Origin of the sequence: Microbulbifer sp. 2205BS26-8 (assembly GCF_030731025.1) — a bacterium.
In the GTDB taxonomy this organism is placed as follows: domain Bacteria; phylum Pseudomonadota; class Gammaproteobacteria; order Pseudomonadales; family Cellvibrionaceae; genus Microbulbifer; species Microbulbifer spongiae.
The window spans coordinates 1-57,671 of sequence record NZ_JAVAMR010000008.1 but is presented as its reverse complement, the minus strand read 5'-3'; the positions used below and the strand labels follow the sequence as shown (position 1 = coordinate 57,671).

Here is a 57,671-nt window from a genome sequence, read left to right as displayed (position 1 = left end):
CGCCCTGGCCTTTGACCGCGGCAAGGTACTGGCAAGCGGTGATTTTCAGCAGCTCAACCGGCAGTATCCCCAGGCACAGAAAATCGATGCGGGGGGCAAAACCCTGTTGCCCGGGCTCATCGACGCCCACGGGCATATGCTGGGGCTCGGTCAGTTGAACCGGATGCTGGATTTGCGCGACCAATCGCTCGACAGCGCACGGGTATCCATCAAGCAGTATGCCAAACAGCTGGCACCCGGCGAGTGGCTGCTCGGGCGCGGCTGGAACCAGGTCACCTGGCCCGGCAAACAATTTCCCACCCGCACACAACTGGATACCCTGGACATCGACCATCCCATCTGGCTGCGACGCGTGGACGGCCATGCGGGCTGGGCCAACTCCAAAGCCCTGCGCCTCGCCGGTATCGACCGGCACACCGCGGCTCCGGAGGGCGGGGAAATCCTGCGCGATGCCAGCGGCGAACCCACCGGTATACTGATCGACAATGCCATGGGCCTGTTGCAGCGGGTGATCCCCAAACCCACCCTGGCCCAGGATAAAAAATCCCTGCAGGATGCATTTGCGCAGGCGCTGGCTGTGGGACTGACCAGCGTGCACGATGCCGGCATTAACGAGCAGACCCTGCAGGCCTACCGGGAACTCGCGCGGGAAAACGCGATCCCCCTGCGGATGTACCCCATGCTCTCGGTTAACAGCCAAAACTACGCCAAACTTCTGCGTGCCGGGCATATCGGCAGTCCCTCCGAGCGGCTCTATATGCGCAGTATCAAACTGTCCGCCGATGGCGCCCTCGGCAGCCGCGGTGCCGCGCTGCTGGAACCCTACCACGACCGCCCGCAAGAGAAAGGGCTGCTGCTCTACCCGGAAGCAGAGATGCTGTCGCTGCTAAAACTTGCCAGCGATAACCAGTTTCAGATCAATGTGCACGCCATTGGCGACCGCGCCAACCATATCGTGCTGAACCACCTGGAAACCCTGCACAAGGCCAGCAGCCAGAAAGACCACCGCCACCGCGTAGAGCATGCCCAGGTCCTCCAGGTGAAGGATATCCCCCGTTTCCAGCGCCTCAACCTGATCGCCTCCATGCAGCCCACCCACGCCACCAGCGATAAAAATATGGCCGGCGCGCGCCTCGGCGAGGCGCGCCTGACCGGCGCCTATGCCTGGCAGACCCTGCTGAAGCAGGGCACCCCCATTGCCGCCGGTTCGGACTTTCCGGTGGAGCCGGCCAATCCGCTCTTCGGCCTGCACGCCGCGGTCACCCGCCGCGACCGCCAGGGCGCACCCGAGCGGGGCTGGCGCGCGGCGGAGGCCATGAGCCTCGAACAGGCCCTGCGCGCTTTCACCCTGGACGCCGCCTATGCGAGCCACCAGGAAATGGTGATCGGCAACCTCACGCCGGGGAAATTTGCCGACTTTATCCTCCTGGATCGGGATATTTTTGCCATAGACCCACAGGCAATCTGGCGCGCGCAGGTGCTGGAAACCTGGGTGGAAGGGGAAAAGGTGTACACCAGGGACCACTGAGTGCGCGGCCTGCATTACGGTACGGTGGGCACAGACCCGCCGTAAGGCAGCAGCGCAGAAAATGGGACGGGGAAATTCAGTGCGGGGGTCAAATCATCCGGTAAAAAATAATTTGCGGCCGAATTCATTTCGACCGCTCCCTCTTTAAGCTGACTGGCTCTACTCCCGCTGTCACCTCGCTGAAATCATTCAGACCAGTGGTCACCCGCTGTGGGCCTATTTCCGGGTTAGTCCAGTCTCCATTACGGCCCGCTTTTTATTGGGCTTTGCTCCGCAAAGCACGCCTCGGCAGTGGAATAATAATCTCGCCACATCCCTATTCCCAATTTCATCAACCCGCTGGTATCGGGCGGCCGTGAATCCTCTTCTGCCCGACTCGTATTTTGTACTCCAACAGGCCCTGGATTGAGCACAATTTGTTGCTGCAATGGCCCCACCCTACACTGGCTGCGACGTTGTTCGGCCCTATCCGCCGACTCCATAACCCTCAATCAACTTATGCCAGAGGTGTCTATGCGACGCAAAGTTATCAAACATCTCAGCCTGGCCGCGGTATTGGCTGCGGGCCTCGGGGGCCAGGGCTGTGCCAATATGAGCGATACGGACCGCCGTATCGGGACTGGGGTCGGCATCGGTGCCGTAACGGGCGCGCTGATCAGCGGCGGGCGCCCCGGAGGTACCGCTGCAGGTGCTGTGATCGGCGCCGGCGCCGGCTACCTCTACGACCGAGAGAGAAAGCGCAGGGATTACTACCGCTATCGCGGCCGTTACTATCGCTATTAGGTTGAAACGGCCGGGGTCCGGCACCTGGTGCGCCGGGCCCCGCTGGGCAGGCGACCACATCGCGGACCCTGAACCCGGTAGAGCGGGGCCTCAGGTGCGCGGCAGGGTAACGCCGCGCTGGCCCTGGTACTTGCCACCGCGGTCTGCGTAGGAAACGTCACACACTTCGTCGGACTCGAAGAACAGCATCTGCGCCACACCCTCGTTGGCGTAGATCTTGGCCGGCAGGTTGGTAGTGTTGGAAAATTCCAGGGTGACATGCCCCTCCCACTCCGGTTCCAGCGGGGTTACATTGACAATGATACCGCAGCGGGCGTAGGTGGACTTGCCCAGGCAGATGGTGAGCACCGAGCGCGGGATACGGAAATATTCTACCGTGCGTGCCAGTGCGAAAGAGTTTGGCGGGATCACGCAGTAATCCCCCTCCACATCCACAAAACTGTTTTCGTCAAAGGTCTTCGGGTCCACCGTGGCGGAGTGCACATTGGTAAAGATCTTGAACTCCCCCGCGCAGCGCACATCGTAGCCGTAACTGGAGGTGCCGTAGGAGATCAGCCGCTCACCCGCCTTTCCCTGGCGCACCTGGCCCCGCTCAAAAGGCGCGATCATGCCGTACTGCTCGGCCATCCGGCGAATCCACTTGTCGGACTTGATACTCACTGTACCCCCTTAGATAGAAGCATCCGCAATCGGTAAAGGGACGGAATCATAGCGGGTTTGCTCTGGGCAAAAAAGTGGCGATCCACCCTGCCGGCACTTGCGGTCAATCGACAATTACTGTATAAATTCACAGTACTACTGTATAAAAACACAACCCATCTCCTGCATTGGGGCGGGGGCCGGGATTGAGGAGGGAAACTTGGACAGCACAATCACTCTACAGCAGGGCTGCAACCTGGACAGCCAGCCGGCATACCGGGCCATGGACGGGGATAGCCCACTGACAACTAAAGTGTGCGAACGCACCGCTGTCCCGACCGGCTACGCCAGCCTGGATGCCCTGCTCCCGCAGTGCGGCTGGCCCCTCGGTGCCAGCACCGAACTGCTGCCGGGGGAAGCCGGGATTGGTGAATTCTCCCTGCTGCTGCCCACCCTCGCCCGGCTGACCCGGCGCGGTGGACAGGTACTGCTGGTCAACCCGCCCTGGACCCCCTTTGCCCCCGCCCTTGCCCGCAGCGGCATTGCGCTGGACAAGCTGTGGCTGGTGCACCCCCGCGGGCCGCAAGACACCCGCTGGGCGATCGAGCAATCCCTCTGCTCCGGCAGTTGCGCGGCCCTGGTCAGTTGGCAGGGCCACCACACCTTCACGGTCAAACACCTGCAGCGCCTGCAACTGGCCGCCCGCAGTGGAAACTGCCTGCACTTTCATTTCCGCCCCCACACCGAATCGCTCAGCCCCTCCCCCGCCGGGCTGCGCCTGCAACTGCACAGCGACGGCGAGCGGCTGGTCCTGGAACGGCTGCAACAACCCGGTGTTGCCAGTGGCCAGCGCCTGTATTTGGCCCGCGCCGCCCACCCGGCACAGTCGCTGCACTGAGCTGGCAACAACGCGGACGCTGCCATGCTCTGGCTCTGTATTCAATTGCCCACACTGCCCCTGGAAGCCCGCAATCCCACCCCCACAAAGGGGGAACAGAGCGGGGCTCTGGCGGTGGTCGAACAGCAGCGGATTGTTGCCCGCAACCGCCCCGCTGCAGAGTGCGGTGTGGCCGTGGGGCTCAGTAGCGCCACCGCCTGCGCGCGCACTAGTAGTCTTCCACTGCTGCAACGGGACCGGACACAGGAGCAGCAACAGTTGGCGCAAGTGGCCCAGTGGGGCTGCCGCCCGGCCTGCCTGCTGCTGGATTTGAGTGGCTGCCTGAAAACCCGCGGCGGGCTCAGGGCCCTGCTGGATCAAGTGCAACAGGCACTGGAACAGATGAACCTCAACGGGTCCATGGGCCTCGGCCACAACCCCAGTGCCGCGCGCCTGCTCAGCCAGTTGCCAACGCACCGGCGGTGGCTGGCACACACCCATAGCGCGCCCAGCCCGCAACAGTGGCAACAGTGGATCGATAGTGCCCCGAGTAAACTCCTCGACTGCGACCATCGCACCATTACCCAACTCTATGCCTGCGGTATCCGGCGGGTGCGTCAGTTACGCACCATGCCCCTGTCCGAGCTGAATTCCCGCTTTGGCCGCTCCTTTGTGGAGCATCTCACCCGTCTAAACGGCAGCCGGCATTATTCGGCCTACGGCGATCACCCCCCTGCCCGGTGCCATAGTGTGCTGTATCTTCGCACACCGCTAGAAAACCGCGAGCAATTGCCGTTTCCTGCCAGCCGCCTGCTCAGGGCAGTGTGCGAGTCACTGCAGCGCCACCTGTGCTCTCCCCGCGCTCCGCTGGCACCCCAGCGCCTGTTGACATTAACCAGGCTGCAACTGACAAAAGCAGCGCCTGCCCACCCGGTGCGCACACTGCGCCTGGTGTGCAGCCAGCCAGAGCCCCTGGCACGGGAAACAGAAGCACTGCTTGATAAAGGCGGCCAGGCACTGCTGGACAAACTCAAAGCCCGCCTGGGTCACCAGGCCCTGTCCACGATTGCCTTGAAGGACGGCGGCCTGCCCGAGCGGGCCTGGCAGCGCGCCGGGATACCGCCCCTGCCTGGCAGTTGCGCGCAAAAGCGCCCCCCACCTCCGCCTTGTCATCCCCCCCGCCCCAACTGGCTGCTGCCCCGCCCCAGCCCATTAGTGCACCGCGGCCACAAGCTGTTTTACCGTGGAGAGTTGCACCTGCTGCAGGGCCCGGAGCGGATCGATGGTAACTGGTGGCAACACGGCCATCACGGGCGGAATTACTATATGGCGAAAGGCGAAAACGGCGGGCTCTACTGGGTCTTTCAGGATCTGACTTCCAGGGTGTGGTTTTTACAGGGGATTTTTTCTTGATTTTGTGTTTTCAAGACTAAATAGCAATGTTCTCCAGCATCACGACGACAACGGAGGATAATAACCTATTTTTTCATGATTTAGGCAATAGCTAGGTTTATGTATCATTACTTTGCTCTCAAACACTACCAAGCATTTAAATCAACCTTTTCAACCAACCAATAAAAAACCTAACCAATCTCAAAAACGAATTTTTCAAACCGGCTTATCAGTGATTTTTACCGGTTAATCTGTTACAAATAGCTTGATTATCAAAATAAGGGTCATTCCTATAAAATTCACATAGTTTCAAAAGTGGCAAACGCCAGTTTTTTCCTCCAATATCGAAAGGAGTATCCACACTTCCTGGCCACCATTTATTTTCCTTCAGGTCCACATAAAAGAAATAATTCTTTTCGTCAGGAAAGATCGCAACCAGTGAATCGTTGTGGATAGCAGCTCTTTGCTTAGCTTTTAAGGTTTCTGGGTAAGTGGATTTACTATAATACAGTCGGCCATCTTTGCCAACTCGATAGCCATCAATGGCATCATTCAACGCCGCAACGGCATCAACCCTACTTCCGCTGATAGCATTTATAGAATACGAACTTTCCAAATAAATTACTCTGTCCTTAATACTCTCAGAAAGGGGCAAACCATCAAAGCGGCCATCATCCCAATCAAGATTCAATTCATAAAATATATCCGGTGCAATATCCACTAATGAAGACAATCTTTCATTTACCCTTAAAATTGGCGACTTCGGAACCCCCTTATTAAATCGAATTTTAGCCAAAACAACCTGACTCTGAGATTTCAGCAAGACACTTGTACCATGCCCCCCGATGTTTGTAGTGAAAACTGCCGCTGGATTTCCTTGAATAAGTCCGTCTTCAGCCACATGAAAACTTTCCCCATGGTCAGAAATCAAGTAAACAAGTGCATTATCTAATGCCCCCGCCTTAGAGAGTTTTTCAATTAAATCCCCGACTTGTTTATCCACCAATCTAAGCATAGATAAATAACCAAACTCAGCTTTCTCGCGGATTCCTGGATAATCTCTCTCAAGATCAGGCATCAAATTGTTTAAGAATGGGTAATGTGGCAAACAAAAGTGGGCAGCAACAAATACAGCCCCGCCTCCCTCACCCACAGCGCTTACAATCTCATCATTAAAGTTATAGGGAACGTATGTTATAAAATTTCCCCGATTATTATAGATATATGGAAAAATATAATCCCCAAGAAAAGAGCCCCCAAGAAGATTCACCAACGGGTTATCAGATAGATAGGTAATAACAAAGTCAGCAGCCCCTACTTTTGGCCCGAGAGCTTTATCAAAGCTATAAGACTCATCAATATTGTTAAACCTTCGTTCATCTAAAGCCCAAATTGTCCTATAACCAGACTTAGTCAAATCAAACGTTATAAAACTTTCCTTTTGGATATATTCATTCTCCATGAGATTAAACCTAACCCCATTATTCAGCGGGTACTTACCAGTCAAAACTCCAGACCAAGCCACTTGAGTTCGTGCAACCGGGGTATAGGCCCGACTAAAAACCTCGCCCTGCTCTAACAGGGAGTCAATATTAGGGGTTAATTTATACTCGGCACCAAAGTAACCGAGTTTATCAGGACGCATTGCGTCCACACCAATTATGAATACATTTGGCTTTGAATCTTTCTCTATTTGTGCATTCCCAGAAACATCAAATTGGCCATACATTTCAACAGCGAAAAAGGCGACCAATACGACCGGAATGCCCAAAAAAACTCGAACCCCAAATACTATACGAATCCCAAAGAGGAATAGCACCAGGAGTGTAATTATAGAAAAAAACAGAATTATATTTAAAACGGGCAAGCTTGCTATCGGGAAGGTAAATATAGAAAGGGGATATAAGATACTATTAAGCGATAAGATAATGCCAGCGGAAAGCGCTAACATGATGAATAAAGCCACCCCCCACCCAAGAGCAGGAATGCAAAATTTTAATCCCCAACCAGAAAACAGAATTATAGATCCCCAAACCAGGCATAGGCCAAACTGCACAAAGACAAAACAAGCTATATCTTTACTGAATTGAAAAACTGTGAAATATTCCCAGACCCTATCCAGGGTTTCCGAGGAGGTTTCTACCCCAATATTTCCTCCATTAAAAAGCTGAAAGCACACAAAGGAAATCCAGCAGGAGAAAACCAAACTGAAAGACAATAAAACAGCCTTCTTTAAATCAGACATACGATACAGCGCTACAAAATAAAATGGGCGCACAATGGCGCCCACTTAACCCAATTGAAACCAGTTTAAATCAGGCTCCCATTAACCACGACAGCGCGCAGGTAAGTACTTGTCGTTAATAGTAGTACCACTACCACTACAAGCCCAGGCAATTGAACCTCCCTCGTCGGTGGGAACCAACTGTAGAGTATTCGCACTAGTACCAGCAACCTTAGAGTTAAAGGTAACGCTAATCACACCATTAGCGCCAACTGTTAACGAAGTGGCTGCATTCCCTTTTATTTTGGCTGCCGAATCTAACCCCGCAGCAGAGTTGGTAGCGGGCCAGGCTCCCTGTGAAGAATAATATTCCTGAACAGCGGCCTTAGCTCCGGAAGCGAGCGCAAGGCCCTCGGAAACATGAGAGCGCTTGGTGTAATCCTGATAAGCAGGTAATGCCACCGCTGCCAAAATACCAATAATTGCCACCACAATCATCAATTCAATTAAAGTAAAACCCTGTTGCTTTTTCATTGTAACCGTCTCCATACAAGCTTGTCATTAAGGTGAATCCCGTGAGGAAATCACAAAACAAGATACAAGGATTGTGCCAATTTCAGCAAGCGAAACTCTCGGGCCTTTAGCGTAAATGGGACCTGTATCACTTATCCTGTCTACGACCGTTTCCCGTCAAGCAAGAGCTGACCAGAATCATCCATCAGTGACAAAATTTGTCAATATTTAACGAATTGATTTTATATTTTACCTAACGGCCAATACAGTTTGGTTTGGCTGATAGGGGTTCTTTCGCTATATTTGGCCTTGACCTTTGGCCCCTCGCTCAGAAGTAATGGGGTAAAGTGGCGCTCCTCTTTATCAAGGGTTGAGTAACTTTTGCAGCGGTGTATTCCATGACAGCTCCCCCCCTCAGCGGCCTGGCCAAACGCCTGGTGGCCGACCAGGTTATCGACGCAACCACGGCCACTGCCGCCACCCAGGCGGCGCGGCGGGAAAACCAGACTTTTGCCCAGCATGCGGTGGAGGCGAAACTGGTGAAGGCCCGCGAGCTTGCCAGAATTGCCGCCCAGGCCTTTGGCGCGCCCCTGTTTGAGCTTGGCAGCTACAACTTTGGGCTGATCCCCAGGGAAGTCGTCGATGAAAAACTGATCGCCAAACACTTTGCGCTGCCCCTGTACCAGCGCGGCAACCGCCTGTTTGTGGCCGTGGCAGACCCCACCAACCTGGCGGGGCTGGATGAAATCAATTTCAATACCGGCCTCAGTACCGACGCGGTGCTGGTGGAGGCGGACAAGCTGGCGAAAGCCATCGAGAGTTACCTGTCCCATAACAGCGATATGGGTGCGGGCCTGGAGGGCATGGACGACGAAGCGCTGGACGCCCTGGAGGTAGGCAGCGACGAGCCGGCGCGGGATGACGAAGAACCCGGCGGTGACGAGGCCCCTGTTGTACGCTTTGTGAACAAGGTACTCCTGGATGCGATACGCAGCGGCGCCTCGGATATTCACTTCGAACCCTACGAAAAAACCTACCGGGTCCGCTTCCGCACCGATGGCGTACTGCACGAAGTGGCCAAACCCCCCATCCAGTTGGCACCCCGCCTTTCCGCACGCTTGAAGGTAATGTCAAAAATGGATATCTCCGAACGGCGCGTGCCCCAGGATGGGCGTATCAAGATGAAGCTGTCAAAATCCAAGGCCATCGATTTTCGTGTCAACAGCCTGCCCACCCTGTGGGGAGAAAAGATCGTGCTGCGGATTCTGGACCCCTCTTCCGCCCAACTGGGTATCGATGCGCTGGGCTATGAAGAGGAGCAAAAACAACTGTATATGGACGCCCTGGCCCAGCCCCAGGGCATGATCCTGGTGACCGGCCCCACCGGTTCCGGCAAAACCGTGTCCCTCTACACCGGGCTCAATATTCTCAACACCCCGGAACGCAATATCTCCACCGCGGAAGACCCGGTGGAAATCAACCTGGAAGGGGTCAACCAGGTGAATGTCTCCGCCAAGGTGGGACTGGACTTTGCCGAGGCCCTGCGCTCCTTCCTGCGCCAGGACCCGGATATCGTGATGGTGGGGGAGATCCGCGATCTGGAAACCGCCGAGATTGCCATCAAGGCCGCACAGACCGGGCACCTGGTGTTGTCCACCCTGCACACCAACTCGGCCCCGGAAACCCTCACGCGCCTGATGAATATGGGCGTGCCCACCTTTAATATCGCCACTTCGGTGAGTGTGATTATCGCCCAACGATTGGCGCGGCGGCTGTGCAATGAGTGCAAAAAACCCGTCACACTGCCACATGAGGTACTGGAGGCAGAGGGCTTTGCCGCAGTGACCCTCCCCAAAAACACCTGGACGCTGTTCCAGCCGGTGGGTTGCGAGCACTGTTCCAAAGGCTACAAGGGCCGCGTGGGGGTGTATGAAGTGGTTCGCATTACCGATGGCATCTCCAGAATTATAATGGAGGGCGGCAACTCGATTCAGATTGCCGACCAGGCCCGCGAGGAGGGCTTCAACAACCTGAGGACCTCGGCTTTGCGCAAAGTGGTTATGGGCATTACCAGCCTGGAGGAGGCCAATCGGGTGACCGGGGATTAACCCTAGCCTCAATTGCATCTTCTGCCGCAAAGAGGGGTGCTGGATAGGCCACAGTGTATCCACAGGATCACCTGGCCGCCGGCGCAAGACCCTGGCATCCCACAGTGCGCTTTGTGCCGGAATATTGATTGCCACAGTGAAATAACAAGCAGGAAAAGCATTTATGGCCAACGCCACAGCGGTCGCCTACCTCTATAAAGGCGTGGATAGCAAAGGGGCCAAGGTCCAGGGGGAGATCAGCGGCACCAGCCCGGCGCTGGTCAAGGCGCAATTGCGCAAGCAGGGCATTATTGCCAACCGCGTGCAGAAGAAACCCAAACCGCTGTTCGGCGGCGGCAAGAAAAAAGTCAAGCCCGCGGATATCGCCCTGTTTACCCGTCAGATGGCCACCATGGTGAAAGCAGGGGTGCCGCTGGTACAGAGCTTTGAGATCGTCGCCGATGGCCTGGACAACCAGGGCGTGAAGGCCTTGATTTTCAATATCCGCGACGATGTGGCTTCCGGCACCGCATTTGCCGAAGCCCTGCGCAAACACCCGCTTTATTTTGACAACCTTTTCTGCAACCTGGTGGCTTCCGGGGAGCAGTCCGGCGCGCTGGAAACCATGCTGGACCGGATTGCCACCTACAAGGAAAAAACCGAGTCCCTGAAGGCAAAGATCAGAAAGGCCATGACCTACCCACTCGCCGTGATTGTGGTTGCCATTATCGTAACCTCGATTCTGCTGATCAAAGTAGTACCGCAGTTTGCCGAAACCTTCTCCAATTTTGGAGCGGACTTGCCGGCATTTACACAATTGGTAGTGGGGATGTCCGAGTGGATGCAGGCCAACTGGTTTCTCGCCCTGATTTGTGTTGTGATCGGTATTGGCGGCACGCTGGAAGCCAAAAAGCGCAATAAACGCGTTGCCGAATTCTTCGACCGCCTGATCTTAAGGCTCCCCATTCTTGGCAATATTACCTACAATTCCATTTCAGCCCGTTTTGCCCGCACCTTATCAACCACCTTTGCCGCAGGCGTTCCCCTGATTGATGCCCTGAAATCCGTTGCCGGTGCCACAGGTAACAGCGTGTACGAAGAAGCGACACTGAAAATACGCGACGCCGTGGCAACCGGTATCCCTTTGAATGCGGCCTTAAGGACATCCAATCTGTACCCAACCATGCTGGTGCAGATGACTGCCATCGGCGAAGAGTCCGGAGCGCTGGATGAAATGCTGGGCAAGGCGGCCGATTACTACGAAGAGGCCGTGGATAATATGGTGGACAACCTGACCACCCTGTTGGAGCCGATGATTATGGCAGTACTGGGTATCCTGGTCGGTGGTCTGATGATCGCCATGTATCTCCCCATTTTCCAGCTCGGCCAGGTGGTGTAAGACAAACTTCCCATGCTCGATATCCTAACCGCACACCCGGCTCTGCTCCCAAGTGGCGCTTTTATTTTCGGTCTGCTGATCGGCAGTTTTCTCAATGTGGTGATTCTCCGCTTGCCTGAGATGATGGAACGGGACTACAAACGGGAGTGTTTCCGCTACTTTGATCTCCAGTTGGATGCTGCGGAGCAGAAAGCCCTCGCCACTCCATTCAATCTGATGCAGCCCCGCTCCCGCTGCCCCCACTGCCGAGCGAAAATCAAACCCTGGCAAAACGTCCCGGTGATCAGCTATCTGCTTTTGTGCGGCCGCTGCGGCGCCTGCGCTGCTGCCATTTCCGTCCGCTATCCCCTGGTGGAGCTGATCACCGGGGCCCTGACTGCGGTCGTGGTCTGGCAGCTGGGCTTTTCCTGGCAGGCCCTGGCGGGCTGTGGGTTGACCTGGGCCCTGGTGGCCCTGACCGGTATCGACTTCGACAAGCAGCTGCTGCCGGACAGTATTACCCTGCCGTTGCTGTGGGCCGGGCTGCTGATCAACCTCCAGGGCCTGTTTGTGCCCCTGGAAGATGCGGTGATCGGGGCCGCGGCGGGCTACAGTGCCCTGTGGCTGGTGTTTCACGGCTTCAGGCTGGCCACCGGCAAGGAGGGCATGGGCGCCGGGGACTTCAAGATCCTGGCCGCCATCGGAGCCTGGTTTGGCTGGCAGGTGCTGCCTATGGTGATTTTGCTCTCGGCAGCGGTGGGCGCTGTAGTCGGGATCACCTGGAGCCTGGTGGCGGGGCGCGACCGCAACCTGCCCATGGCCTTTGGCCCCTACCTGGCGGGCGCCGGCTGGATTGCCATGCTGTGGGGAGACCGGATCCTGCACTGGTACCTGAACTTTGCCGGCCTCGGCCACTGATGCCCCTGTGGTGCCCTTGGGCAGACCCACCAACTTGCCGTACACTGGGCTCCAGGTTTCGCCAGGGGAGACAATACCTTGCTTAGGGTTGGCCTGACCGGTGGTATCGGCAGCGGCAAGTCGGCCGCTGCCGGGTGCTTCCGCGCGTTGGGTATTCCTGTTGTGGATGCGGACTGGGCCGCGCGGGTGGTGGTGCAGCCGGGCCAACCGGCCCTGGAGGAGATCGCCCGGCACTTTGGTGGCGCCATACTGCTTGAAAACGGCGCCCTGGACCGGGCCGCACTGCGTACCCGGGTATTTGACGATCCCGCCGAGCGGGCCTGGCTGGAGCAGTTGCTGCACCCGTTGATCCGGGAGGAAATCAGCACCGCACTCAACCGAAGCCCGGGGCCCTACGCCATTCTGGAATCCCCCCTGCTGATAGAGTCGGGCCAGGACCAGCTGGTAGACCGGATCTGTGTGATCGACCTGCCCGAATCCCTGCAGATTGCCCGCGCCAGCGCCAGGGACAGTTGTTCCGGGGCGCATGTCCGCAAGGTCATGGCAGCGCAACTGAGCCGGGAACAGCGCCTGGCACAAGCCGACGATGTACTGGACAATTCGGCCGGGTTGACGGCATTGCAGGCCCAGGTGGAAACCCTGCACAACCGCTATCTGCAATTGGCCGCTACCACACCCTAACCACCGGGGCGCACATTCAGATGACCAGCCCACCAATTACCGGTATCCTAGTCTCCATGAACAAACTCAAAGCCGACCCCACCTGTAACTGCCCCACCTGCAAGACACCCATCGCGTGGAGTAACCGGTTTCCTTTCAGGCCGTTTTGCAGCGAGCGCTGCAAGTTGATCGACCTGGGCGAATGGGCCAGTGAAGGGCACAGGATAGCGGGCGAACCGGTCTGCGGCGAGGTGCCGGGGGCCGGACCAGGCCCGGACCAGCCCAGACACTAGCCAAGTACAAGCTGGTTCACAAGCGGCTGGATTACCGTCCCCGGGCGCTGTGTGCCGTGTCCGGTCGCGCCCTTTTGAGCGCAGTGATTATCCCCCGATTGGCATCGGGAAAGTGGTACTGGTCCAGTGCCCGCAATGCCACCCAGGCAATCTCCTGGCCCTCCCGGCCCTCAGCCTGGCCGGAAAACGCCGTAACCTGCCAGGTATCCAGCAACACGGTTTTTTCCCGGTAGGCATGACGGATGGCCACCAGCGGCTCCAGTGTGCGCACTGCGATGGCCACTTCCTCATGCAGTTCGCGGCAAAGGGCCTGCTGGACACTTTCCCCCGCTTCCACCTTGCCACCGGGAAACTCCCAGCACCCCCCCATATGCTGGTGCCGGGGGCGGCGGGCGATCAGGATTTTGCCGTCGCTGCGCACCACCACCCCGACGGCAACATGCACGGTTTCCTCCACGGCAACTCCTCAGGATCGGTATTCGGCATTGATGGTGACATACCCGTGGGAGAAGTCACAGGTCCAGATATGTTCACTGCAGTGGCCGCGGCCCAGTGCAATATGGATGGTAAAGGCCGCTTTGGCGAACACCGCCGCGCCCTGGGCCTCCCGGTAGCCCGGGGCGCGGCTGCCAGCCTCCACCACCGCTACCTCGTCCAGGGAGATATGCACCCGCCGGGTATCCAATCCGCCCCGTATGCCATTGCCAATGGCCATCACCAGCCGCCCCCAGTTGGGGTCCGAGGCGTAGAGGGCGGTTTTGACCAGCGGCGAGCGGCCCACGGCAAAAGCCACCGCCAGGGCCTCCTCGGGGCTTTTCGCCTCCGTCACCTGCACGGTGACAAACTTGCTGGCCCCCTCTCCGTCTTGCACGATCGCCTGGGCGAGGGCGATATGGACCTCTGTGATGGCCTGGCGCAGGGCGCGATAACCCGCATCCCCGGGTGTTATATCCGGCCCGCCCGCCGCACCCGTGGCAATCAGGACACAGGCATCATTGGTGGAGGTATCCCCGTCCACACAGATGCGATTGAAGGAAGCCCCCACCGCCTCTTTCGCCAGAGTATCCAGCAAGGACTGGGCAATGGCGGCATCGGTGGCGACATAGGCGAGCATGGTGGCCATATTCGGCTGGATCATGCCGGCGCCCTTGGCGATGCCGGTAACGGTAACCTGCTCACCGTTGATCTCCAGGGTACGGTTGGCAGTTTTGGCGCGGGTGTCGGTGGTGAGGATTGCCTGTGCGGCGCAATCCCAGCCCCGCTGGCACAACTGCGCGGCGGCTGGGGGAATAGCGTCCAACAGTTTCTGCAGCGGCAAGTGCTCGCCGATGACGCCGGTGCTAAAAGGCAGCACCTGTTCCGGGCGCACGGCCAGGGTCTCGGCCACGGCGGCACAGCAGGCCCGTGCATCCTCGAGCCCGTGCGCCCCGGTAGCGGCATTGGCGTTGCCGGCATTCACCAGCAGGGCGCGAATCCGCCCCCGGCGGAGGTGTTCCCGGGCCACCACCACCGGCGCTGCAGCAAAGGGATTTTGTGTAAACACAGCAGAAACAGCGGCGCCTTTGTCAATTTCGACCAGCAGCAGGTCATCGCGCTGCCAGTCCTGGAGACCGGCGGGAACGCTGGCAAGGCGAACCCCTTTCACGGGGGGCAGTGGTGATTGGGCCATGGCGGTCACACTCGTGGGCCGCCCCGGCGCAGGGCTTGCAGGGCCTGGCCGGGGCATAAAAAGCGACATTATCAAAGTGATCCGGGCGTCTGGCAAGTCTTTTTCGATGGTTTCTGCGGTATAAAGATTGTAATCCGCAGATTATGCTTCCCTGATTACCAAAAAACCCACGCCAAATGGCAGGGGGTTTTCACTGGCTTGCCAGATGCTCTCATCAACAGGACTAGGAGCTCTGGGTGGGGGAAGCCAGCCTACCGTGGCACTGCTTGAATTTTTTGCCGGAGCCACAGGGGCAGGGGTCGTTGCGGCCCACTTTGGGTCCGCGGCGGGCAGGAGTGGCTTGTTGCTGTGGCGCGCTCTCCCCCAGTGCCGAGGCCTGGGCGTGGCGCAACTCCAACTGTTGCCTGCGCTGCTCCTCCAGGCGGCGCTGCTCCATCTCCTCCATCTGTTCGCGGGTCATGGGCTCCACATGGGCGAGGATGCGCACCACTTCGTGCTTGAGATTTTCCAGCATACTCTGGAACAGGTGGAAAGACTCGCGTTTGAACTCCTGCTTGGGGTTCTTGTTGGCGTAGGCGCGCAGGCCGATGCCCGCTCGCAGGTGATCCATACTGGAGAGGTGCTCCTTCCAGAGCTGGTCCAGCACCTGCAGCATAATCTGCCGCTCTATGGTGGGCATCAGGTTGGCATCGCCGGAGGATTCGCCGATCCGCGCCACTTTACCCACATAGGCCTCCTGGGCCGCACTGACGATCTTCTCGCGCAGACTCTCTTCATGCAGGGTGCGGTCCGCATCCAGCCACTGCTGCACCGGCAGTTCAATGCTCAGTTCTCCGGCCAGCTGCTGCTCCAGCGCAGGGATATCCCACTGCTCCTCCACACTCTGGGGCGGCACCGAGGCGGAAATCATTCCGTTCACCACATCCGAGCGAATGGCAGTGATAGTATCGCTGATGCTGTCCGCTTCCAGCAGTTCATTGCGCTGGCCGTAGATCACCTGGCGTTGGTCATTGGCCACATCATCGTATTCCAGCAGCTGCTTGCGGATATCGAAATTGCGACCCTCAACGCGGCGCTGGGCCTTTTCAATGGCATTGGAGACCATGCGGTGCTCAATAGCCTCACCGCGCTCCATACCCAGCATCTGCATAAAGTGTTTGACCCGGTCTGAGGCAAAGATACGCATCAGGTTGTCTTCCAGGGAGAGGTAGAAACGGGTGACACCGGGATCGCCCTGGCGTCCGGCGCGACCGCGCAGCTGATTGTCGATGCGGCGGGACTCGTGGCGCTCGGTGCCGACAATATGCAGGCCCCCCGCTTCAATGACCTGGTCGTGGCGCTTCTGCCAGTCTTCCTTCACCGCGGCAATCTCGGCCTCGCTGAGTTCCCGGCCTTGCTCCTGGCCGAGCGCTGCCACCTCGGCCTCCCAGTTGCCGCCGAGCACGATATCGGTCCCGCGGCCGGCCATATTGGTGGCGATGGTGACGGTTCCGGGGCGGCCCGCCTGGGCGATAATATGCGCTTCGCGTTCGTGATATTTGGCGTTTAGCACCTGGTGCTTGATACCGGCTCTCTGCAACCGGCGCGACATCTCCTCGGAAGTTTCGATGGAGGCGGTACCCACCAGGATCGGCGCCTGCTTCTCGCGGCAGTGCTTGATATCCTCGATGATGGCTTCCATCTTCTCCTCTTTGCTCAAGTACACCAGGTCATTGCGGTCTTCGCGCAAAACCGCCACGTTGGTGGGAATCACCACCACATCCAGCGCGTAAATCTGCTGGAACTCGAATGCCTCGGTATCCGCGGTACCGGTCATGCCGGCCAGTTTGGGGTAAAAGCGAAACAGGTTCTGAAACGTGGTGGAGGCGAGCGTCTGACTCTCGCTCTGGATCTGTACCCTTTCTTTCGCCTCCAGGGCCTGGTGCAGGCCTTCGGAAAGGCGGCGCCCCGGCATGGTGCGGCCGGTGTGCTCGTCAATCAGCACAACCTGGCCATTCTGTACGATGTAGTCCACATCCCGACTGAACAGCACATGGGCGCGCAGTGCGGCGTGGACATGGTGCAGCAGCCCCAGGTTGCCGGGGGCATAGAGGGATTCATCCTCCTTCATCAGGCCGGAACGGGACAGCAATTCTTCAATCAGCAGGTGCCCCTGTTCGGTCAACTCCACCTGGCGGGTCTTCTCGTCCACGGTGTAGTGGCCCTCGCCTCCCTCCTCGGCGCGGGACAACTGTGGCACCAGCTTGTTCATGGCGGTATACAGGTGGGAGGAATCCTCGGCGGCACCGGAAATAATCAGCGGTGTGCGCGCCTCGTCGATCAGGATGGAGTCTACCTCGTCCACGATGGCAAAATTCTGTGGGCGCTGGGTGCGGTCCTCCTTGCGCAGCACCATATTGTCACGCAGGTAATCGAAGCCGAACTCGTTGTTGGTGCCGTAGGTGACATCCGCCTGGTAGGCGGCTTTTTTTTCGTCGGGGTGCTGCTGGGAAACAATCACCCCCACACTCAGGCCGAGAAACTCATATACGGGGCGCATCCAGTTGGCATCCCGCGAGGCCAGGTAGTCATTCACCGTGACAATATGCACCCCCTTGCCCTCCAGGGCATTCAGGTAGGCGGGCAGGGTTGCCACCAGGGTCTTGCCCTCACCGGTGCGCATCTCTGCAATGCGCCCCTCGTGCAGGGTCATGCCACCGATCAGCTGCACATCAAAATGGCGCAGGCCCAATGTGCGGCGGCTGGCTTCACGCACCGCAGCGAAGGCCTCCGGCAAGAGCTGGTCGAGCGTTTCCCCGTCCGCAAGGCGCTGTTGGAATTGTGCCGTTTTGGCGCGCAGCGCCGTGTCATCCAGCTTCTGGAACGCCCCCTCCAGCGCGTTGATTTTGTCCACGACCCGCCGCATGCGCTTCAGCTCGCGGTCATTTTTAGAACCAAAGACCGATTTAATCAGTTTGCCAATCATTGTCTTGAAACCACTTATCTTATGTGCACTGTCAGTGCGAATGCTGGGCAGTGTGCTGCACCGACGCTCCTTTATGCGAGGGGTGCAAGTAAACAGGAAGGCGCTGATGCTGGCAACTCTGATACCAGTTGCCAGCACTTGCGCGTATGGGAAGCGTAGTTGCTATCTGCCGGTGCGACGGATATAGCTGGCCGGGTCGACGGCGCGATTGTTCTTGAAGATTTCGAAGTGTACATGGGGGCCGGTGGAGCGCCCGCTGGAACCCATCTGGGCAATGACCTGCCCTTTTCTCACCACGTCCCCAAGGCCGACCTTGAGGGCGCTGTTGTGGCCGTAGCGGGTTGAATAGCCGTTGCCGTGATTGATTTCCACCAGCTGGCCATAGCCGTGCCGTTCATCGGCCCAGGTCACCACACCAGCGGCGACGGAGACCACATCGGAGCCCATTTTGCCGGCAAAATCTACTCCCTTGTGCCAGGTGCGGCGCCCGGTGAAGGGGTCTGTGCGATAACCGTAGCGGGACGACATCCACCCCCTGGTAATCGGGCGCCCGGCAATAAACTGCTCGTCCTCGAGCTTGAGGTTCGCCATCAGGGACTCGAGCATCTCGAGCTGCATCTGCCGGTCATCGATCTGCTGCGACAGGTCATCGATCACATCGAGGAATCCGGGGGACTGGTAGGGCAGTTCGGAGGCACCAGCTATCTGGGAGTCTTCCGGACCGCCAAGCGCCGGCGGGGTGCCGAACTGAAATTCCCCCTCATCCAGGTTGGCGGCGGCGGTGAGGCGCTCACCCAGCGCATCGAGACGCGTGAGGCGCGCCTGCAACTCCGCCAATTTTACCGTCAGCGCCACCAGCTGCTCCCGCGCCGCCCGGTCGGCCGCCCCGATTTCCTCCTGCTGCTTGCGCAGGGCCCGCTCCCACGCCTTGGCAGTGCGCGCATCGAACAGGTCGGTCTCCACCACCGACAGATTGGTGCCGAGTAAAAAGGCACCCACCGGGAGACCGAGCAGGCACAGCCCCAGCAGCGCTTTACTCAAACCTCCAAAATTGAAGCTTCGGGTTGCGCCGCGTTCGTTGACAAGAATGATTTTCATAGCAAGCGGGGGAAAGTCAACATTCTATAGTTTTGATTATTCCTGCCAGGAGCCCCGGCACTGCAGCGCACAGCGCGCCAATCACCAGCTGTGCAGCTGCCGCCAAAAGAGAAGCGGCTCTATCATGCCCGCTTCCCGTCAGGGGATCAAACTGCCAGTATTGGCTTTATGTAGGAGATGGGCGCTTCCTGCTCGCTCTCGAAAGTTACCATTTCCCAGGCATCTTTCTGCGCCATCAGGTGGCGCAAGGACTTGTTGTTGAGCGCATGGCCGGATTTAAAGGCCTTAAACTCACCGATCAGGCTGGTGCCAAGCAGGTACAAATCACCAATGGCGTCCAGAATCTTGTGTTTCACAAATTCGTCTTCATACCGCAATCCACCTTCATTCAGAATGCGGTACTGGTCGATCACAATGGCGTTGTCGACGGAACCGCCCTGCACCAAACCCTTGGAACGCAAGTACTCGATTTCATGCATAAAACCGAAGGTGCGCGCACGACTCACCTCCTTGACGAAGGAGGTACTGGAAAAGTCCACCGAGGAGGTCAGGTTGCGCCCCTGGAATACCGGGTGATCAAAATCGATGGTGAAGGTCACCTTGAAGCCGTCGAACGGGGCAAAGCTGGCAGTTTTATCGCCTTCTTCTACCGTAACCGGCTTTTTGATGCGCAGGAATGTTTTCGGTGCAGACTGCTCCTGGATGCCGGCGGACTGGATCAAAAACACAAACGGACCGGCGCTGCCGTCCATAATGGGGACTTCCTGGGCGGACAGCTCGACAATGGCATTGTCGATCCCCAGCCCCGCCATTGCCGAGAGCAGGTGCTCTACAGTCGCAATGCGTACACCGTCTTTCACCAGAGTTGTGGACAGCAGGGTGTCGCCCACATTTTCCGCCAGGGCTTCAATCTCCACCACCGGGTCCAGGTCGGTTCTGCGAAACACGATGCCGCTGTCTACGGGGGCGGGTTTGAGGGTGAGAACCACTTTTTTGCCAGAGTGAAGACCTACACCAGTGGCGCGAATAGCATTCTTAAGCGTGCGCTGTTTGATCATGAAACTGTGTTTCCCCCATCAGTGGGCCAAGCGGCAAGCAGCCGATGCTAGCATAATTGCGACGCCAATACCAATTCAGGGCAGGCGGTCATCTCAACACGCCGCTACCACTCTTTGAGGATAGATCAAGCAAGGATTGGAGCGCCACATCATTTGGCAATAAGACAACATTCTATGTGCTTGAGTGCCGCAGGCGCTGTAAAAAATTGTTAATTATTCATCGACAGCGTGGATTGCCAGGGAAATATGGCACGGGGCGGCTAAGTCGTCCGGTTATAAAAGCCCAGCCGGGCTGAAGGGGGAGGCCGATTCAGTTTTCGACCTTGATCCAGGATCTGTCTCAAGATACACAATGCCCTCCCGGACCCGTTCTGAGTCCGGGAAAGCCTCACCACAGAGGCGGCACCCGGCCCGGGGGCCGGATGGACATGAGCAGTGAAGCCCCTGCGGTGCCGACACTCAATCGGCCTGGCGGCGCAGGAAGGCCGGAATATCCAGGTATTCCATATCGGTATCCGCCGGGCTCGGCGCCGGTGCCGGGCGTCTGGGGCGCTCGGCGTCCAGGCGCGGGCGGGGATCTGCGCTCTCCCGCGAGGATAGACCGGCGGCGCTGTGGGGTTCGCGCATCTCGCGAGCCGGCTCGCGGGCCTCCCCGCGGCGACCGTTGTCCACCACTTTGGCCGGGCGCGAGGACGGAGTACTCTCCCCCAGACCCGCTGCAACAACCGTTACCCGCATCTCATCGCCGAGTTTGTCGTCTACCGCAGTACCAATCACCACGGTGGCTTCGTCAGAGGCGATCTCCTGCACAATCTCTCCAACTTCCGAATACTCCCCCAGGGTCAGCTCCTGGCAGCCGGACTCTTCGCTGCCGGTGATGATGTTGACCAGAATACCGCGGGCACCGGACAGGTTTACATTGTCCAGCAGCGGGCTGCGCACGGCTTTTTCCGCGGCTTCGCGCGCGCGGCTTTCGCCGATAGCGGAACCGGAACCCATCATGGCCATGCCCATTTCGGACATCACGGTGCGCACATCGGCAAAGTCCACATTCATAATGCCCGGGCGGATCATCAGGTCGGCAATGCCCTGCACAGCACCGAGCAATACGTTGTCGGCTTCCTTGTAGGCGGACTTCATGGTGATCTTGCTGCCCAGCACCTCCAGCAGGCGGTCGTTGGGAATAGTGATTAGCGAGTCGACCTTGTCGCGCAGCTCGAGGATACCCTCCTCGGCCACCACGGTGCGCTTGCGCCCCTCGATCTTGAACGGGCGGGTGACAACCGCTACGGCGAGAATGCCGAGTTCTTTAGCGACCTCGGCAACCACCGGAGCACCGCCGGTTCCGGTGCCGCCCCCCATGCCCGCGGTGATAAATACCATATCCGCACCGCTTAATACCTCGGCAATCCGGTCGCGATCCTCCAGAGCCGACTGGCGACCAATATCGGGATTGGCACCGGCACCCAAACCGCGGGTGATGGAACTGCCCAATTGCAAAATGGTTTGCGCCTGGATATCTTTCAGGGCCTGGGCGTCGGTGTTTGCGCAGATAAAGTCCACACCCTCCACACTGCTGGCAATCATCTGCTTCACGGCATTGCCGCCGCCGCCGCCGACACCAATTACCTTGATGACAGGTTTGTCCTGTACACTATCAACTAGTTCGAACATTGCTGTTCCCCTTTCTTGCTCATGTCGAATTCTACTGCCGCACCGAAAAAAATCTCTCCCGGGGCGGCTAATTCTGGTTGCACGCTATTACATATTGCCGCGAAACCAGTGCTTCACTTTGTCCCACCATTGGTTTTCGTTGCGCGCGGGCGGCATTTTGCCTTCTGCGGCCTCTTCCTGCTGCATCGCGTACATCAATAATCCAACCCCGGTGGAGTAGATTGGATTGTTCACAATATCGGTGAGCCCGGAAATTCCCTGGGGGACGGCAAGCCGCACCGGCATATGGAAAATCTCCTCGGCCAGTTCAACAGCACCCTCCATCTTCGGGGAGCCACCGGTTAACACCACACCCGCCGCGCACAGGTCCTCAAAACCACTGCGGCGCAGTTCGGCCTGCACCAGAGTGAACAATTCGTCGTAACGGGGCTCTATCACTTCCGCCAGCGCTTGCCGGGACAAGTCCCTGGGCGCCCTGTCGCCTACACTCGGCACCTTGATGGTCTCGCCCTCCCGGGCAAGTTTGGCCAACGCGCAGGCATATTTGATTTTCAGCTCCTCTGCATGCGGTGTCGGTGTGCGCAGTGCCATGGCGATATCGTTGGTCACCTGGTCCCCGGCGATAGGTATCACCCCGGTGTGACGAATCGCACCGCCGGTAAATACGGCGATATCGGTAGTGCCCCCGCCGATATCCACCATGCACACCCCCAGCTCTTTCTCATCCTCGGTCAGCACTGCATAACTGGAAGCCAGTTGCTCCAGAATGACATCCTCAACCTCCAGTCCACAGCGGCGAATACACTTTTCAATATTCTGCGCGGCATTGACCGCACCGCTGACCAGGTGCACTTTCGCCTCCAGGCGCACCCCGGACATGCCCAGAGGTTCTTTCACTCCCTCCTGGTTATCGATCAGATACTCCTGGGGAAGCGTGTGCAGAATCTTCTGGTCCGCCGGAATAGCGACTGCCCGCGCCGCATCTATCACCCGGTCGAGATCCTGTTGGGTCACCTCCCGGTCCTTGATGGCGACAATACCGTGGGAGTTCAGGCTGCGAATATGGCTGCCCGCGATGCCGGCATATACGGAGTGAATTTCACAACCCGCCATCAGTTCCGCCTCCTCCACCGCGCGCTGGATGGATTGCACGGTGGATTCGATATTCACCACCACACCCTTTTTCATTCCAGTAGAGCGATGGGAACCGATACCGACAATATTGAGTTCGCCATCAGCGGAAACCTCGCCCACAATGGCGACCACCTTGGAAGTGCCGATATCCAGTCCCACCATCATGCGCTGATCGGATACTTGTGTCATATTGCTACCAACCTCGCAGGGCAGTGTGCCCGGCCTCGCCAATAAAAACCCGCAGGAATACCACCTTCACTGTTAAACCACATTTTCAACTGCAGCCCTCGCCGCCTCCCTGTTTACTTCTGTCCAGTCTTCCACTGAACCGCTACTGCATTGCCATAGCGGGTATCCACCCCGGCCACCTTGTGTAAATGCGGCGCGAGCAATCCGCGGCTCAGGAAGAGAAAGCGGTTGACCCGTTCCAGCAGCGCGTCATGCCCCAGTTTTAATTCAATTCCCGATACCAATTCCAGACGCCAGCCGCCCAGATCGTCAAATGACAACCGTTTGACTTCCATATCCCGGGAAGTCAGGATTCCGGCCAGGGCCTGGTACTGTGTCATAATCTGTCCCACCAGCAACTCATCCCCGGCAAGTTCTGGCAGCGCTTTCACGCGCATGTGTGCCGGTCTTAGCAATAATGCCCCGCTCGCAACTAGCAACCGGTCACCTCCCCATACCGCGAGGGGCTGCGCTTCCGCAATCTCCACCAGAACCCCTCTCGGCCAGCGCCGACGGACTGACGCCGAGGTGACCCAGGGATTGGCCAACAGCGCCGATTGCATCGCACGGATATCCACGGAAAAAAAACCGGCCTGCAAATAAGGCAGCAGTATTTCCTTTAACTGCACCTCATGCACTGCGTTAAAAACTCCGCGGACCTCTACCTGCTCCAGTGCATCCATTTTCCCCAGTGGCACTACCTGAAGTCTCTGCCTCAACCAGTGGCCGCCATAAAGCAGCCCGCAGGCCAGACTCACAGCGAGTATCAAAGTCACGCCAAAGCGCCAGACAATACCGCGTGCGGTAGTTTTCTGAGCGACTATGGGTCGGGCTCCGCGTACAGGTTTGCCCATTTTTTTCGCGGGCTGCTTTCCTGTGCGCTTCACCACTTAGACCCCGGCAGTTTTCTCGCCCAGGCGCCACTGTGCCAACTTCTGAGACAAAGCGCCCACATTGCCCGCGCCCTGGGTCAGAACCACATCGCCCGGTTCGAGAAGGTCCGCCAATACTGGCGGCACCTGGTCGATTGTCTCGGCAAAAATCGGATCGACCTGACCGCGGTTGCGCAGGCTGCGCGCCAATGTGCGCCCATCGGCACCGGCTATTGGCGCTTCGCCCGCGCTGTATACATCCAGCAAAACTAATTTGTCCACGCAGGACAGGACCTGAACGAAATCTTCAAACAAGTCCCGGGTGCGGGTATAGCGGTGCGGTTGGTAAATCATCACGAGGCGCCTGTCCGGCCAGCCATCGCGCACCGTCTTGATGGTTGCGGCCACCTCCCGTGGATGGTGGCCATAGTCATCCACCAGCATGACTTTTGTCGCGCTGCTGTCGTCACTTATGGAAAAATGTCCAAAAATCTGAAAGCGCCGGCCCACGCCCTGAAAACCTTCCAGGCCCCTGCGAATGGCCTCGTCACTGATCCCTTCGTCCGCAGCCACAGCAATCGCGGCTGTGGCATTGAGCACGTTGTGAATGCCCGGCGTGTTCACCGATACCCGCAGCAGATCCCCTCCGGGGCGCTGCACGGTAAAGTGACTGCACAACGGCTCCTGATTGACCTCGACGATGCGGAAGTCATTCCCCTCAGCAAATCCATAGGTCAGTACCGGGCGGGAAAATTTCGGGATCACCTCCTGGATATTGGCGTCATCACCGCAGACCACCGCCAATCCGTAAAATGGCAGGTTATGTACGAAGTCAATAAAGATCTGCTTGACCCGCTCGAAATCCCCCCCATAGGTCTCCATATGATCGACATCGATGTTGGTAATTACCGTCACCATCGGCTGCAGGTGAATAAATGACGCATCGCTCTCATCGGCCTCAGCGATCAGGTAGCGACTCTCTCCGAGTGCCGCATTGGCACCGGCCGCATTGACCAGGCCCCCGATCACAAAGGTAGGGTCCTTTTTATCCGCAGCAAAAATAGCTGCAATCAGGCTGGTGGTAGTGGTTTTGCCGTGCGTGCCCGCCACGGCAATACCGTAGCGGTAGCGCATCAATTCCGCGAGCATTTCCGCACGGCGCACTACCGGGATACGCTTTTCTCGGGCCGCAGCCAATTCCGGGTTATCGGCTTGGATCGCCGATGAATTCACCACAACATCCACATCCCGGATATTGTCCTCGCTGTGCCCGATCGCCACCCTGACACCCAGCTTGCGCAATCGCTCGGTCAGCGGGGACTCGCGCAGGTCGGAGCCGGAAACCTCGTATCCCTGATTTTGCAATACCTCCGCGATGCCGCTCATGCCGGCACCGCCCACACCGATAAAGTGAATACGGCGGATACGGCGCATCGCCGGTACAGCATAACCTTGATCTGCGTTTGCCCACTCAGAAGAAAGGCTCTCAACTTTCACCCATTGTTCTCCTTTATCCCGCCAGCGCCTCTCCACAGGCGGCTACCACCTGCTGCGTTGCATCGACTTTCGCTACTCTCCGCGCGGCCTGCGCCATCTCCAGCAGTTTCTGCGGATCCGACAATAATGTCCGCAGAAGCTCTGACAGCTTTTGCGCATCCATCTCGCGCTGCTGAATCACAATCGCCCCCCCCGCATCCTGCAACCACTGCCCATTGCGCGTCTGGTGGTCGTCTATCGCAAAAGGAAAAGGCACCATAATCGCACCGATACCGGCCGCGGCAATTTCCGACACCGTGAGCGCTCCCGCACGGCACAAGATCAAGTCGGCAGCGCTGTATGCCTCGGCCATATCGCCAATAAACGGCACAACCTCTGCCGCTACGCCGGCTGCCCGGTAGGCCTCCCGAGCCAACGCCAGGTGGCGCTCACCCGCCTGGTGCACCACCTTTGGACGCAGTGACGGCGGCAGCAAGGCAACGGCTTCTGGCACCATTGCGTTAATGGCAGCCGCTCCGAGACTGCCACCAAGCACCAGCAGACGGAGCGGCGACTCGGTACCAATACGCAATTGCGGCGCCGGCAACTGGACAATTTCACGACGCACCGGGTTGCCCACTTGCCGGGCCTGCGGCAAACCGCTGGGAAACGCCTCGAGCACCCGGTTGGCAATACGGGAAAGCAGCTTATTGGTGGTGCCTGCCACGGCATTTTGCTCGTGAATAATCAGCGGCCTACCGCTGAGGCGCGCCGCTACACCGCCGGGTCCGGTAACAAATCCGCCGAATCCGAGCACAGCATCGGGCTGTACCTTCCCGATCACCGTACGCGCCTGACGCACAGCGCGCGCAATCTGCACAGGCGCCTTCAGCAGGGCCAGCCTGCCTTTGCCGCGCACCCCTTCTACCGCAATAAAGTGCAGCGGGATGTTGGCCGGTGGCACCAACCGCGCTTCAATGCCATGCCGGGTGCCCAGCCATTCAACTCTGGCCCCCTGCTCCCGCAGGGCCTGCGCCACCGCCAGTGCCGGGAAGACATGTCCCCCGGTGCCGCCCGCCATCAGTAACAAGCGTTTACCCGAAAAGGCGCTTCTATCCCGGGACATCAAACCGTCCTCCTACTACGTCCCCGGCTCCCGGCCCGGCGCCAGAAAAAAGCCGGCAGTTGCTGCAAAAGCCCCTCGCCCTCACCACTGCCCTCGGCCTTCAGGCGCAGCTCGCCGCTGATACGTACTGCCAATCCCAATAGCGCGCAACACACAATCAGACTACTGCCACCGGAACTGACAAACGGCAGCGTCAACCCCTTGGTGGGCAACAAGCCCGAGGCCACCCCCATATTCACAAACGCCTGCCCCGCCAACAGAAATGCCATACCAAAAGCCAGCAGAGCGGCAAAAAAGTTCTGCCGCACCAGCGCCTTGCACACCAGTTGCAACAGTGCACAGGTCAGCACCACAAAGAGGCCGATTACAGCCAATCCACCCAACATACCCCACTCCTCGGCGAGAATGGCAAAAATAAAATCCGTATGCGCCTCGGGCAAATAAAACAGTTTCTGTACACTGTTACCCAGGCCAACCCCAAACCATTCACCGCGACCAAAAGCGATCAGCGACTGGGTGAGCTGGTAGCCACTGGCAAATTGATCCCTCCAGGGATCAAGAAATGTCAGCAACCGCTGTAAACGATAGGGGCTCATCAGGGCCATTAACGCCAGACCGCTGGCTGCCGCCAACACCAGTAAAAAAGTGTGCGGCAAGCGCGCACCGCCGAGAAAAACCATTGCCAGTACCGTGCCGGATAACACCACAACCGAGCCGAAATCCGGCTGCATGAGCAGTAACAGCGCAAAGATCCCGAGCACCGTCACCGGTACCATAAAACTGCTCCAGTGGTGCAGCTGCCTGTTGCGGCGAGTCAAAAAACTGGCGAAGAAAACCAGCATACAGAACTTGGCCACTTCCGCGGGCTGAATGGTGATACCACCAAACACCAGCCAGCGCCGGCTGCCATTCACCTCTCGACCGATACCCGGTACCAGAACCGCAATCAGTAGCAGACAGGCAAATAGCAACAGCGGCCAGGACAGGCGCGACCAGATCGCCAGGGGAATCTGGCTCACAACCAGTGCCACCATGCCACCAATCGCCAGAAAAGCCAGGTGCCGCTTGAGAAAGTACCAGGGGTCTGCGTATACATCCGAGGCAAAGGCAATAGAGGACGAAGCCACCATCACCACACCGATACTGACCAGTGCCAGCACACTAAACGGCAAAAGCCCATCGAAGAGATCGCGCTTTTGAGGAGACGAAAACAACGCGTTCACTCCGCACCTCCAGCGCTTTCACAGAGCGACGCTACCACCTGGCGGAAATCCTCGCCGCGGGCTTCAAAATTGCGGTACATATCGAAGCTGGCACAGGCCGGGGACAGGAGTACATAGTCGCCTCTGTGCGCCAGGGATCGAGCCAATACCACGGCCTCGGTCATGCTGGCCGCACGGCGGATGGCACACTTACCCGCAAAAACCTGTGCGACCTTGTCACCGTCTGTGCCAAGGGACACCATTGCGCGCAATGCGCTAGCGCTGTTGCTCAGCGCGGAAAAATCTGCCCCTTTGCCATCGCCGCCAGCAATCAGCACAATCTTGCTGGTGGCTGTTGCCAGTCCATCCAAAGCCGCCTGTGTCGCGCCGACGTTGGTGCCTTTGGAATCGTTGACATAGACCACACCCTCCAGGTCGGCGGTGCGCTCACAGCGGTGGGGCAGGCCCCTGAATGTGCGCAGCACCGACAACATGGCCTCCATGGCCAGACCGATGGCATTGCCCATCGCCAAAGCGGCCAGCGCGTTGGCAACATTGTGCCTGCCAACCATCGCCAGCGCATCAACCGGTAGCAGGGTTTTGGCACCCTGTGCCAGCCAGTTCTGGCCACCGACAGTGCGCACCCCAAACTGATTCAGATCGGGCTGGTCCAGACCAAAACTCCACTCGCATCTACCCTGAGACAAAGGCGCCCGGGTCAGCGAGTCGGCGCGGTTGATGACAAACTGCTGCGCATGGCGGTAAACCCGCTGTTTGGCCCGGTGGTATTCCACCATGCTAGGGTAGCGGTCCATATGGTCCGCACTCAGATTCAACACAGTGGCCACTGTGGGCGCCAGCGAATAGGTGGTCTCCAGTTGAAAGCTCGACAGCTCCAGCACAAACAATTGCGGTATTGGTCCCTGTAACAGATCGAGCACCGGAACGCCGATATTGCCACCGACCCGGACTGTTTTGCCGGACGCTTCCGCCATCCTGCCAAGCAGGGTGGTCACCGTGCTTTTGCCATTTGAGCCAGTGACCGCTGCCAGCTTTACCGAGGTTTTTTCTCTGGAGAGCGCTCGTGCAAACAGCTCGATATCCCCGATCACCGGGATACCCTCGCCAATGGCGCGTTGCAATACCGGCTCGGCCAGCGCAATGCCGGGGCTGGCAATAATTTCGCTGGCCGCCAGCACCGTATCGGGGTTCAGTGGCCCTGTTTCCACGGGGACCTGCGGAAACTCCCGGCGAAAGGCCTCGAGTCCCGGCGGATGGTCGCGGCTGTCGGCTACCACGGGGGCATAACCCATGCGCAGCAGGTAGCGCACCACCGATTTTCCGGTAGCGCCCAGTCCGATTACCAGTGCCCGCTGCGAAGTCGCGATCAGACTCATTGTGTTAATTACCGAAGTTTCAGCGTCGCCAGCCCAGCCAGCACCAGAATGACGGTGATAATCCAGAAACGGACAATCACCCGCGGTTCCGGCCAGCCTTTCAGTTCAAAATGGTGGTGCAGTGGCGCCATGCGAAAAATTCGTCTGCCGGTCAGTTTGAACGACGCCACCTGCAGGATCACGGATACCGTCTCCATGACGAACACCCCACCCATGATGAACAACACGATTTCATGACGGGTGATTACCGCGACTATTCCCAGTGCCGCGCCAAGGGCCAGCGCACCCATATCCCCCATAAACACCTGCGCCGGATAGGTGTTAAACCACAAAAACCCGAGCCCCGCGCCACACAGGGCCGCACAGATGACCGCCAGCTCCCCGGCGCCGGCAATCGCCGGTATATGCAGATAATTGGCGAACTCTACATGCCCGGATAAATAGGCGATAACACCCAGGGCGCCCCCCACCATCACCGTGGGCATAATGGCCAGGCCATCGAGGCCATCGGTCAGGTTCACGGCATTACTGGAACCCACCACCACAAAATATGTCAGCAAAACAAAACTGACCGGGCCCAGATTGATGGCAACATCTTTGAAAAAAGGTACAAAAAACTGTGTCTCAGCAGGACTTACTGCACTGAAATATAAATAGGTCGCCGCGCCCAGGCCGGCGATGGACTGCCAGAAATACTTCCAGCGGGCAATCAGGCCGCGGGGATTTCTGTGCACAACTTTTTTGTAATCATCCACAAATCCGACTGCCCCAAAAATAAAAATCACCAGTAACGTAACCCAGACATAGCGGTTACCCAGGTCCGACCACAGCAGTGCCGAGGAAAAAATCGAGGCGAGGATCAGCGTGCCGCCCATGGTAGGCGTACCGGATTTGCTCAGGTGACTCTGCGGGCCGTCATCGCGCACGGTCTGCCCTACCTGCAATTGGTTCAACCAGTTGATCATACGCGGCCCCACAACCAGGGAAATTCCCAGAGCAGTCAGCGCCGCCAGAATTGCACGCACAGTCAGGTAGTTGAATACCGCAAAGGTGCTTACATATTTTTGTAATACTTCTGCCAGCCAAAGCAGCATTACTTCTCTCCCCTGCTGTTGCCGAGCAGTGCCTGGGCCACCAGTTCCATTCGGGCGCTGCGTGAACCCTTGACCAATACGGTGGTATGCCTGTCCAGTTCGCGGGACACCGCCGCTATCAGCGGCGCTCTCTCCCGATAATTGTGCAGGGCTTCACGATGGCCCGCGCCAAAGGCTATACTGGCGGCAGTACCCAGCGGCCCCAGAGTAAACAGAGCATCGAGGCCGCGTTTGCGCGCCAGGGTACCGACACTGCGATGCAGCGCTTCCGCGTCCGGCCCCAGTTCAGCCATATCGCCGAGAACCAGGATTTTCCTGCCGGGTCGCTGCGCCAGCAATTCAATGGCCGCACCCACAGAACCCGGATTTGCGTTGTAGCTATCGTCGATTACCGTTGCACCAAGGATGCCCTGACGCGCTTGCAGGCGCCCGGCCACACCGCCGAGACCAGCAAGGCCGCGGGCAATGTCCACCGCCGGAATACCGCTGGCAAATGCGCAACCGGCGGCAATTAAGGCATTGTGCACATTGTGCTCGCCCAGTAACCGCAACACCACCGGGTGGGAGACCCCCTCAATCACCAGATCAAAAGTGGCACAACCACTTTCATTCAGAGCGATATGCTCCGCATGGATGGCACAGGAGTTAGTGAGACCCACCTCCAGGGTGCGGACACCTTCGGGCATCCGCCCGCGCCAGTAATCCGCGTAGCCATCATCGGCATTGATCACCGCGGTAGCTCCGACATCCAGGCAGGTATAAATCTGCCCTTTAGCTTTTGCGATGGCATCCACCGAGCCAAACCCTTCCACATGCGCGGGCATCACATTGTTGATCGCAGTCACTTGGGGTTTTCCGATACTGCAGAGATAACCAATATCGTCCGGACCGTTGGCACCCATCTCCAGAATCAAAACATCGTGCTGCTCTGAGAGCGCAAAAAGGGTCATCGGCAAACCGAGCTGATTATTTAAATTCCCCCTGGTGACGCAGGGCGTATGGTGCAGGGAGAAAATTGCCGACAGCATCTCCTTGACGGTGGTCTTGCCGCAAGAACCGGTCACGGCGATCACCGGCCCCTCAAATTGCTCGCGGCACAACAGTCCAATTTGTCCGAGTGCTACCGTGGTATCTTGCACGCGCCACTGAGGCAGACTGCAAGCGGGCACTTCGCGGTCCACCACCAGTCCCAAAACCTGACCATCCAGCGCACCGACAAAATCGTGCGCATCAAAATTGTCACCCACCAGGGCAACAAACAGAGCCTGGGAGTCCAGTTTGCGAGTATCGGTACAAACGCGGGAAAACTCGGTGGAGCCATTGATCAACGCACCGCCAAAGCGACTCTGTAACTGCTGAAGAGATAACGCGCGGATCACCAGGGCTCTCCTTGCATACCACTCCCGGCACTCGCACCCGAGCGCCGCTTCAGTGCCGCTGCCACCTGTTCATGATCACAGAAGTGACTTCTTTCACTGCCCACAATCTGATAATCCTCGTGGCCCTTACCGGCGATAATGACGATATCGCCCGGTTGCGCCGCTGCGACTGCACGGGCAATCGCCTCGGCCCGATCAATCTCCACCTCGATCGTGCTGGCCGCACCCTCGAGGATATCGTCAATAATTTGTTGTGGCTTTTCACTACGTGGATTGTCAGTGGTCACAATGGCGCGATCGGCCATCTCCGAGGCGATTCGTCCCATGGAAGCGCGTTTGCCTCGGTCCCGCTCACCGCCGCAGCCGAACACACACCAGAGATTGCCGCGACAATAGGGACGTGCGGCAGCCAGCGCCGCGCGCAGGGCATCGGGGGTATGGGCGTAATCCACCAGGACGCCGACATCATCAGCGCCCGCAACACGAACCCGCTCCATACGGCCCGGTACCGCTTGGATGGAGGGAAAGGCCGCGAGAATCGCCCCAAAGGGCATGCCCGCAGACGCCACAGCGGCTACCACTGCCAGTGCGTTGTAGATATTGAAGTCACCGATCAACGGGGCCTGCAGTTTGCCGCACCCCCAGGGCGTATTGAGTTCAACGGAAAATCCCTTCTCGTGACGGCGCAGGTCAGTGACGTGCAGGTCTCCCGCCTGCAGTCCGTAAGTCAGTATCTGCAGGCCGCGCACCTTACAGCGCTCGGCCAGCTGTGCACCGAAAGGATCATCCAGATTGATAATGCCGCGCTTGAGTTTGGGCAGCCCGAACAGCTTTTCCTTGGCCATGCCGTAGGCGACCATATTGCCGTGATAATCCAAGTGATCCCGAGACAGATTGGTAAAAATCGCCGTGTCAAACACTAGGCCATGTACGCGCCCTTGGGACAGGGAGTGAGAGGAAACTTCCATCGCCGCGGCGAACACACCACGGTCGCGGTAGTCAGCAAAATCCGCCTGCAGACGCACGGGGTCCGGTGTCGTAAGCCCGGTTTCCTGCAATTCGATAACCCGGTTGTGCCAGATGCCACTGCCGATGGTGCCGATCAGCGCGGCGCTGCCAAAGTGATGCGCCAGCAACTGGGAAATCAGATAGGCACAGGTGGTTTTACCATTGGTACCGGTCACGCCCACCAAGTGCATTCGTTCACTGGGGTTGCCGTGAAAACGCGCTGCAATTTCACCGGCGCGCTTGGCCAGCCCGGGCACGCCGACCACCTGAATATCGCCGCGGTTGATACACTCCAGCCTGTCGCTGTCGGCCAGTACCGCAGCTGCACCGGCGGCGATAGCCGCATCGATATATTCTCGCCCGTCCACAACAGAACCGCGCAGCGCCATAAAGACATCGCCGGCTTTTACCCGACGGCTGTCCAGAGCAACACCTGTCACCGACACATCGGGGATTCCGGCGTATCCGGGCACCAGTTCCCGCAGAGAAATGCCGTGTTGTTTGCGCTGATTCACGATTTTGTACCTCTCTCGCTTAACTGCGCGGTTAACTGGCGTTCTGCCGGCTCCACCCGCTCAGGGGGTACCTGCAGCAGGTGCATGGCCCCGGTCATCACCGAGCCGAAAACCGGCGCGGCCACTTCCCCACCGTAATACTTGGCCTGGCTCGGATCATCAATCACCACAACCGCCGCCAAACGCGGGTTATCTGCAGGAATAAACCCTGCAAAGACCGATCGATAGCGGTTGTCCGCATAGCCACTGCTGCCTACCTTGTGTACCGTGCCGGTCTTGCCCGCTACACGGTAGCCCTCCACTGCAGCCAGCCGCCCTGTACCGCGGGAGCCAATAACGGTTTCCAGCATGGCGGACACCTGCTCTGCGAGAGGTGCTGCAATTACCCGCTCTGGCTCCGCAGTGGTGGTATCTGTGGATAAAACCAGTGAAACCGGGCGCTTGATCCCGGCATTGGCCAGCACGCTATACGCCTGGGCCAGTTGCACTCCATTTACGGTTAAACCGTAGCCGAAGGCGAAATTGGCCCGCTCGATCGGGTGCCAACGGTTGCGACTGGGCAGGATGCCCGGAGTCTCACCGGGGAAACCACTGCCAACCGCCGCCCCCAGACCCAGTCGATAAAAGAGTTCCCGCAAACCGTTTGGTTCCAGGTCCAGGGCGATTTTTGTGATACCCACCTGACTCGACTTGGTGATAACGCCGGTCAGATCCAGCTTTCCATAGTTAATGGGGTCCACCAGGGTTTTCCCCGGTACACGGATATAGCCGGGATTAGTATCGATCTGGGTTTGGGGTTTATAACGACCGCTCTCCAACGCAGCCAGTACGGTCAGGGGTTTCACTGTGGAGCCGGGTTCAAACTGATCGATCAGGGCGCGATTGCGCATCGCAGTCGCTTTTACTCCTTTGCGATTGTTGGGATTAAACGAGGGCTGATTGGCCATCGCCAGAACATCGCCGCTTTGGGTATCCAGAATCACCATAAAGCCGGAGGAGGCACCGTTCTTGGCCACAGCGCGCTTCAGCTCCCGGTAGGCCAGGTACTGCAGGCGCATATCGATAGACAGACGCAAATCGCGCCCCGGTCGCGCTTCGCGCTGGATCGACAGATCCTGCACTGTGCGCCCCTTCAGGTCCTTGACCACCTGCTGCGCACCGGACTGGCCAGAGAGCCAGTCGTCGTAAGCGAGTTCCAGCCCCTCCTGGCCGCGATCGTCAATATCGGTAAAGCCTACAAGCTGAGCCACCATCTCCCCGGCTGGGTAGAAACGCCGGTACTCCTTTCTGCTGAAAACCCCGGCGACATCCAGTGTCAGCACCCGCTCGGCCTGCTCCGGCGCCAGGTGGCGACGCAGGTACATAAACTCCCTGTCGCGGTACCTCTGCAGCCGCGCGGTCAGCTTGGTAGGCTTCAGGTCCAGCGCATGGGCCAGTCGCTGCAAAGCCCCCTCACCGGCCTCACGCAACAGCTTGGGGTTGGCCCAGAGACTGTGTACCGGTGTGCTGACCGCCAGCAGCTCGCCGTTTCGGTCGACAATAGAGCCCCGATAGGCGGCGATCTCTTCAGTGCGGATGGTGCGCGCTCGCCCCTGATCCTGCAGGAACTGGTAACCACGTTCGGCAGCGGGCAATACCTGGAGGCGGGCCAAATGCAGGATCAGTGCTAGGGCCAGCAGACACAGCAGGGCCGCCACCAGCACAAAGCGCCAGCGGGCAATGCCCGGTTGGATCTGTTTTTTCTTGACTACACCCATGGTTTTCCAATTGGCGTTACGTTTTCACTTTGAGACCAACACTCCCTCTGAGGGCTGTTGGTTCACCGCCCCCAAACACCGCGCAAATACGCAAGGATTTACGATTATTCGCCGGCGTTGCAGACCTTAAATGCGCAAAGCCACGGAAAACTATTACTGGTTCGCGCTCGCCACACCGGCCTTTATCAGATTACTCACTCGGCACCAGCACCTGTTCGGCAGGGGCAGGCACATGCATTCCCAACTTTTCTCTCGCCACCTTTTCCACGCGACCGTAAGCAGACCAGGCCCCCTTCTCCAGCAGAAGGCGCTCCTGCTCATAGCGCAACTCATCGCGGGTTTTTTGCGCCTTGCCCAATTCTGCCGTGAGTTCCCTGCCCAGTTGGGTGGAATAAACCACGGCGAGAGCCGATACCAGCGTCGCCAGCCACAAGAGTCCCACACCGATCAGCGCCTTGCGGTACATTCATTCAGTCTCCGCCCAGCTTTTCCGCAGTGCGCATCACCGCACTGCGCGAGCGCTGATTGTCTTCTGCTTCAAAGGCAGTCGCCTTTAGCGCCTTGCCCACAGAGCGCAAGGATCTTGCAATCTGGTTGTGCATCACCGGAAGCCCGCGTGGCAGCAGCGGCCCCCGTTCCTGTGCGCGGATAAACCGTTTCACCAAGCGGTCCTCCAGGGAGTGGAAACTGATAATCACCAGCCTTCCGCCCGGTGCCAACAGTGCCAGCGACTTCTCCAACGCACTCTGCAGGTCATCCAGCTCTCCATTGATATGGATGCGAATGGCCTGGAAAACCCGGGTGGCCGGGTGTTTGCCTTTTTCCCAGGCGGGATTGGCGGCCTTGACCACCTGAGCCAGATCGAGTGTGCGCACGAAAGGTTGCTCTGCCCGGCGGCGCACTATGGCGGTGGCCATGCGCCGGGCAAAGCGCTCCTCCCCGTATTCCCTGAACACCCGGGCCATCTCGGCTTCGGCCTCGGTGTTCACCCACTGGGCCGCACTGATGCCGCGACTGGTATCCATGCGCATATCCAGCGGACCATCTCGCATAAAACTAAAACCGCGTTCCGCCCGATCCAGTTGCGGAGAGGACACACCCAGATCCAGCAGTACTCCCCTGACCTGGCCCGCCTGCTCTCCAGCGGCACGGTCCATATCCGCAAAGGAGCCATGCCAGATAGAAAACCGCGAGTCAGTGCCAAAGTGCCGCCTGGCATATTCTATGGCCTGGGGATCCTTATCCACCGCCAGCAAGCGCCCGCCGGGGCCCAGTCGTTCCAGGATGGCTGCGCTGTGCCCCCCGCGACCAAAGGTGCCATCAATATAAAAGTCGTCGGGTTCTGTTACCAGGGCGTCCACGGCCTCGCGCAACAACACACTGCGATGCAATTCCTGAGACACCCGGCGAACTCCTTATAATGAGAGGGATGCCATTTCCCCTGGCATGCCCTCATCGCCTTCACTGTCATCGAGCCAGGACATCCAGTGCGCTTCGCTCCAAAGCTCCAGTTTTTTGCCCTGTCCAACCAGCATCAACCGCTTTTCCAGCCCGGCATATTCCCGCAGAGTCGGGGGTATCAACACACGACCATTGCCATCCATCTGCAGTTCACAGGCATAGCCGATCAGCAGGCGCTGGGCGCGGCGTGCCACCTTGTTGAAACTGGGCAGGGCCTCGATCTTTGGCAATATCTGCTGCCACTGAGGCGCTGGATACACCAGGAGGCAGCGCTCTTCCGTGTGTGCAGTCACTACCAGGCAGCCGGCACAGGCCTCCATCAGCTTGTCGCGGACGCGCGCCGGTATGGCCAGACGCCCTTTGGCGTCCATATTGATTGCATGGCTGCCCAAATACACTTCGTGATACTTGCTCGCTACGGATCCCGCTTAGCGCAACAGACACCCCTCTGATGAACCCATAGCGGGGAAGCCCAAACGTGATCCACACAATGTAATTACTCACTTACTACAAGACACTAAACCACAAAATTCCACGATTTTCCACTTTCCCCCACTTTTCACACTATAAAACTGGTCAACACAAAGTCAAGGAAATAGACTGCAAAGCCCCTTTGCCCCCGGTAAATCCACGGCCTACAAAGGAAATACGGGCAGTGGCGCAGGAACCCCGCTTGTAATTTACTGAATTTGAGAGAGCGCTCACTCGCATAATAATCAAATATTTTAAACTAATTGGATGCCCTAATTGAAATCTGCTAGCCTCCCTGAGACCTGTCAAGACTCGCAAAACGCAAGGGCAAACCGGGGGATTAGCCAAACTCACCCGGCTTCCAAAGCAATTGGCCGTAGAATGGGTTTGTCCCCGCTGCTCTCCCACACCGGTGCTTAAAAGACGCCGCCACTGAAGATTCTGTTTGTTCATTTTTGTCGTGAATTGTCACCCGCCAACGTCTCCGGGCTGGCCTGGTCAATGCACTTCCTCGCCGGCCCCCGATGCACGGGCGATCGTACAGCCCACAGGGCGTTGTCCTCTGTGGGTGAAACCCGGTCACATCTGGTACTTTGTTCGGATGCACGATTGTGCTCTGTGATGCCACAGCGAGCTTTCCAAATGACCATGCCATCAATCCGGGTATTTCGACTGCCTTATGAATTAGCCCTGCCTTCTCTGTGTGCAAAACTGCCTTAAGCTCCCCCTTTTGAAACGTTTTATCACCGGCAATACAGCCCGTTGGTGGACAATGTATTTCAGTATTTTCAAGTCCGGGGATGTCCGTAAAATAACTTGTCCTGGAGGTCATTATTGGCCGACCTGCCATTTCACTTTTAGCGCAGCCTCCTCTGTTATTTGTGTGACAGAGGACAAATGCGGTACCGTTGCGCACGAGGTAACTTGCGCCTTGCTTTTCCTGTGTGCTTTCACCCCCATTAAAGACACAGAAGGCTGGGTCATTTTTGTGAGATGACCCTTTGTTTCGAATAATTCACTTGCAAGTGCAACCAAAACTTTAAGGAATAAACAACAAGGGCAAAAAATATGCATAAATTCCTACTCATCTTTTTATTTTGGTCAACCTTTGCACTTGGCAATCAAATTCCACTGTCAGACTTGGTGCGGCATGCCGATATCGAGGAGGTGAAAATTTCCCCTACCGGTACCCACCTGGCCATACGAAAACTATATGAAGGGGAACGTGTCATTGTGTTTATGTCGATCAAACCCCTGAAAGTCACCGGCCATCTACGCTTTTCAGGCAAAGAAGAGGTGGGAGATTTCTACTAGGCCAACGATAAAAGAGTAGTTGCCGAAGTACTGTCACGCAAAGCAGGCCTGGAATCTCCGGTTTTTTATGGCTCCCTGTACGCAATTAACTTCGATGGAACCCAAGGGATGAATATTTTTGGCCACTTATCAGGTCGAAAGCAAGTGGGATCACGTATAAAAAGATCTGAGTCCACCTACGCACATGCAGTTATAATTAATCCTTTGCTGAAGAAGAAAGATAAAATACTGGTTTCTACCACGCCCTGGGCTAAAAATGGGGAAACTACTGGAGAAGTTCTAGAGATTAATATTTATAACGGCGTAAAAAAAGGGTCGTAGGGTTACCCATCGCCGATGGTCGAGCCTATACAGACGGCAATGGCAATCTCCTTTTTGCTCGAGGAACAAACAAGGAGGGATTTCTCCGACTGTATAAAAAGGATAAAAATGGCTGGAGCAAAGTTAAAGATAACACCCTAGAGAGTGGCAGACCCGTCGGCATGGATCTCGAAACTAGTGAGGCTTACCTTGAGATAGGCCGCGAAGGAAAAACAGAGCAATTGGTTAGAATGCAGACCAATAATGATGAATACTTACCCGTTTTTGAAGACAATATTTCGGATTTCAGCGGCATTATATACCATCCAACCTCCAATAAGCCACTAGGAGTCCACCTGGATCCAGATTACCCAAAAGAGTCCTTTTTCGATGAAGGGGACGGGTTTGCGGCTTACTTTCGGGGGCTAAAAAAAGCCTTCGAGGGCTACAGCATCCGCTTTACCAGCTTTAGCTCCGATGGTGCTCTGGGTGTTCTCAAAGTCAGTGGGGACCGACTCCCTGGCGACTATTTTTTGGCCAACTTGACCACCAAGAAAGTAGACTTTCTAATCTCCTCATCGGAATGGCTTGATCCAAAACAGCTCAATCCTATGCAGGCTGATGCTTTTATTACAGAAGATGGGTTCAGGATTGGCACTTATCTCACGTTTCCTCGCGATGATAAAAAGACTCTGCCGTTGGTGGTCATACCACACGGAGGACCTCACTCCCGCGATTATTGGGGGTATCATCAAGACGCTCAAATATTATCTCAAAACGGATACCTGGTGCTGCAGATCAACTTTCGCGGCTCTACGGGCTATGGAGACCACTTCTATGATGCTGGCCGGCTCGAATGGGGTGGTAAAATTCAGAGAGATATCTTTGACGCGGTGCACTGGGCAATAGAAAAAGGATATGCCGACCCCGAACGTATTTGCATCTTTGGAGCCAGCTTTGGCGGCTACTCTGCTTTAATGAACCCTATAAGGTATCCCGACCTCTACCAATGTGCCATAGGTTATGTAGGTGTGTACGATCTAGAAATGATGTACAAGAAAGGGGATATCAAACGGCGTGACCGGGGTCTCGCTTATCTAAAGAGGGAACTGAGCAAAGATAAAGATTTTCTCAAGAAAAATTCACCGGTACACAACACCAGCAAACTCAACCTTCCCCTAATGATTGTTCACGGCAAGCGGGATGAGCGCGCACCTGTAGAACATGCCGAACTTTTATTAAAACAATTAAAGAAAGAAAATAAACCGGTAAAATCCCTTATCATCTCCAACGCGGGGCACGGATTTTACAGTGAGGAAAACAATCTACAATTCTACACAGAATTATTGCGCTTTCTGGATCAACACATCGGTGTTGGCGCTTCTGAACAACAATCCAGCCAAGGGTAAATATAGCATCCTCCCAAGATCAGGCGGCATCGCTACCGGATCTTGGCGCTGGCTTAAGGCTGACCCAATAGGGATTACAAGGCACAAAGGCTGTTTCTCCAGCACGCTAATGCAGCCGATCAGAGCTCTGGCTGGCTTTAGCCGGTTACCCAGCGGGCTGCTCAAATCCATGGGAAAGCACAAGGTAATAGATCACCTGCGGCTGTTGGGATTGCGAAACAAGTTAAAGTTGAAAGCCCCGCTTTCACCGGGGGCCATGCGCACTAATGCAATATGGGCTGGTTCGATAAAGAGTTCTGTCATGGGCCGTTTGCCGCGTAAAACCTGCACAAGCAATCTGCAAGCATCCTCCTCGGTAAAACACCAATGATCGTCATCGTACACTACCGTATCGATACTGCCCGCCCGGAGAATACAATCGGAATGTTCCGTCAACCAGAGCCAACACGCTTGAAACGGGATGATCTGCTGCATGGGCTCTAGTCATTCAGTGCAATTACGCTTTGCGCGCCACCCTTAATATCAAATTCTTCGGCAATCTGCCTGCACCAGCGATTGAGGCGCTCGGCAGTCATGCTTTCCTGCTGATCCTCATCAATAGCCAGGCCGACAAATCGATCCTCACCTTCAATTTCCGCTTTTGACGCCTCAAACTCATAACTCTCTGTAGACCATTGGCCAATGATGGTGGCTCCGCGCTCAACGATAGCGTCGTGCAGCATACCCATAGCATCCAGGAAGTAGTCACCGTAGCCAAATTGATCACCCAGGCCAAACAGTGCGACCGCCTTGTTAGTGAAATCTATCTCCTGTACATCCTCCCAGAAATCCTCCCAATCGGACTGAATCTGGCCGAAATCCCAAGTGGGAATACCAAAAATCAATTGCTTGTAATTGGCGATATCCAGTTGGGTGACATCGGCAATATCGAATAGGTCCACCCGATCATCGCCCAAGCGGGCGCGGATGCGCAGGGCAACGGATTCAGTATTGCCCTCATCGCTGCCATAAAACAAACCGATTTTGCTCACAGTCATTCCTCTTTGCCCATGTAGGGCCACACCAGATACCATTCGCGGAGGCGGCGTATTCTCCCAGTAATCCCCGGGCGCGGCAAGCGGCTCTAAAGGGCCGTAATACGGCTGAAAAGACGCTCAAGCGGTGGGGAAACAGGTCAGATTTGGCGGGAAGGGTGCGCCGGAGGTGGCGCACATGCGTGGGGGCTAAGGCTGGCCTCTAAACAGTATCAGGACTCGCCGGCATTCCTTGCACCACGACTGTGACCCCGCAGTTTCTGCCGGTTTTCCCTACGCTTATCTTTCAGCTCAGCTAACTTGGCCTTTTGCTCATCAGTGAGAATCGCCTCGAACTGCTGGCGCATCTGGTAACGGTTTTGCATCTGCCGTACTTTCAGTTTGCCCAGTTCCGCGCCAAACTGATCCAGAGTAGACTGCTCGGCACTGCGCTCTATGGCGGTATGAATTTGCTGGCGCAGCTCTTTGAGCTGTTTGCGCAGGGCCATTCTCGCCTCCCTGGTGCTCTCCCGGTTGGATTTTAGCTGCGCCCTTTGACCCTCAGTCAACTGCAGTTCGCGAGCCATATGCTCAAATCCATACCTGTGGTGGCCTTCTCCACCACCGAAAGCCAGTGTTGTCCCAGGAGCGGCCAGCACGCCAGCTAATGCCAGGCTGCCCATTGCTAGTTTCCAATTTTTCATCGCTTGGTCCTCTCGTTGGTATTCAGCCACTACATGGTAAGTCCAGCCTGTGTAAACTGGGGCAAACCCCAGTAAACATTTGTTAAGAACCGTAAAAAGCCGGGGCAACAGAAGCAATAAACGCCAGCGCTTTGCATATAATGGCTTCACAGCAATCGAGAGCATCCCATGAGCCGCATCCTTCTGATCGATGACGATACTGAACTGACCGATCTGCTGCAGGAGTTCCTGAGCGGCGAGGGATTTGACGTGACCGCGGCAAACGATGGCGCTCACGGATTGGAGTTGGCACAGAGCCAGAATTTCGATGCCCTGATACTGGACGTAATGCTACCGGTGCACAATGGGTTTGAAGTGCTGCGCAAGCTGCGCGAAGAGGCGTCCCCCACAAACCCCTCCCTGCCTGTCATCATGCTCACAGCCAGGGGCGATACCGTGGACCGTATCGTAGGCCTGGAAATGGGCGCCGATGACTACCTGCCCAAACCCTGTAATCCCCGTGAACTGGCAGCGCGCCTGCGCGCGATACTGCGCCGGGGGCGGATTGAGGAACCGGAGAACAGCGATGACAGCCTGAACAGCGGCCAGCTGCGCCTGCTGCCAGCGAAACACCAGGGCTACTGGAGCGACCAGACCCTGTCTCTCACCGGTGCCGAGTTCGCGGTACTCAAGGTATTGGTACAACACGCGGGAGATGTGGTGAGCAAAGAGATCCTGACCGAGAATGCACTGGGGCGCAAGTTGATGCCCTATGACCGCTCCATTGATGTGCATGTGAGTAATATCCGCAAAAAATTGGCCGGTAAGGGCGCCAGCCGCGATCTGATTATTAATATCCGCGGTGCCGGTTATATGCTTACCCAGGGCAAGCGGTAGGCCCCTGCAACGATGCGCAGCCTCTTCTGGAAAATGTTCTTCGGCGCCTGGATTACTGCCATGGTGATGGTGGTGGCTGCCGTTTACATTACCCATTTTGGCGAGTTCGGCGATCCCCGCCAGAAAGAGCGCTGGGAGGGTGCCCTGTTCCGTGAGGTCATGCGCAATATGCGTATTACGCGCCGCCACGGACCCGAGCATTTCCAGCACTGGCTCGAACGGGCACCCAAGAAGGTGCAACGCCGGGTCTACGCCCTGGACCCGCAGGGCAGGGATTTACTCGGCCGCCCCATCCCCGCCGGCATGGAGCCGCTGATCAACAGCCTGAATTACCGCAACCGCGAAGCGTACATGCTGGTGGACAAGCAGCCCACCGTGGCTTTTTTTCTGCCCATGCGCAGTGGGAATCCACTGCGCATTGCACTTATAGCCGGGAAGAGCAAGGAAGGACTGCTACTGAGCTTTCTATGGCGCAATTTCTGGCCCATGCTGTTGCTCTCCATGATCGCCTCGGGAATCGCTTGCTATTGGCTGGCCCGCTACCTGAGTCGCGCCCTGGATCAACTGCGCGCCGCCACCAAACGGGTCGCCGCCGGTGAGCTGGACTACCGGGTTGCCCCCAGCCTGCGTACCCGCAACGATGAGTTGACCGGTCTGGCACTGGATTTCGACTCGATGACCGCACAACTACAGGAGTCAATGTCCGAGCAGCGTCGCCTGATCAAGGATGTATCCCACGAACTGCGCTCCCCCTTGGCAAGATTGCAGGTAGCCCTGGCCATCGCGCGGCAAAAACAAGTAACAGCCCTGGGCCCCGAGCTGGACAAGATCGGCAAAGCCGCGGACTACCTGGAAGACATTATCGCCGATGTACTGTCCCTGCCCGTCAGCGGCCCCAAGCAGCGGCCCCTGGACGATGTCGTGGAAATCAACACCTTGTTCTCAGCGCTGATCGACGACTTGCAGAGTGAAGCGGAAGAAAAGGGCTTGAGCATCAATGTCAGTACAAACAGCGCCGAGTCACTGGTGGCCACCCGGGGCAGTTCCCTCACTGCAGCACTGGAAAACATCCTACGAAACGCCATTAAATACAGCCCCAGAGGCGGCCTGGTCCGGGTGCTGGTCAAAGCATCCAGTGATGCCTGTCGAATATCTGTGATCGACTCCGGATCCGGCGTAGCGGAGGATGAACTCGCAGCCATCTTCCGCCCCTTCTACCGCACAGACACTGCACGCACCCGGGAAAGCGGTGGCTTGGGTCTGGGGCTGGCTATAGCCCAGCGAACCATCTTGCATCACGGGGGCACCATTACTGCGTATAACAGCAGCCGGGCGGGTTTATGCGTCGAAATTAAACTGCCACTATTGCACATCACTGACGATTAATCGGCATGAACATGCTATACCATGCCTATCGTCAACCGTCCTTGGTGACCTTCGTATTATATGTGCAAATAACAAAAAGGGACTCGCTATGCGCTGGATATTCTATATTCTGATTTTTCTGGTACTGTTGCTGCTCGCCGGTTATTTGTTTCCCCGCGAAGTGATGCTGGATCGCAGTATTTATATCGACAAACCGCCCCAGGCCGTTTTCCCCTTCGTCAACAACTTCCGCAAATTCAACAGCTGGTCTCCCTGGCGGCATGTCGATCCCTCAGTGCAATACCAGTACAGCGGCCCTGAGCAGGGCATCGGTGCTGAAATGCGCTGGCACGGTGAGGCTTCCAAGGCGGGCAGCGGCACGCAAACCATTACTGCAAGTGATCCGGATACCCTGGTGCGCACCAGGCTCAACTTTGGCGATGGCTCTCAGGCCGTGGCGGAATTCCAGCTACAACCGCAAAACGGCGGCACCCAGGTGACCTGGCGCTTTAGAAGTGACACTGGCGGTGGCCCAAGTGAGCGCTGGATGGGCCTGGTGGTGAAAAAAATGGTGGGTCAATCCTATGAAGAGGGGCTTGCAAAATTGAAAACGCTGCTGGAAACCACCAGCAGCGAACCAGGGGCCGCCAGCGATACATCCGACTCGGTCTCGGATATTCCCTCGGATGTCGATGACACCATGAATGCTGGTCCCCAGGCTGTGCCTTCGACAATACAGAACCAGCAGCAGGAAGAAGCTGGAGAAACACCGGAAAACGAATAGCAGTCCAGGCTGGCGGATAAATCCGGTGAGTTTTTCGCGTGGACAGATAATAGGACATCAGGGGCTGCCCCATCGGTCTCACGCCAGGGCAGACCTTAAAATAGCCATTCACCCTGTGCCGTTGCGCTGTTGTTTTAACTGCAGCCATCAACCGGGCCATAGAGGATCAATTGCACTGCCGGGTTAACAACAGCCCGAAGCTGGCAGTTTTCCGGCCTTAGGATTTCCCTTTGCGCGCCGGCGGCAGCGGTGACTTGCGCAGCTTGCGACGCTGGCGTTCCAGGCCCAGCCTCTCTCCCTGGGTCAGTGGACGCTGACCCAACTTGGGCAATCCGGCGGTCACACAGAGGTCGTCGATCTCCCGGGGCTCCATCTCAATCCACTGGCCCACACGCACATGGGAGGGAATAAAGACACTGCCATAGCGCACCCGTTTGAGGCGGCTTACGCGCACTCCCTGGGATTCCCATAAGCAGCGCACTTCGCGATTGCGCCCCTCCATCACCACGCAGTAGAACCACCGATTTTTACCCTCGCCACCACTCTCAACAATATCGGTAAAACGCGCGGGGCCATCATCCAGCAGTACCCCCTTGAACAGGCGCTGTTTCATCTCTTTATCCACATGCCCATGGATACGCACCAGGTATTCACGGTCGATGACTGAGGACGGATGCATCAGCTTGTTGGCCAGTTCACCACTATTGGTAAACAGCAACAGGCCACTGGTATTAAAGTCCAGCCGCCCAACGGAGATCCAGCGGCCACTCTTCAAGTGCGGCAGTCGGTCGTATACTGTGGGGCGTCCCTCAGGATCCTGACGGGAACAAATCTCTCCAACCGGCTTATTATAGAGTAAAACCCGGCAGCGATTTTCCTCTGTCGAAGGCAGGCGCCGGCCATCAAATTCTATGCGATCCTGCCCGGTTACGCGCTCGCCAAGTTCCGCCACCTGACCGTTCACCGTCACACGACCGGCATTGATCGCACACTCCATCTCACGGCGCGATCCAAGGCCACCGCGCGCTAATACTTTTTGCAATTTTTCGCCGGTAGGCGAGGTACCATCATTCATGGGGTGGTATTTTCCACTTGCGCCACTTGTTCAGAATCATCACAGGTACCAGCACCCCCTTCAGCTCCAGTTTCTGCAGCAGTCTCATTTTTGTGGCTGCCATCAGCACCAATACTGTGCGCAGCCAGAGACACTGTTTTGCACGGCGTATCTTCCGGGCGGTCATTGGCCACTTCCATCCCCTGCCTCCGGGTTAGTAGACACTGCTGCTTCTGTTGGCACAGCATCGGTGGTGTCAACAAGCACTGCCTCTGGTGGCGTTACAACAGGAGCCCCGTTAGCCCCGGCCTCACTGCTGGCCTCTTCAGGGGATGCCTCCGGGCCGTCTGAAATTCTCTCCTCAGCCCTGACCCGCCCTTCACAGGCCGCTTTATCCGGCTCTGCACTGTCCCCCTCGTCATCACCAGCAGGCGGGCTGTCCTGATTCAGCAGTTGAGTCAGAGTTTCTATATCGCGAATTTCCGCCAGTGTCGGCAGTTCATCCAGGGAACAGAGATTGAAGTAGTCGAGAAATTCTCGGGTAGTCGCATAAAGAGACGGTTTTCCCGGCACATCGCGCTGGCCAACCACCTTGATCCAACCGCGTTCTGACAGGCTCTTGACAATCTGGGAGCTCACCGCAACACCGCGGATTTCTTCAATATCACTGCGGGTTACCGGCTGGCGATAGGCAATGATCGCCAAGGTTTCCAGGGTTGCACGGGAGTACTTTTGCGCTTTTTCCTCCCACAGGAGATTCACCCAGGGCGCCAGGTCTTCGGGCACCTGAAAGCGCCAGCCACTGGCTACCCTCTTGAGTTCAAACCCGCGTCCGGCACAACTTTGCGCTATATCTTCCAGTGCGTCTCTCAAGGTCGCCTTGGAGGGTTGCTCCTCCTTATGCAACAGCGATAGCAGCTTTTCCTCACTCAGGGGCTGCTCTGCCGCCAGCAGGGCACCCTCCAGGATTCTGTGCAACAATTCAGGTGCTATTGTCATCTCTTCGTTTCTAACTCTGGTCCTTCATGGACAATTTCCATGATTCCCGGCGATACTGTTTCCTGGGACCCGGTCAACTCGGTCACTGTCGGTTGGCCGGTCTCAGGATTCGCTTCCCTTTCAACAAAAGTGTCAATTCCGCCAGTTTCGCTTTCTTCTGTGCATTCAGTATCCGCAACATTTTCCTCACCGTGGCCGGCGGCGCATACATGGATAGGGCCAAAGGCCTCGTTCTGGACCAGTTCCACTAGGGATTCCTTGACCAGTTCCATCACCGCGAGAAAGGTGACTACAACCCCGAGACGTCCTTCTTTCACAGTGAACAAACTTACAAAAGGCACAAACTGACGGTGACGAATTCGTTCCAGAACCTGGGTCATACGCTCGCGGGTAGACAACTTTTCCCGCTCTACCTGGTGACTTTCAAACATATCCGCACGCCGCAGCACATCCGCCAGTGACACCAGTACCTCCTTAAGGTTCACCTCCGGGTCCGGACGGGTACTATTGCGGTCAGGGCTCTCGGCACTGGCCCGGTGAACATCGCGGCCTATACGCGCAATTTCGTCCAGCTCCTCCGCTGCGGTCTTGAAGCGCTCGTACTCCTGCAGGCGGCGGATCAGTGCCGCACGGGGATCTTCACCCTCTTCCTCCTCTACGTGCGGGGGGCGCGGCAGAAGCATACGCGATTTTATTTCCGCGAGCATCGCCGCCATCACCAGATAGTCCGCTGCCAGCTCGAAGCGGATTGCCGTCATCATTTCCACATACGCCATATATTGGCAGGTGATGTCTGCGACATTGATCTCGAGAATATCCAGATTCTGGCGCCGAATCAGATAAAGAAGCAGGTCCAGAGGCCCTTCAAATGCCTCCAGGATCACTTCCAGCGCATCTGGCGGAATAAAGAGGTCAGGCGGAAAATCGGTGAAAGCTTCACCCTGCACCAGGGCCAGGGGCACGTCCGCCGGCCTGCCCTGTAGACCAGCATCGTTCTGAGCAGGCGACCCGGCTTCGCACGCCACAATACCGGTGGGATCCCGCTTTTCCCCATCGGTTGCCAGTGCTTTTGCTTTATTAGACACCCTGCCACGCCTTTAAAAGTGAAAACGTCCAATTATACACCAGCACAGCGCCTTTCAGCCCAGTATCCCGCTAATGGCGCCACACCCATGGCGAATCAGTTGGGGTTCGTCCCCGGTAAGATCAATGACGGACGTCGCCTCCAGTCCGCAAAAACCCCCATCTATGACCAGCTCCACCTGGTGCTCGAGCATATCGCGGATATCGTAAGGATCGGTGAGCGGTTGCTCGTCGCCAGGCATAATCAGGCTACAACTCATCAGGGGTTCGCCAACCGCCTCGATCAACGCGAGAGCAACCGGGTTGTCCGGAACACGGATACCGATGGTTTTGCGCTTGGGGTGTATAAGGCGCCTGGGTACTTCCGCTGTCGCCGGCATAATAAATGTATAGGGACCCGGCGTGTGATTTTTTAAAAGCCGGAACATCTGGTTATCCACCTTTGCGTAAGTGGCCAACTCTGAGAGATCCCGGCACATCAGGGTAAAGTTATGCTGTTTGTCCAGTTGGCGCAGTGCACGAATCCGCTCCACCGCCAGTTTCTCACCCAAACGGCACCCAATCCCATAAGCCGAGTCCGTGGGAAAAATGATAACGCCTCCGTGGGTCACAATGTCAGCGGCCTGACTGATCAGACGCCCCTGGGGATTATCCGGATGAATTTGAAAAAACTGCGCCACAAAAGCCCCCGAGCCTCGAATGAATGGAAAAAGTTCACAGCGGTTACACGCGCTCGCCAGGGGACTCAGAGCCCGCCAAGTGATCAAACTGGCAGTGGATGGCTCTGCAAGCCCCGGTGCAGAGTGTGCCACAGATTCCACACCGGCTCGACGCCTTGCGGCAGATGCACACAGCCCAACTCCCGCCAGGCCTGCCCGGGCTGGTGGAAATCGCTGCCCAGCGAAGAAGGGGGCACGGGTAGCTGCACCGCCTTAGCCCCCGCGGTAATCAGGGCGCTCAGCTCCCTGGTCTGCGCGGGATTCTGACGGCCACAAAGCAGCTCCAACGCATCGCCACCACTGCGTAAAAAATCGCTGATCAAGCGCTGCAACTGGGTGCGGGTCAGACGGTATTTAAGCGGGTGTGCCAGCACAGCACAGCCCCCCGCTGCATGGATGGTGTCGATGGTCTCCGCCAGTTGCGGCCACTCGACCCGTACATCACCGACCCTGCCTGTGCCAAGATAACGTTTGAATGCGCGCGCAGAATCCACCACATGCCCCGCCTCCACCAGCCAGCGGGCAAAGTGCGGGCGACCCGGAGCAGCTCGCCCGGCAAGACCGCAAGCGCCCTCCAAGGCACCGTGAAAACCGCATTGATGCAGTTGCCTGGCGATCCGCTCGGCCCGCTCACAGCGCAATGTCTGGCGCAACCCGATGGCTCGCTGCAAGAGCGCCGAAGTCGGTTGGATATTAAGCCCCAGGATATGAATGGGGCGCCGTCCCCAGAGCGTAGAAAATTCGATGCCTGCCACCACGGTAATACCCGCGTGTTCACCGGCACACTGAGCCTGTGCCACACCATCGACCGTATCGTGGTCGGTAAGCGCCATTAATGTCACACTCAGAGAGTTAGCTCTCGACACCAGTTGCGCAGGACTTAAAATACCATCCGAAGCGGTACTGTGACTGTGCAGGTCGACCAGATCTGTTTTCAGGTCTGCTAAAAGGGCTCTCAATAACTGGGCTCTCACTGGGTTTTGCGCGGCATAATGGCGCAAAATACGTTATTTTGGAACAATTAGCCGACGCGAATGTCTCACCCGCACCCGGCACTACCAAGGATAAGGCCCGGACCCGGAGTCAACCAGCAGTGACACCAATGGCCCGCCGTCTGACAGCTGCATTGCCAGTGGGGAAGTATTGTATAGGCAGGTCATCCTGGCATGACTTACCAGTAAGCTTCCAGCGGGCATTATCACCGGAATTAAGTATGACCGAAACGAATTCGACCACCCCAGCACCCCGGCCAGCGCCCGAAAAGAAAGGGGGCCTGTTGGGTAACCTGCTCCTGAATATTGTGATCCCCACCCTGGTGCTCACCAAACTGTCCGGCGATGACTGGCTGGGAACCAAGTGGGCTCTGGTTGTTGCACTGGCCTTTCCATTGGGCTATGGATTGCGGGACCTGATTCGCTCGGGCAAAATCAATTTTTTCTCGGCGCTGGGCATTATCAGTATCCTGCTGACCGGCGGTATCAGCCTACTGGAACTGGACCCGCAATATATCGCCATTAAGGAAGCCGCTATTCCCGGTCTGCTGGGTGTAGCCACTGTCATCTCCCTCTATACCCGTTGGCCACTGGTTAAAACCCTGCTGTACAACGACCAGATCCTGGATACGGCAAAAATTGCCCAGAGTTTGGTAAACAACGGCAACCAGAGGGCATTCGAGCGCGCATTGCAACAGGCTTCCTGGATGATTGCAGGCTCCTTTTTCCTATCCTCCGCCCTCAACTACCTGCTCGCCAAAGTCATTCTGCAGAGCCCTCCCGGCACCGAGGCCTTTAACGAAGAGCTGGGCAAAATGACCGCGCTCAGCTACCCGGTAATCGCCCTGCCGGCAACCATTATTCTGATGTTGGTGCTTTTTTTTCTGTTTTACCGCATCGGCAAGCTGACCGGGCTGAAACTGGAAGAGGTGATGATCGCCCGATAAACCGTGATGGTATTATTATTATCAACTGACGAGAACATAAATAACCATGTGGTACGCCATCATCAGTGAGGATGTGAGCGATAGCCTCCCCCTGCGCAAAAAAGCGCGAGCCGGTCACCTGGCGAGATTTGAGCGCTTGAAAAACGAGGGCCGCTTGCTGGCCGCGGGACCGCACCCGGCTGTGGATAGCGAGGAACCTGGCGCAGCAGGATTCAGTGGCAGTCTGGTAATCGCTGAGTTCCCGTCTCTGAAGGATGCCGAGGCCTGGGCCGGCGATGATCCCTATCGTGAAGCCGGTGTCTATGCTTCGGTGACCGTCAAGCCGTTCAAGCTCGTATCCCCCTGATCAACAACACTTTACAAAGCAAAAGCTTGGCCAATAATGAAGAATATACTGCCCTATCTACTCACCGCGTCACTGCTTTTTGCGGCCCCGGCGACCCTGAGCGCAGAGACCCGCTATATTACCGACCTTCTACATGTACCTGTGCGTTCCGGCATGGGCAACGAGTTTCGCATCCTGCACCGCGGCCTGCCCAGTGGTACCCAACTCGAACTCCTCGAAGATATCCCAACAGAAGGTTGGGCACGTATTCGCACCCCCAAAGGCACGGAGGGCTGGGTGAGGAGCCAATACCTGATCTCGGAACCCGTGGCAAAGCTTAAACTGGCACAGGCCGAGAACAATCTGGCCCGCTTCGAACAGCTGGAAGGCAACCTGGGCGGAGAAGTTCAACGCCTGGAGGAGGAAAACGGTCTCCTCAGCACCTCCCTAAGCACTGCCCGAGAACAGAACCAAACACTGGCTACGGAGCTAAAAGCATTGAAAGCCCTATCTGCCGATGCCCTGGATCTCAATGAGCGCCATCAGAAACTGTTACACCAATACGAGCTGCTCAAGCAGGAAAAGACCATGGTAGAAGCCGAGATCCAACGCCTCTCCGGCAGCGAATCCCACAAGTGGTATCTATACGGTGCCCTGTCTGTGGTACTGGGAGCCCTGCTCGCGATGATCGCACCCCATATGCGCCCCCGTAAGCGCCACACCGAGTGGGCAAACTGATCTCCCCCTGTGGCTCAAAAATCGCATACCATAGGCCGTCGGGGACAGCAATTGCGGCTGCTCCCACAATTCACCTGCATCTGCTGCGCTGTTGTAGCACAGGCTGGGCAAACCAATAAGGACAAGGACGATGCGTAAACTCTCTGTTTTTCTTCTCTGTACACTGCTCACAGTGCCCGCCCTGGCGAATAATCCTCAGGTGGCAATTAAAACCGATTTGGGCGTGATCCGCGTTGAGCTCTTCTCCAGCGAAGCGCCCGTTACCGTGGAGAACTTCCTCGCCTACGCGGACAGCGGTTTTTACAATGGGGTTATCTTCCACCGGGTGGTGCCGGGGTTCGTGATCCAGGCTGGTGGCTTTACCTTCGATTTTCAAAAGAAGGAAACCCGCAATGCCATCGTCAATGAGTCCGCCAACGGCCTGCAGAACCTGCGCGGCACCCTGTCTATGGCCAGGACGAATGACCCGGACAGCGCTACCTCTCAGTTTTTTATCAACCTGGTGGACAACACCCGCCTTGACGCCGGCGAGAACAAGCCCGGCTATGCCGTTTTTGGCAAAGTCGTGGAAGGCATGGATGTTGTAGAAAAAATCGTGCAACAGCCTCGTGGCCTGCATCGCCAGTATCCCAGCGCACCGAATACGCCCGTACGTATCCTCGATGCCAAGCGCGTCAACGCCGGCGACAGTGTCACTGCCAACAAAAGCTGAGGAGAGCAGGCCTTGATAGCGCTCAGTGCCAATCTCAACAAAATTGCTCTGATCCGCAATGCCCGGGAAGGCAACTTCCCCGACGTGATCACCCACGGCCGGGTTTGCCTGGATGCCGGCGCCCAGGGCCTGACCGTGCACCCGCGCCCGGATCAACGCCATATCCGTCCCGGTGACGTACGCAACCTGGCTGCCCTCTGCCGGGAGCGACAAGACACAGAGTTCAATGTAGAGGGCAATCCCTTTGCCAAACCCTCAGGCGGCTATCCCGGCTTGATGGCGCTGGTGTTGGAAACCCTACCGGATCAGTGCACCCTGGTTCCAGACAGCAGCGACCAGTTGACTTCTGACCACGGCTTCAATCTCAAACTCGACAGCGCGCGTTTGTTGCCCCTGGTTGCTGAATTAAAAAGCGCCGGCATCCGGGTCAGCCTGTTTATGGACCCGGACCTGGAGCAGATCAGTCTGGCCAGGGATGTGGGTGCGGATCGCATTGAACTTTACACCGGTCCCTATGCCCAAGCCGCCTCCGGCCAGCACAGGACACTGAATGATATCTTTGCAGCACATTGCGCCGCTGCTGAACACGCCCTCCAACTGGGTTTGAGCGTCAACGCGGGCCACGACCTGAACTTGGTCAACCTACCCCGTTACCGCACCCTGCCCGGGCTACAGGAGGTCTCCATCGGTCATGCCCTGGTCGTGGATGCCATTGGCATGGGGTTGGAGAACGCGGTTAAAGCTTACCTAGACTGTCTTGCCGGCAACTGATGCAGACCCTCAATATTATCGGCGCGGGCCAACTGGGAAAGACGCTCGGTCGCCTATGGCATCAAAGCGGATTGTTTCGGATCCAATCCATCCACAATCGCACCCTGCGCAGTGGCCAGGCCGCACGGGAATTTATTGGCGCAGGACAGGCCTGCCCCACTCTCCAGTCCATGCCTGTGGCCGATTACTGGCTGATCGCCTGTCAAGACATTGAAATCAGCGCCCTTGCCGAACGCCTCTCCAAAAGGCCGGGCAACCGTGAAGGAACTGTGTTTTTTCACTGCAGCGGCGCCCTCAGCTCCGAGGCACTGGACATACTGCGCCCCGCCTCTATCGCCAGTGCCCACCCGGTGCACAGCTTTGCCGACCCTTTGCGCTCTCTGGACAGTCTCCCTGGCAGCAGCGTGGCTCTGGAGGGAGACGGCCCTGCAACCCGTGCGTTGGGGGGCGCCTTTAACGCGATCGGCTGTGAAATTATCACCATAGAAGCCCGGCATAAGCCCCTCTATCACGCGGGCTCAGTGTTTGCCTGCAATTACCTCACTACACTGGTCGACCTGAGTCTGCGCAGCTTTGCCGCAGCCGGCATTGAGCGCGGCAGCGCACTCAAACTGCTAGCACCGATAGTACTGCAAACCGCTCGAAACAATATGACACTGGGGCCGGAAAAATCCCTCACCGGCCCCATTGCCCGGGGAGATCTGGACACCGTGAGCAAACAGGTGGAAAACCTGATCTCTGTAGACCCTCAAATGGCGCGTTGTTATCGACATCTGGGTCTCGCCTGCGTAGCCTTGGCACAGCGCGGACCGCTGTCGGAGGAAAGTGCGACCCGATTGATCGAACTGCTGAGTGAACCACCACGGTGAAAGACACCTCTGGATATCTGGAAAAAAAGGCTTTTTACAACAGCCTACTGACCATTTACGGACGCAAGCCTGTACTGGAAGCCCTGCAGAACCCCTCTCTTCCAGCGCACAGACTGCATTTGGCCAGCAGCAACCAACGCGACCAAGTAATCAATCGTATAGAGGCACTGGCAGAGGCGCGCCATATCGAAATTCTTCACTGGAACCGCAAGAGCCTATCCCGTATCTCCAAGAACGCCCGCCAGGATCAGGGAGTGGCTTTGGACTTGGCTCTGCCCCAATACAGCACCTGCGGCGCCTTTATTCGACAGCAAAGCTCCATCGCTAAAAAAACCCCCTTTGAACTACTGGCACTGGATGGCATTACCAACCCGCAAAATCTGGGTATGATTATCCGCTCCGCCTGTGCCGGCGGTATGGACGGTATTATTCTGCCGCGCAAGGGGTGCGCGCAGATAGATCCACTGGTGATCAAGGCCAGCACCGGTACCCTGTTCAAAACTCGTATCCTCCGTTGCGACACCCTGGCGGATGCTCTGGGAAATTTCCGCAAAACTGGCACCCAGATCCTTGGCCTCTCCTCCCATGGGTCAGTTACACTGACAGAGATCACCGGCAAAGCTCCCAGGATTTTTGTGCTGGGCAACGAAACCCACGGCGTTTGCGACGCCGTGGCAAGGCAGTGTAACCGGCTGTTGCACATACCTATGAACAACGGGGTAGAGAGTCTGAACGTGGCGGTAACCGCTGCGCTGATCAGTTTTCGCGGGCAGCTCTGACGTCTTCAAGATAACTGCTCAAGGCCACCTCAGCGACCGCCGTTGCTCAAGCTTCTCCGCTTCTTACGACTTTTCAAGGCCACAGTTAGCCCACCCCATTTTTCGGGACCGGCATCTATTGCCAATAGATCCCGGCCGACACCACTCACAGAATCTGTGGATATCTCTGTGATTAACCGTGTTGTACAGAGCGCCAAGGCTCATGATTGCAGGACTTTTACAGTTCGAAGAAAAAATGAGTTATTGTCAATTCTGGTGTTCAACAAGCCTGATTAAGCAGCGCTCTGACCGGCTGTTGTCACTTCCTCTCCATCCTTGAACTTCACTCCGGTGATGACCTTGGCAAGGTAGTCAAAGCTCCGGAGCTTTCTCCACTTTTCTTCTGCACACATTCCCAGCTTGAACAGCATGTGTAGCATTCCTTCTCTCGACAAACAGCCTTTCGAGCGCTTGGTCCGGTGTCGTATTGTCCCGAACGTCGACTCGATCGGGTTCGTTGTCCGGATGCTCTGCCAGTGTTTTGCCGGGAAGTCGTAGAAGCTCATCAGCTCTTCGTGGTCCTTTAGCAGGCACTCGACAACTTTCGGGTATTTGGCTTCGTACGTCTTGATGAAGGTGTCGAATGCCTTCTCCGCGCCAACCCTTGCCTCAGACTGCCAGATGTCGTGCAGAAAGCGCTTGGCTTTCGGCTGGCACGACTTGGGCAGCTTGTTGAGTACATTGGCCGTCTTGTGTACCCAGCAGCGCTGCTGGCGCGTCTCTGGATAGGCCTCTTCCAGCCCCGTCCAGAACCCCATGGCACCATCGCCAATTGCCAGCTCTGGGGCGTTCATGCCGCGCTCTTTTAGCTTTCCCAGCACACCTTTCCAGCTCAGCGTCGATTCTCGCTCCCCGTCTTCAATGGCCAGAAAGTGCTTTTCTCCGCGTTCGTTCACGCCAATAACAACCAGAGCGCAGAGCTTGCTTTCCTCCGAGCGCAGGCCGCTGTATATGCCGTCTGCCCAGATGTACACCCAACGATCTTTATCAAGTCGCCTGGTTCGCCAGGTAGCGTATTCATTCTTCCACTGCCCCTTCAAGCGAGCCACCGTACTGGCTGATAAGCCCTTCGCTTCCAGACCAACCAGTATCGATAGGGCCTCTTCCATCTCGCCGGTTGAAACGCCCTTCAGGTATAACCACGGCAGCGCCGCCTCCAACGAGCGGGCCTTGCGCACATACGGCGGTACCAGGGCTGAGCGGAAGGTTACCGGCTCTCCATCCTTGCTGCGGATCTTCGGTACCTTCACCTTTACGGGGCCAATCCCGATCTGTATGTCGCGCTCGGGCAAGTGGCCATTGCGAACAACGGCAGCACGGTCATCGTCCAGGCGGCGGTTCTTAAACCCCTCCATGAAAGTGGACAGCTCGGCCTCTATCGCCTGCTGTAGAAGCTCCCGTGCGCCCCGGCACAGCAATTCAGTCAGCGGGTCTGCGGTTTCCTGTCGACCTGTAAACTCAACAACGGTATTCTTATCCATAGCGGCGTATTCCTGATTGGTTTCATTGTTTGGCGACAACAAATCAACCAGATACGCTGCTTTCTTTCAAACACTTAAACACCAGATTCGGTTATAACTCGAAAAAATAGACAAGAAAAAAATTAAAAAAAGAACAGAAGGTTACTGAAGTAACCCGAGATTGCCCTGAAGAATGGAGAGCTGGCCTAGTGGGACGGGAGGAAATGGTACTGCTGTGGAAAGTAGATCAGTTTTCAGGAAAAATACGGAGATGGCATGCTGGAGATCCCCTATTGAGCCAATTGACACAGTGCTTGCCTGTTCCCCATTGTCTGGTCCAAACCGCTTCTCATCGATATTCCTCACCGCTAGAAAAGAGGGGCATGGAGAACACAATTCACCGAAAAGCAAATCAACCTGGCCTTGTCAAAGTCTGAAGCCTGTATCCCGGTCAAAGGGCTCTCTCCAAAGTACTATAACTTTGCTATCACCTTTTATAGAAGTTAGACGGGCTGACGGTGGTGATGCCCGGTGGTCCAAATCTTTGGAGGAAGACAATGACCACTTGGAGAAGCTGTTGGCGAAAGCCATGCTGGATGAGAAAGCACTGGGCTCCACTCCCAACCGAAAGTGATACGTGCGAGGCTGTGCACACGATATAGTCGGAGGCAACCCTCTTGAAACGAGGGATGATTCACTCACCGGATTATCCCGCGGGCCCACCCGACATTAGCCCCGAAACAGCAGTATTTCAACTATCGATCTGTACACCAGATGCTGCCTTCGGCCAGCAAAAGTAAATCATAAGAAGGTCTATCGATTATACAATCAGATGGGGTCGAGCTACCAGGCACAGTGCTGCAAGGAAATCCTGGTCGAACAGGAGCTTCTGCTGCTCCCACAGATCCACCAACCAAGCTTAGTAGATGGATTAAGTGTCGAATGTGCCTGCCAATGCCGCTGTACCAGGTACCTGACCCTTGATTGAAGACTTCACCAGGGAATTCTGTACATTCCGTAGCCATCAGCATATCGAGGTTTCAGGTAGCTAACACTATGAATACCATAATAGTACTTCGAGGTTACCTGAAGTCTGTCAGGGGGAATCAGCGGTCAAAAGCAGCGGTGTTGGGCTATAGATCGACTTGCGTATGATTAATATGCTATAGAGTGACTCAAAAGTAGCTGCTTGCGGCTGCTCCTAGTAATTGACTACTACCATGGTACCTTGAGAATGGCTAGGCATGGCGAAAGCTCCTATTGGTAAGCCACCTACCCTATCAAAAGCTACCGGAGCCTAAAAGGCTTTCTAGAATTCCAGCATCCAGTTCACAAGCCTGATCAAAGAACCAAGCGATATTGGAAGCTAGCCTCAAAATGGGCCCTAATAAAATAATCTGCTAAACCGAACTGGTGAATTGTCCTTTATTTTTCTTGCACCAATTTTTCAAAAAAATAATAGATTTTTCTCAATTATGGAAATTAATGAAGTGCTCAGGTAGGTTTCATCATTATCTCTTGATGATTGGTTGGAGTGATTAAC

53 protein-coding genes and 1 pseudogene (1 of these 54 running past the window's edge) are annotated in these 57,671 nt (G+C 56.9%); 22 read left to right on the top strand and 32 right to left on the bottom strand.

What is annotated here, in order from left to right; translation table 11 throughout:
* Positions 1–1,528, top strand: the 3' portion of a protein-coding gene (locus Q5Y71_RS04555) for an amidohydrolase (protein ID WP_306040449.1). The gene continues 125 nt to the left of window position 1, outside the view; only the last 1,528 of its 1,653 coding nucleotides appear in the window; its start codon lies off the left edge, out of view; it ends in the stop codon at positions 1,526–1,528.
* A 513-nt stretch (positions 1,529–2,041) separates the two neighbouring features.
* Positions 2,042–2,311, top strand: a complete 270-nt coding sequence (locus Q5Y71_RS04550; protein WP_306040447.1) for a glycine zipper domain-containing protein — start codon at positions 2,042–2,044, stop codon at positions 2,309–2,311.
* A gap of 90 nt (positions 2,312–2,401) precedes the next feature.
* Here the strand turns inward: Q5Y71_RS04550 and dcd are convergent, their stop codons facing one another.
* Positions 2,402–2,971 (bottom strand): dCTP deaminase, encoded by a 570-nt coding sequence (gene dcd / locus Q5Y71_RS04545; protein ID WP_306040446.1) that lies wholly within the window; start codon positions 2,969–2,971, stop codon positions 2,402–2,404.
* A 199-nt stretch (positions 2,972–3,170) separates the two neighbouring features.
* Here dcd and imuA point away from each other — a divergent pair, with 199 nt between their 5' ends.
* Together imuA and Q5Y71_RS04535 are read left to right on the top strand one after the other, a co-directional pair.
* Positions 3,171–3,848: a translesion DNA synthesis-associated protein ImuA gene (imuA, locus tag Q5Y71_RS04540; RefSeq protein ID WP_306040444.1), complete on the top strand. Its 678-nt coding sequence runs from the start codon at positions 3,171–3,173 to the stop codon at positions 3,846–3,848.
* Positions 3,849–3,872: 24 nt separating this feature from the next.
* Positions 3,873–5,240, top strand: coding sequence for a DNA polymerase Y family protein (locus Q5Y71_RS04535; RefSeq protein WP_306040442.1), 1,368 nt, complete (start codon positions 3,873–3,875; stop codon positions 5,238–5,240).
* Between the two features lie 208 nt (positions 5,241–5,448).
* Here the strand turns inward: Q5Y71_RS04535 and Q5Y71_RS04530 are convergent, their stop codons facing one another.
* The gene (locus Q5Y71_RS04530) at positions 5,449–7,464 is read right to left on the bottom strand and encodes a sulfatase-like hydrolase/transferase (protein ID WP_306040440.1); all 2,016 of its coding nucleotides are present in this window, start codon (positions 7,462–7,464) and stop codon (positions 5,449–5,451) included.
* 81 nt (positions 7,465–7,545) lie between these two features.
* On the bottom strand, positions 7,546–7,977 hold the full coding sequence (locus Q5Y71_RS04525; RefSeq protein WP_306040438.1) for a pilin: 432 nt from the start codon (positions 7,975–7,977) through the stop codon (positions 7,546–7,548).
* Positions 7,978–8,354: 377 nt separating this feature from the next.
* Between Q5Y71_RS04525 and pilB the strand changes: the two genes are divergently transcribed.
* The 5 genes from pilB to Q5Y71_RS04500 all read left to right on the top strand — a co-directional run bounded on the left by pilB (position 8,355) and on the right by Q5Y71_RS04500 (position 13,292).
* Positions 8,355–10,064, top strand: coding sequence for a type IV-A pilus assembly ATPase PilB (gene pilB / locus Q5Y71_RS04520; protein ID WP_306040437.1), 1,710 nt, complete (start codon positions 8,355–8,357; stop codon positions 10,062–10,064).
* A gap of 163 nt (positions 10,065–10,227) precedes the next feature.
* Positions 10,228–11,442 carry a type II secretion system F family protein gene (locus Q5Y71_RS04515; protein WP_306040435.1) on the top strand — a complete coding sequence of 405 codons (1,215 nt, stop codon included), beginning with the start codon at positions 10,228–10,230 and terminating at the stop codon, positions 11,440–11,442.
* A 12-nt stretch (positions 11,443–11,454) separates the two neighbouring features.
* Positions 11,455–12,339, top strand: a complete 885-nt coding sequence (locus tag Q5Y71_RS04510; RefSeq protein ID WP_306040433.1) for an A24 family peptidase — start codon at positions 11,455–11,457, stop codon at positions 12,337–12,339.
* Positions 12,340–12,417: 78 nt separating this feature from the next.
* Positions 12,418–13,020, top strand: coding sequence for a dephospho-CoA kinase (coaE, locus tag Q5Y71_RS04505; RefSeq protein ID WP_306040431.1), 603 nt, complete (start codon positions 12,418–12,420; stop codon positions 13,018–13,020).
* A gap of 56 nt (positions 13,021–13,076) precedes the next feature.
* Entirely contained in the window at positions 13,077–13,292 is a 216-nt protein-coding gene (locus Q5Y71_RS04500; RefSeq protein WP_306040517.1) for a DNA gyrase inhibitor YacG, read from the top strand.
* Positions 13,293–13,323: 31 nt separating this feature from the next.
* Here Q5Y71_RS04500 and mutT read toward each other — a convergent pair whose 3' ends face one another.
* The 19 genes from mutT to mraZ form a co-directional block, all read right to left on the bottom strand.
* On the bottom strand, positions 13,324–13,749 hold the full coding sequence (gene mutT, locus Q5Y71_RS04495) for an 8-oxo-dGTP diphosphatase MutT (protein WP_306040429.1): 426 nt from the start codon (positions 13,747–13,749) through the stop codon (positions 13,324–13,326).
* 9 nt (positions 13,750–13,758) lie between these two features.
* Positions 13,759–14,961, bottom strand: coding sequence for a bifunctional glutamate N-acetyltransferase/amino-acid acetyltransferase ArgJ (argJ, locus tag Q5Y71_RS04490; protein WP_306040427.1), 1,203 nt, complete (start codon positions 14,959–14,961; stop codon positions 13,759–13,761).
* A gap of 223 nt (positions 14,962–15,184) precedes the next feature.
* A complete protein-coding gene (gene secA / locus Q5Y71_RS04485; protein WP_306040425.1) occupies positions 15,185–17,926 on the bottom strand; it encodes a preprotein translocase subunit SecA in 2,742 nt (913 codons plus the stop codon).
* A gap of 162 nt (positions 17,927–18,088) precedes the next feature.
* Complete coding sequence (locus Q5Y71_RS04480; RefSeq protein WP_306040423.1) at positions 18,089–19,024, bottom strand: M23 family metallopeptidase; 936 nt, start codon at positions 19,022–19,024, stop codon at positions 18,089–18,091.
* Between the two features lie 146 nt (positions 19,025–19,170).
* A complete protein-coding gene (gene lpxC, locus Q5Y71_RS04475) occupies positions 19,171–20,082 on the bottom strand; it encodes a UDP-3-O-acyl-N-acetylglucosamine deacetylase (RefSeq protein WP_306040421.1) in 912 nt (303 codons plus the stop codon).
* A 459-nt stretch (positions 20,083–20,541) separates the two neighbouring features.
* The gene (gene ftsZ / locus Q5Y71_RS04470; protein ID WP_306040419.1) at positions 20,542–21,756 is read right to left on the bottom strand and encodes a cell division protein FtsZ; all 1,215 of its coding nucleotides are present in this window, start codon (positions 21,754–21,756) and stop codon (positions 20,542–20,544) included.
* A gap of 87 nt (positions 21,757–21,843) precedes the next feature.
* Complete coding sequence (ftsA, locus tag Q5Y71_RS04465; protein ID WP_306040417.1) at positions 21,844–23,079, bottom strand: cell division protein FtsA; 1,236 nt, start codon at positions 23,077–23,079, stop codon at positions 21,844–21,846.
* A gap of 113 nt (positions 23,080–23,192) precedes the next feature.
* A complete protein-coding gene (locus Q5Y71_RS04460; protein WP_306040415.1) occupies positions 23,193–24,008 on the bottom strand; it encodes a cell division protein FtsQ/DivIB in 816 nt (271 codons plus the stop codon).
* Positions 24,009–25,424 (bottom strand): UDP-N-acetylmuramate--L-alanine ligase, encoded by a 1,416-nt coding sequence (gene murC / locus Q5Y71_RS04455; protein ID WP_306040515.1) that lies wholly within the window; start codon positions 25,422–25,424, stop codon positions 24,009–24,011.
* A gap of 76 nt (positions 25,425–25,500) precedes the next feature.
* Positions 25,501–26,592, bottom strand: coding sequence for an undecaprenyldiphospho-muramoylpentapeptide beta-N-acetylglucosaminyltransferase (gene murG, locus Q5Y71_RS04450; RefSeq protein WP_306040413.1), 1,092 nt, complete (start codon positions 26,590–26,592; stop codon positions 25,501–25,503).
* Complete coding sequence (gene ftsW, locus Q5Y71_RS04445; RefSeq protein WP_306040411.1) at positions 26,592–27,815, bottom strand: putative lipid II flippase FtsW; 1,224 nt, start codon at positions 27,813–27,815, stop codon at positions 26,592–26,594. Before ftsW ends, murG begins: the two co-directional genes overlap by 1 nt.
* Complete coding sequence (gene murD / locus Q5Y71_RS04440) at positions 27,812–29,191, bottom strand: UDP-N-acetylmuramoyl-L-alanine--D-glutamate ligase (RefSeq protein ID WP_306040409.1); 1,380 nt, start codon at positions 29,189–29,191, stop codon at positions 27,812–27,814. Before murD ends, ftsW begins: the two co-directional genes overlap by 4 nt.
* 8 nt (positions 29,192–29,199) lie before the next feature.
* Positions 29,200–30,285: a phospho-N-acetylmuramoyl-pentapeptide-transferase gene (gene mraY, locus Q5Y71_RS04435; protein ID WP_306040407.1), complete on the bottom strand. Its 1,086-nt coding sequence runs from the start codon at positions 30,283–30,285 to the stop codon at positions 29,200–29,202.
* Entirely contained in the window at positions 30,285–31,664 is a 1,380-nt protein-coding gene (murF, locus tag Q5Y71_RS04430) for a UDP-N-acetylmuramoyl-tripeptide--D-alanyl-D-alanine ligase (protein ID WP_306040405.1), read from the bottom strand. The genes mraY and murF overlap by 1 nt, the downstream gene beginning before the upstream one ends.
* A complete protein-coding gene (locus Q5Y71_RS04425; protein ID WP_306040404.1) occupies positions 31,661–33,187 on the bottom strand; it encodes a UDP-N-acetylmuramoyl-L-alanyl-D-glutamate--2,6-diaminopimelate ligase in 1,527 nt (508 codons plus the stop codon). The genes murF and Q5Y71_RS04425 overlap by 4 nt, the downstream gene beginning before the upstream one ends.
* Complete coding sequence (locus Q5Y71_RS04420; protein ID WP_306040403.1) at positions 33,184–34,944, bottom strand: penicillin-binding protein 2; 1,761 nt, start codon at positions 34,942–34,944, stop codon at positions 33,184–33,186. The genes Q5Y71_RS04425 and Q5Y71_RS04420 overlap by 4 nt, the downstream gene beginning before the upstream one ends.
* A gap of 190 nt (positions 34,945–35,134) precedes the next feature.
* Positions 35,135–35,410 (bottom strand): cell division protein FtsL, encoded by a 276-nt coding sequence (gene ftsL / locus Q5Y71_RS04415; RefSeq protein ID WP_306040401.1) that lies wholly within the window; start codon positions 35,408–35,410, stop codon positions 35,135–35,137.
* A gap of 4 nt (positions 35,411–35,414) precedes the next feature.
* Positions 35,415–36,347: a 16S rRNA (cytosine(1402)-N(4))-methyltransferase RsmH gene (gene rsmH, locus Q5Y71_RS04410; protein WP_306040400.1), complete on the bottom strand. Its 933-nt coding sequence runs from the start codon at positions 36,345–36,347 to the stop codon at positions 35,415–35,417.
* A gap of 12 nt (positions 36,348–36,359) precedes the next feature.
* Positions 36,360–36,803 carry a division/cell wall cluster transcriptional repressor MraZ gene (gene mraZ, locus Q5Y71_RS04405; RefSeq protein ID WP_301414406.1) on the bottom strand — a complete coding sequence of 148 codons (444 nt, stop codon included), beginning with the start codon at positions 36,801–36,803 and terminating at the stop codon, positions 36,360–36,362.
* Between the two features lie 1,141 nt (positions 36,804–37,944).
* Between mraZ and Q5Y71_RS04400 the strand changes: the two genes are divergently transcribed.
* The 3 genes from Q5Y71_RS04400 (at position 37,945) to Q5Y71_RS04390 (ending at position 39,899) form a co-directional block, all read left to right on the top strand.
* Positions 37,945–38,190 (top strand): hypothetical protein, encoded by a 246-nt coding sequence (locus Q5Y71_RS04400; RefSeq protein ID WP_306040398.1) that lies wholly within the window; start codon positions 37,945–37,947, stop codon positions 38,188–38,190.
* Between the two features lie 108 nt (positions 38,191–38,298).
* Positions 38,299–38,511 carry a hypothetical protein gene (locus tag Q5Y71_RS04395; RefSeq protein WP_306040397.1) on the top strand — a complete coding sequence of 71 codons (213 nt, stop codon included), beginning with the start codon at positions 38,299–38,301 and terminating at the stop codon, positions 38,509–38,511.
* A gap of 161 nt (positions 38,512–38,672) precedes the next feature.
* Positions 38,673–39,899, top strand: coding sequence for a S9 family peptidase (locus Q5Y71_RS04390; RefSeq protein WP_306040396.1), 1,227 nt, complete (start codon positions 38,673–38,675; stop codon positions 39,897–39,899).
* Between the two features lie 192 nt (positions 39,900–40,091).
* On the opposite strand, the gene Q5Y71_RS04385 is transcribed toward Q5Y71_RS04390, so the two are convergent.
* The 3 genes from Q5Y71_RS04385 to Q5Y71_RS04375 all read right to left on the bottom strand — a co-directional run bounded on the left by Q5Y71_RS04385 (position 40,092) and on the right by Q5Y71_RS04375 (position 41,616).
* Positions 40,092–40,373, bottom strand: coding sequence for a hypothetical protein (locus tag Q5Y71_RS04385; protein ID WP_306040395.1), 282 nt, complete (start codon positions 40,371–40,373; stop codon positions 40,092–40,094).
* Between the two features lie 5 nt (positions 40,374–40,378).
* Positions 40,379–40,930, bottom strand: coding sequence for a flavodoxin (locus Q5Y71_RS04380; RefSeq protein WP_306040394.1), 552 nt, complete (start codon positions 40,928–40,930; stop codon positions 40,379–40,381).
* A 215-nt stretch (positions 40,931–41,145) separates the two neighbouring features.
* The gene (locus Q5Y71_RS04375) at positions 41,146–41,616 is read right to left on the bottom strand and encodes a Spy/CpxP family protein refolding chaperone (protein WP_306040393.1); all 471 of its coding nucleotides are present in this window, start codon (positions 41,614–41,616) and stop codon (positions 41,146–41,148) included.
* A gap of 168 nt (positions 41,617–41,784) precedes the next feature.
* Between Q5Y71_RS04375 and Q5Y71_RS04370 the strand changes: the two genes are divergently transcribed.
* The 3 genes from Q5Y71_RS04370 to Q5Y71_RS04360 all read left to right on the top strand — a co-directional run bounded on the left by Q5Y71_RS04370 (position 41,785) and on the right by Q5Y71_RS04360 (position 44,641).
* Positions 41,785–42,492 carry a response regulator transcription factor gene (locus Q5Y71_RS04370; protein WP_306040391.1) on the top strand — a complete coding sequence of 236 codons (708 nt, stop codon included), beginning with the start codon at positions 41,785–41,787 and terminating at the stop codon, positions 42,490–42,492.
* A gap of 12 nt (positions 42,493–42,504) precedes the next feature.
* Positions 42,505–43,878: an ATP-binding protein gene (locus tag Q5Y71_RS04365; RefSeq protein WP_306040389.1), complete on the top strand. Its 1,374-nt coding sequence runs from the start codon at positions 42,505–42,507 to the stop codon at positions 43,876–43,878.
* Positions 43,879–43,966: 88 nt separating this feature from the next.
* On the top strand, positions 43,967–44,641 hold the full coding sequence (locus Q5Y71_RS04360; protein WP_306040388.1) for an SRPBCC family protein: 675 nt from the start codon (positions 43,967–43,969) through the stop codon (positions 44,639–44,641).
* A gap of 217 nt (positions 44,642–44,858) precedes the next feature.
* Here Q5Y71_RS04360 and rluB read toward each other — a convergent pair whose 3' ends face one another.
* From rluB to Q5Y71_RS04330, 6 genes and pseudogenes are all read right to left on the bottom strand, one after another.
* Complete coding sequence (rluB, locus tag Q5Y71_RS04355; protein ID WP_306040387.1) at positions 44,859–45,716, bottom strand: 23S rRNA pseudouridine(2605) synthase RluB; 858 nt, start codon at positions 45,714–45,716, stop codon at positions 44,859–44,861.
* The gene (locus tag Q5Y71_RS04350; RefSeq protein WP_306040386.1) at positions 45,709–45,882 is read right to left on the bottom strand and encodes a hypothetical protein; all 174 of its coding nucleotides are present in this window, start codon (positions 45,880–45,882) and stop codon (positions 45,709–45,711) included. Before Q5Y71_RS04350 ends, rluB begins: the two co-directional genes overlap by 8 nt.
* Complete coding sequence (gene scpB, locus Q5Y71_RS04345) at positions 45,879–46,694, bottom strand: SMC-Scp complex subunit ScpB (RefSeq protein WP_306040384.1); 816 nt, start codon at positions 46,692–46,694, stop codon at positions 45,879–45,881. The genes Q5Y71_RS04350 and scpB overlap by 4 nt, the downstream gene beginning before the upstream one ends.
* A gap of 200 nt (positions 46,695–46,894) precedes the next feature.
* A pseudogene (locus tag Q5Y71_RS04340) lies at positions 46,895–47,719 on the bottom strand (ScpA family protein); the annotation flags it as partial.
* 114 nt (positions 47,720–47,833) lie between these two features.
* A complete protein-coding gene (locus Q5Y71_RS04335) occupies positions 47,834–48,457 on the bottom strand; it encodes an L-threonylcarbamoyladenylate synthase (RefSeq protein WP_306040381.1) in 624 nt (207 codons plus the stop codon).
* 83 nt (positions 48,458–48,540) lie between these two features.
* Positions 48,541–49,455, bottom strand: coding sequence for a PHP domain-containing protein (locus Q5Y71_RS04330; protein ID WP_306040379.1), 915 nt, complete (start codon positions 49,453–49,455; stop codon positions 48,541–48,543).
* Between the two features lie 254 nt (positions 49,456–49,709).
* Here Q5Y71_RS04330 and Q5Y71_RS04325 point away from each other — a divergent pair, with 254 nt between their 5' ends.
* From Q5Y71_RS04325 to Q5Y71_RS04295, 7 genes are all read left to right on the top strand, one after another.
* Complete coding sequence (locus Q5Y71_RS04325; protein ID WP_306040377.1) at positions 49,710–50,435, top strand: VC0807 family protein; 726 nt, start codon at positions 49,710–49,712, stop codon at positions 50,433–50,435.
* A gap of 46 nt (positions 50,436–50,481) precedes the next feature.
* Positions 50,482–50,781 carry a YciI family protein gene (locus Q5Y71_RS04320; RefSeq protein ID WP_306040376.1) on the top strand — a complete coding sequence of 100 codons (300 nt, stop codon included), beginning with the start codon at positions 50,482–50,484 and terminating at the stop codon, positions 50,779–50,781.
* Between the two features lie 36 nt (positions 50,782–50,817).
* Positions 50,818–51,498 (top strand): TIGR04211 family SH3 domain-containing protein, encoded by a 681-nt coding sequence (locus Q5Y71_RS04315; protein ID WP_306040375.1) that lies wholly within the window; start codon positions 50,818–50,820, stop codon positions 51,496–51,498.
* Between the two features lie 130 nt (positions 51,499–51,628).
* Positions 51,629–52,210: a peptidylprolyl isomerase gene (locus Q5Y71_RS04310; RefSeq protein WP_306040374.1), complete on the top strand. Its 582-nt coding sequence runs from the start codon at positions 51,629–51,631 to the stop codon at positions 52,208–52,210.
* 12 nt (positions 52,211–52,222) lie between these two features.
* Positions 52,223–52,981 (top strand): pyridoxine 5'-phosphate synthase, encoded by a 759-nt coding sequence (locus Q5Y71_RS04305; protein ID WP_306040373.1) that lies wholly within the window; start codon positions 52,223–52,225, stop codon positions 52,979–52,981.
* Positions 52,981–53,850, top strand: coding sequence for a Rossmann-like and DUF2520 domain-containing protein (locus Q5Y71_RS04300; protein ID WP_306040372.1), 870 nt, complete (start codon positions 52,981–52,983; stop codon positions 53,848–53,850). The genes Q5Y71_RS04305 and Q5Y71_RS04300 overlap by 1 nt, the downstream gene beginning before the upstream one ends.
* The gene (locus Q5Y71_RS04295; protein ID WP_306040371.1) at positions 53,847–54,629 is read left to right on the top strand and encodes an RNA methyltransferase; all 783 of its coding nucleotides are present in this window, start codon (positions 53,847–53,849) and stop codon (positions 54,627–54,629) included. The genes Q5Y71_RS04300 and Q5Y71_RS04295 overlap by 4 nt, the downstream gene beginning before the upstream one ends.
* 272 nt (positions 54,630–54,901) lie before the next feature.
* Here the strand turns inward: Q5Y71_RS04295 and Q5Y71_RS04290 are convergent, their stop codons facing one another.
* Positions 54,902–56,149 (bottom strand): IS256 family transposase, encoded by a 1,248-nt coding sequence (locus Q5Y71_RS04290; protein WP_306040370.1) that lies wholly within the window; start codon positions 56,147–56,149, stop codon positions 54,902–54,904.
* Positions 56,150–57,671 lie beyond the last annotated feature (1,522 nt).

Coding starts and splice junctions, on each gene's coding strand:
- Q5Y71_RS04325 (WP_306040377.1), top strand. CDS start 49,710: ATGACCGAAACGAATTCGACCACCCCAGCACCCCGGCCAGCGCCCGAA.
- murG (WP_306040413.1), bottom strand. CDS start 26,592: ATGTCCCGGGATAGAAGCGCCTTTTCGGGTAAACGCTTGTTACTGATG.
- murD (WP_306040409.1), bottom strand. CDS start 29,191: ATGAGTCTGATCGCGACTTCGCAGCGGGCACTGGTAATCGGACTGGGC.
- Q5Y71_RS04360 (WP_306040388.1), top strand. CDS start 43,967: ATGCGCTGGATATTCTATATTCTGATTTTTCTGGTACTGTTGCTGCTC.
- Q5Y71_RS04550 (WP_306040447.1), top strand. CDS start 2,042: ATGCGACGCAAAGTTATCAAACATCTCAGCCTGGCCGCGGTATTGGCT.
- Q5Y71_RS04500 (WP_306040517.1), top strand. CDS start 13,077: ATGAACAAACTCAAAGCCGACCCCACCTGTAACTGCCCCACCTGCAAG.
- Q5Y71_RS04320 (WP_306040376.1), top strand. CDS start 50,482: ATGTGGTACGCCATCATCAGTGAGGATGTGAGCGATAGCCTCCCCCTG.
- murC (WP_306040515.1), bottom strand. CDS start 25,424: ATGCGCCGTATCCGCCGTATTCACTTTATCGGTGTGGGCGGTGCCGGC.
- Q5Y71_RS04300 (WP_306040372.1), top strand. CDS start 52,981: ATGCAGACCCTCAATATTATCGGCGCGGGCCAACTGGGAAAGACGCTC.
- Q5Y71_RS04395 (WP_306040397.1), top strand. CDS start 38,299: ATGAATATTTTTGGCCACTTATCAGGTCGAAAGCAAGTGGGATCACGT.
- Q5Y71_RS04535 (WP_306040442.1), top strand. CDS start 3,873: ATGCTCTGGCTCTGTATTCAATTGCCCACACTGCCCCTGGAAGCCCGC.
- Q5Y71_RS04315 (WP_306040375.1), top strand. CDS start 50,818: ATGAAGAATATACTGCCCTATCTACTCACCGCGTCACTGCTTTTTGCG.
- Q5Y71_RS04290 (WP_306040370.1), bottom strand. CDS start 56,149: ATGGATAAGAATACCGTTGTTGAGTTTACAGGTCGACAGGAAACCGCA.
- Q5Y71_RS04400 (WP_306040398.1), top strand. CDS start 37,945: ATGCATAAATTCCTACTCATCTTTTTATTTTGGTCAACCTTTGCACTT.
- ftsA (WP_306040417.1), bottom strand. CDS start 23,079: ATGACACAAGTATCCGATCAGCGCATGATGGTGGGACTGGATATCGGC.
- Q5Y71_RS04525 (WP_306040438.1), bottom strand. CDS start 7,977: ATGAAAAAGCAACAGGGTTTTACTTTAATTGAATTGATGATTGTGGTG.
- Q5Y71_RS04390 (WP_306040396.1), top strand. CDS start 38,673: ATGGATCTCGAAACTAGTGAGGCTTACCTTGAGATAGGCCGCGAAGGA.
- secA (WP_306040425.1), bottom strand. CDS start 17,926: ATGATTGGCAAACTGATTAAATCGGTCTTTGGTTCTAAAAATGACCGC.
- pilB (WP_306040437.1), top strand. CDS start 8,355: ATGACAGCTCCCCCCCTCAGCGGCCTGGCCAAACGCCTGGTGGCCGAC.
- mraY (WP_306040407.1), bottom strand. CDS start 30,285: ATGCTGCTTTGGCTGGCAGAAGTATTACAAAAATATGTAAGCACCTTT.
- Q5Y71_RS04350 (WP_306040386.1), bottom strand. CDS start 45,882: ATGACCGCCCGGAAGATACGCCGTGCAAAACAGTGTCTCTGGCTGCGC.
- Q5Y71_RS04515 (WP_306040435.1), top strand. CDS start 10,228: ATGGCCAACGCCACAGCGGTCGCCTACCTCTATAAAGGCGTGGATAGC.
- Q5Y71_RS04420 (WP_306040403.1), bottom strand. CDS start 34,944: ATGGGTGTAGTCAAGAAAAAACAGATCCAACCGGGCATTGCCCGCTGG.
- Q5Y71_RS04510 (WP_306040433.1), top strand. CDS start 11,455: ATGCTCGATATCCTAACCGCACACCCGGCTCTGCTCCCAAGTGGCGCT.
- argJ (WP_306040427.1), bottom strand. CDS start 14,961: ATGGCCCAATCACCACTGCCCCCCGTGAAAGGGGTTCGCCTTGCCAGC.
- Q5Y71_RS04480 (WP_306040423.1), bottom strand. CDS start 19,024: ATGAAAATCATTCTTGTCAACGAACGCGGCGCAACCCGAAGCTTCAAT.
- Q5Y71_RS04310 (WP_306040374.1), top strand. CDS start 51,629: ATGCGTAAACTCTCTGTTTTTCTTCTCTGTACACTGCTCACAGTGCCC.
- Q5Y71_RS04365 (WP_306040389.1), top strand. CDS start 42,505: ATGCGCAGCCTCTTCTGGAAAATGTTCTTCGGCGCCTGGATTACTGCC.
- Q5Y71_RS04370 (WP_306040391.1), top strand. CDS start 41,785: ATGAGCCGCATCCTTCTGATCGATGACGATACTGAACTGACCGATCTG.
- Q5Y71_RS04375 (WP_306040393.1), bottom strand. CDS start 41,616: ATGAAAAATTGGAAACTAGCAATGGGCAGCCTGGCATTAGCTGGCGTG.
- ftsZ (WP_306040419.1), bottom strand. CDS start 21,756: ATGTTCGAACTAGTTGATAGTGTACAGGACAAACCTGTCATCAAGGTA.
- scpB (WP_306040384.1), bottom strand. CDS start 46,694: ATGACAATAGCACCTGAATTGTTGCACAGAATCCTGGAGGGTGCCCTG.
- Q5Y71_RS04385 (WP_306040395.1), bottom strand. CDS start 40,373: ATGCAGCAGATCATCCCGTTTCAAGCGTGTTGGCTCTGGTTGACGGAA.
- ftsL (WP_306040401.1), bottom strand. CDS start 35,410: ATGTACCGCAAGGCGCTGATCGGTGTGGGACTCTTGTGGCTGGCGACG.
- rluB (WP_306040387.1), bottom strand. CDS start 45,716: ATGAATGATGGTACCTCGCCTACCGGCGAAAAATTGCAAAAAGTATTA.
- lpxC (WP_306040421.1), bottom strand. CDS start 20,082: ATGATCAAACAGCGCACGCTTAAGAATGCTATTCGCGCCACTGGTGTA.
- Q5Y71_RS04530 (WP_306040440.1), bottom strand. CDS start 7,464: ATGTCTGATTTAAAGAAGGCTGTTTTATTGTCTTTCAGTTTGGTTTTC.